We start from the raw sequence: 57,671 nt of genomic DNA, 5'->3' as shown, positions 1-57,671 counted from the left end.
CGTGGCCACGTGCGTTTTCGCGATGTACGGATCGCGCGCCACCACATGATGCAGATCGACGAAGTAGCGTTTCGGAATCGTCAGCAGATGGGTCCAACCATACGCGCCCGCCGCCGTGGCGCGGCCTTCGCGCCAGTAAGCGGCGCGTTTGACGAGCGCGAACGCCAGACCCGCCACCGACAACCACAGCAGGACGGTGATGACAAACACGGGGCTCATCGTCAGAAATCCTTGCAAAGGCGCAGCGCGTCGTAAATCGCGCCGTGAATGTTGTGCATGGAAATGCAGTCGCCGACACGGAACAGCAGGAAGCGGCCATTACCCAGTTCTTCGCTAAGCGACGGCTGCGGCTCCGACGCGAACAGCGTATGCACGTCGACCTGACCGAGATTCACCGATTCCGGCTTGAGCTTCCAGTACAGCTCGTCGTTCGGCGTGCTGCCGTTTTCGATCACCACCTGATCGACCGCGCGCTCTTCCTGCTCCTCGGTGTACTCGTTGCGGATCACGGCGATCTTCTTGCCGTCTTCCTCGTAGACCTTGTCGAGCCAGTAATTCGGCGTGTGGATCACGCCTTGCGCGTAGAGCCGGCGATAGAAAATCGGGAACGTGGTGCCGCCCACGTCGTCGGCAACCTTCACGTCCGGCGTCACGATCTCGACGTTCGAGCCGCGGCTCGACATGAAATCCGCGACGCCCGCGCCGGCGTGCGTGCTGACGCCGTCGTACACGAGCACGTTCTTGCCGGGTTCAACCTTGCCGGACAGCACGTCCCACGAACTCACGGCGAGCCCTTCGTCGACGCCCCACGCCGCGACCTGCGACGTGAACGACGAACCGCCCGTGGCCAGCACCACGATGTCCGGTTTCTCGGCCATGATGGTTTTTTCGTCGGCGGCGACACCGAGACGGCGGTCCACGCCGAGCCGTTTCGTTTCCATATCGAACCAGCGCACGATGCCCGCCATCTGTTCACGCTGCGGCGCTTTCGCGGCCAGCATGATCTGACCGCCTACGTAGTCGTTCTTCTCGAACAGCACGACATCATGCCCGCGCGACTTCGCGACGCGCGCCGCTTCCAGTCCTGCCGGCCCGGCGCCGACCACTACCACCTTGCGCTTCGGTCCGCGTGTCTTCGCGATCACGTGCGGCATGGTTTCTTCGCGCGACGTCGCGGCGTTCTGCACGCATAGCACGTCGAGCCCGTTGTACTGGCGGTCGATGCAATAATTCGCGCCGACGCACTGCTTGATTTCGTCCTCGCGGCCGTCGCGGATCTTGATGACCATGTGCGGATCGGCGATCTGCGCGCGCGTCATCCCGACCAGATCGACCATGCCGCTCGCGAGCAGCCGTTCCGCCTGGCCCGCGTCGCGAATACTCTGTGCGTGCATGACCGGCAGCTTCACGACCGACTTGATACCGGCGGCGAGGTGAACAAACGGTTCGGGCGGCAGCGCCATCGGCGGCATGCAGTTGGCGAGCGTGTTGTGCGTATCCGCACCCGAACCGATCACACCGAGGTAATCGATCAGGCCGGTTTCGCTCATTGCCTGAGCGATCTCTTTCAGTTGTTCATGATCGAGCCCGTCTTCATGGAACTCGTCGCCGCACATGCGCAGGCCGACGCAAAAATCCGCGCCCACGGCTTCGCGCACCGCATTCAATACTTCGGTGCCGAAGCGCAGACGGTTTTCGAGCGAGCCGCCCCATTCGTCGGTGCGAAAATTGGTGCGCGGGCTCCAGAACTGATCGATCAGATGCTGGTGCGCCGCCGAGATTTCGACGCCGTCCATGCCCGCATCTTTCACGCGCTTCGCCGCCGCGGCAAAGTCGCGGATGATGCGGCGAATCTCTTCCACTTCAATGATCTTCGCGTTGCCGCGGTGCACGGGTTCCCGCACGCCGGACGGCGACATCAGATGCGGCCAGTGCTCGCCATGAAACGCCGAACGGCGGCCCATATGCGTGGCCTGAATCATGATTTTCGCGCCGTGCCGGTGCATCGCTTCGGCGAGCCGCGCGAGCGGATCGATAATCTTGTCGGTCGACAGATTGACCGACTTCCACCAGCCTTGCGGACTGTCGATCGATACCGGACTCGAGCCGCCGCACACGGCGAGGCCAACGCCGCCCTTCGCCTTCTCTTCGTAGTAGCGGATATAACGGTCGCCGGGCAAGCCGCCGGGTTCCGCATACACCTCCGCGTGCGCCGTACTGACGATGCGATTGCGCAAGGTCAGTTGATTCAGCGTGAGAGGCTTGAAAAGGTTCGGGTAACGCATCGCGATCGACCTCGGAATAAATAGCTTGTTGCGCTCTGCCGTGCGCTTGTCGGCGTCGTGATAAACGCGTCAGTCAGGTACTACGCCGCGAGCGGCGACACTTCGAATACGCAATGGTCGTAGTGTTCGGCCGCGCACTGCGCTTCGCGCGAATGGGACGGCGGACCCTTGCGCGCGCTGTCCGGCGCGGTGTCGTTGACCCAGTCCATCGCGCCCGCGAACCAGCCCGCGAACATGTAGCAAAGCTTGCCGACCTTGTCCGGCTGCGCGAGCACGAACGACGAGTGATGCAATTCAATGCGCGCGTGCGAGCTGGACGGATCGGCCTCGGTGATCTTGAACAGACCCCAGCCTCGTTGCGACAGGCGGTTCAGGTAGTGCTCGAACACCGCCATGCCGGCAATGCCGTGCTGTTTGGCTTCCTTGTCGCACCAGAAATACGCGGACTTGTAGCCGGCCTTATAAAGAATCTCGGCGTACGCATCGAGCCCGAGCGCTTCTTCGACGGCGGTGTGATTGTTCGTGAAGAAATGGCGCGGCACGTACAGCATCGGCAGCGCGTCGGTGGTCCAGACGCCGGTGTCCGGATCGACGTTGATAGGCAGTTGCGGTTGCATGTGAGGGTTCCGTTTTTTTACGTGTGGGGGTTGCAGGCCAGCGCGAAAATCAGACTGTCCAGACCTCGCCGAACACGCGCACCCAGTTCTCGCCCATGATTTTCTTGATGCGCGTTTCGCTCCAGCCGGCGCGTTCCATCGCGGCCGTCAGGTTCGGAAACTCGCCGATCGTGCGAATGCCTTCGGGATTCACGACCTTGCCGAAGTTCGTCAGTTGACGATAGCGGCCCTTGTCGTGCGTGATCCAGTCGAAGAACTCCGTGCTATAGCCTTGCGTGAAGTCGGTGCCGATCCCTACCTGGTCTTCGCCGATCAGATTCACCACGTATTCGATCGCTTCGATATAGTCGTCGACGGTCGCGTCCGGACCGCGCTTGAGGAACGGCGCGAACATCGTCACGCCGACAAAACCGCCCGCGTCGGCGATCTCTTTCAACTGTTCGTCGCTCTTGTTGCGCGGGTGTTCTTTCAGTCCCGACGGGCAGCAATGCGAGTAACACACCGGCTTGTTCGACGCAGCGATCGCTTCAGAAGACGTCTTGCCGCCCACGTGCGAGAGATCGACCATGATGCCGACGCGGTTCATCTCCTGAATCACCTCGCGACCGTAACCGGACAGGCCGCCGTCGCGCTCGTAGCAACCGGTGCCCACCAGGTTCTGGGTGTTGTAGCAGAGCTGCACCACGTTCACGCCGAGGTCCTTGAAGGCCTCGATATAGCCGAGGTTATCCTCGAACGCATGGGCGTTCTGGAAACCGAAAATGATGCCGGTCTTGTTCTCTTTCTTCGCGCGGTGAATGTCGTCGGTGGTGCGCACCAGCGTCAACATCTCGCCGTACTCGCGGATCTGCTGCTTCATTTCGGCAATGTTGTCGACGGTCTTCTGAAAGCTCTCCCAGACCGACACCGTGCAGTTGACCGCGGTCACGCCGCCCTTGCGCATGTCTTCGAACACCGAGCGCTCGAACTTCGAAATGTTCAGACCGTCGATGATGATGCTGTTGTCGTGCAGAGTACTCATGGTTCGCTCCAGGCGTGCTCAGTAGATGGGAAAGCGTTCGCACAGCGCGAAAATCTCGCGGCGCACGCGTTGTTCGGTAGCGGCATGGCCTTCCGGGTGATCGCGCAGCGCGTCGAACACCTCGACGATCAGGCGCCCTATTTCGCGGAACTCGCTCACGCCGAAGCCGCGTGTGGTGCCCGCCGGTGTACCGAGGCGAACGCCGGAGGTGACAGTCGGCTTTTCCGCGTCGAACGGAATGCCGTTCTTGTTGCAGGTAATGCCCGCGCGTTCCAGCGCCTGCTCCACCTGATTACCCTTCAGGCCCTTCGGCCGCAGATCGACCAGCAGCAGATGGTTGTCCGTGCCACCGGTCACCAGATCGACGCCGCCTTCTTTCAGCACTTCGCCGAGCACCTTCGCATTGGCGAGTACGTTGTCGATATAGGTCTTGAAACCCGGCTGCAGCGCTTCGCCGAACGCGACCGCCTTGCCGGCGATCACATGCATCAGCGGACCGCCTTGCAAGCCGGGGAACACGGCGGAGTTGATTTTCTTCGCGATGTCCTCGTCATTCGTCAGAACAAAACCGCCGCGCGGGCCGCGCAAGGTCTTGTGCGTGGTGGACGTGACCACATGCGCGTGTTCCACCGGATTCTGGTGACGGCCCGCCGCGATCACGCCGGCAATGTGCGCCATGTCCACCATCAGCTTCGCGCCGACGCCGTCGGCGATCTTGCGCAAGCGGGCGAAGTCGAGCTCACGCGGATAAGCGGAAAACCCGCCGATCAGCAAAGCCGGCTTGTGCTGCTGCGCGAGTTCTTCGATCTGCTCGTAGTCGATCAACATCGTGTCGCGCTTCACGCCGTACTGCACCGCGTTGAACCATTTGCCCGACATGGCCGGTTTGGCGCCGTGCGTCAGATGGCCGCCCGCGTCCAGCGACATGCCGAGGATCGTGTCGCCCGGCTTGACCAGCGCGAGCATCACCGCACCGTTGGCCTGCGCGCCGGAATGCGGCTGCACGTTGGCGAATTTCGCATTGAACAGTTGCTTGATACGATCGAGCGCCAGCGTTTCGATCACGTCCGCGTATTCGCAACCGCCGTAGTAACGCTTGCCCGGATACCCTTCCGCATACTTGTTGGTCAGCACCGAGCCCTGCGCTTCGAGCACCGCGCGCGACACGATGTTTTCCGACGCGATCAGTTCGACCTGCGACTGCTGGCGCTCGAGTTCTTTCAGAATGGCGCCGCGCACGGCCGCGTCGCGGGTGGCCAGCGGTTCTTCGAAGAAGGGATTCGGGTTCGACATGGAAAGTCCGTTAAGTCGTTGACGGAAGGGCCGTGAGCGCCGCCCGGTGCGGTGTTTGCGCCGCGCTGTCGCCGCTCTGCATTGGGTCTATTCTTGACGTTCGCCCCGCGCGTCAATTTACGAATTCAGACGCGTTCTTTGCCTTTTCCGCCATCCGCGTCCTTTTTCGACAAGTCGGCGAGGATCGCCGAGCGTGCCGCTCACGGCAAGCACCCTGCCGAACGACGTCCGCGGCTCGCTCATGCTGCACTGCACCTGAACGTCGTGCGCGCTTCGGGTGCGCCAACCGTCTTGTCGGGCTCCGTTCTGGTGCCGTTCGTTGAGTGTTCCTGGCCATTCGGCAGCCAACCGAGGGTTTAGCCTGATGGCACGGTAGTTGCGCTAGTCCTCAGAATTGCAGCAGTCGCCGCTCCCCACGGCGACGCGACATTACAGATTCGAAGGAATCATTCCTCCCATGTCCACCGATCGCACGGCGTCGTTGTCGCATTTCGCATTCATGCCGCTCCCCAACTTCACGATGATCGCGTTCACCAACGCCATCGAAGTGCTGCGCATGGCGAACTATCTGACGGGGCAAACGCTTTACCGCTGGTCGATCGTGAGTCCCGACGGCGGTCCGGTCGCGGCGAGCAACGGTCTCTCGGTCGACACCGGTCCGGTCGAATGCGTCGGCCAACCGGATATCGTGTTCGTGGTCGGCGGCATCGACGTACAACGCGCGACGACCCCGGATCACCTGTCCGCGTTGCGCCGTTTCGCGCGCATGGGCAGCGTGCTCGGCAGCCTGTGCACGGGCACCTATGCGCTGGCGCGCGCCGGTCTGCTGGCCGGCTACGCGTGCGCGATTCATTGGGAGAACATGTCGGCGCTCAAGGAGGAGTTTCCCGATACGCGCTTTCTGAAAGAGCTATTCGTGATCGACCGCGATCGCGTGACCTGTACCGGTGGCGTCGCGCCGCTCGACATGATGCTGAACCTGATCGCACCGCGCGTCGGCACGGCGCGCGTCACGCAGATCGCCGAGCAGTTCATCGTCGAACATGTGCGCGACACCAGCGCGCAACAGAAAATGCCGCTGGTGGCGCGGCTCGGTTCGGCCAACAAGTCGCTGTTCGAAGTGATCTCGCTGATGGAGAACAACATCGAAGAGCCGCTCTCGCGCGAAGAGCTCGCGCGGCTCGCCGGGATGTCGCAACGGCAATTGCAACGGCTATTCCGCGAACACCTGGGGATGACGCCGACGCATTACTATCTGACGCTGCGCTTGCGGCGCGCCCGTGAATTGCTGCTGCAGACCGATATGTCGATCATGCACATCACGATGGCGTGCGGATTCCAGTCGGCTTGCCATTTCTCGAAGAGTTATCGCGATGCGTTCGGTACGGCGCCCACGCGTGAGCGGCGCAAGCAGGCGCCTTCGCTGGCGGCGATGCCGGTGATGGCGGCTTGAGTTTGGCTTAGACCTGAGCGGCTTTGGTCGCAAAAGCCAAGGCCACAAACAAACGCGTTGAACGGGACACCGTTCAACGCGTTTGTTTTTGTGGGTTCGGTTGAAGCAACGGTCTTATTTTTGCGTTAAGGAATCGATCTGGTCTACCAACAAAGTGTAGCCCTACGCTTCACCAAAAAAAACGGCCCGCTATTTGAGCGGGCCGTTATATAGGTGGGGCGGAGAAAGCTGCGGAACACGTCCAGGCCAACAAGCCCTAACCCCTTTTTTCCGTTGTCGGCTCATTGTCAGCCGACTGAGCCGTTAGAATAACTTTTTTCTTTTCAGGCGGCAAGTCGATGCGAATTGATCAACGGATCGAGCAGCAGCATGGCCTGACTGCACGCCAGCATTTCTTTTGCGAATGCTGGTTCAACCTCGTGCATGAGGCGTCGCTCGATGCGTATCGTGTGCGTGCGATGAACCCACTGAACATCGTGCGCGAACTGCTCCGCATGGTCGACGGTGGACATGCAAGCGACAGCGATGTCGGTCGCGTCACGGCCGAGGCCGTAGAAATCCTAACCGATCCTATGGTCATGTCAGAAGATGTGTTTCGCGTATCCGCCGGCCACCTTGTTGCCCTTCTGACGGAAGCAAAACCCAAGCAAAACGGGCAGGATGCGGACGACTCGAAGACGCTGAAAGCCTGGGGCGCCGCACTCGCGAAACATCATTCGCTGATCGACGCGTTCGGAAGAGAACTGGAAAAGGCGCTCGAGGACCATTTCATCTCCCGCTGCGTGTCGTGGCTGGAGCTTGAGTTATCTGTCTTAGGCGACTCATCTGATCTTGAGAACATTGAGACAAAACTCAGCGAAATCGAAAACGTCACGTCGATGTTGTTGAGCACCCTGATTAACCAGGGCTGGAGTTTCGAGTCGCTCTTCATGCTGTATCGCCTCATGTTGCTGCCCCAGGTTGAGACAGCAACAGACGCGTCACCATACATCTTCAAGGAAGCGCTCGCGGCGGTGTTCCAGCGGCTTGGCGCACAGCCCGAACCCTACCGGGTCACGTTTTCGATCAGCAACGTCAGCAAGCCTGATCAATTTCCTCCCCGCGTGGGCGACATCGAGTTCAACAGACAGCCTCCGGACATCGGGCCGAAATCGAGCAACTACGTGCGCCGCTATGCATCGGCCAGCGGCGGACGACTCTTCGCCACAACGACGGCGCACGCCCAGGACGGCCGCATGGCGGGTTCGGTCGCGGGTGACCGGATCGGTCAGGTCCTCGATGTTGTCCGCTACGACTATGAGCGGAAGAACGTCCAGCTCGCCAACAGTTTCCTGCTGGCGAAGAAGGACAAGCACATGCTGCTAGCCCTGCCAGGAACGGTCCCCAATCCTGATTCGTCACTAACGGCGGAGCAACTGGAGGCGTTTATGCAACGCCTCCAGGAGTTGGTTGGCAGCGGCACACTTTCAATGGATGCGAAGGACCGTATCTATTCGACGTTCAGGCTGTATCGGGTTGGCGCCGAGACGTCGAATTTCGAGAACAAGTTAGTCAACTGGTGGACTGCCGTCGAGTTCCTGGTCAAGGGTATCGGCGGTGGCGGCGGAGGCATCGGCGACGGTGTCGAGAACTCCCTCGTGCCGACAGTGGCCATGTCCTATCTGCCCAAGCATCTCGCGGCGCTGCGCTCGGCGCTGGTCGATCTAAAGATCAATTTGCGCGACGCCGCGGACGAGCCGCTGGAACTGGGCAGCATGGGGCTATCAACTTTTTACGCCCTTCTACAGGACGCCGCCATGAAGCGGGCGGTGGAAGACGCGTGCCGACCGCGCCCTTTCATCTGGATTCGGACCCGGCGCTTCCTCGGCATGATTGCAACCCATCAGAAAGTTGCGGACGCGCTACGCAATCACGAACGGCGACTACGCTGGCATGTGCAGCGAATCTACCGGGCACGCTGCGATATTGTGCATAGCGCGCAGCGTGTGGTCGATGCGACGCTACTCTGCGCAAACCTGGAGTTTTACCTGAAGACGGTCTTGTCGGCGTTCCTCGACGCATTTCACCGCTACCCGACCTTGCGCAATCCCCGCGAGTTTTTCGATCGACAGCAACACGCGCTCGGTCAGATAACGAAAGAGCTCAAGGCAAACCAGAACGCGAGCCTTTCCGCCTTGCTGGCCACCAGAGATGCGGCGGCTGCGCTTCCGCAAACGCCGGGATAGGCACGCGAGCGTCCGATTGTGCGACGCCCGCCACTGCGCTCCGCTCCGCGCATCAAGCCGCCTTCAACAACCCATGCGGATCGATCACAAACTTCCGCGGCGCGCCACCGTCGAACTGGCGATACCCTTCCGGCGCATCATCCAGCGACACCACCGTCACGTTGACAATATCCGCAATCGGCAAGCGGTCCCACAAAATCGCCTGCATCAGATTGTGGTTGTACTTCATCACCGGCGTTTGCCCCGTATGGAACGAGTGCGACTTCGCCCAACCTAGTCCGAAGCGGATGCTCAGCGCGCCTTTGCGTGCGGCGGCGTCGGCCGCGCCCGGATCGTCCGTCACGTACAGGCCGGGAATGCCGATCGCGCCCGCCGCCCGCGTGATTTCCATCAGCGAATTAAGTACGGTAGCCGGCGCTTCCTCATGCGAACCGCTGCTGCCGTGACCATGCGCTTCGAAGCCCACGCAGTCCACCGCGCAATCCACTTCCGGCTTGCCGAGAATCTGCTCGATCTGCTCCGCTAACGTGGCGTCTTTCGACAGATCGATCGTCTGGAAACCCATCTTGCGCGCATGCGCGAGCCGCGCCTCGTTCATATCGCCGACAATCGTGCAGGCCGCGCCCAACAGTCGCGCGGAAGCCGCCGCCGCCATGCCCACCGGCCCCGCGCCCGCGATATAAACGGTCGCGCCCGGCTTCACGCCCGCCATCACCGCACCGTGATAACCGGTCGGCAGAATGTCGGACAAACACGTCAGGTCGCGGATTTTCGACATGGCCTGCGCGTAGTCGGGGAATTTCAGCAGGTTGAAGTCCGCGTACGGCACCAGCACGTATTCGGCCTGGCCGCCAATCCAGCCGCCCATGTCCACATAGCCATACGCGCCGCCCGCACGCGACGGGTTCACGTTCAGACACACGCCGGTGTGCTGCGCCTTGCAGGTCGGACAGCGCCCGCAGGCCACGTTGAACGGTACCGAGACCAGATCGCCGATCTTCAGTGTCTCGACATCGCGGCCCACTTCGACCACCTCGCCGGTGATTTCATGACCGAGCACGAGGCCGACTTCGGCGGTCGTGCGGCCGCGCACCATATGCTGATCGGAGCCGCAAATATTCGTGCTCACCACCTTCAGGATCACGCCGTGGCCGATCGACCGGCCGCGTGGATCGACCATCTTCGGAAAATCGATCGACTGCACTTCCACCTTGCCCTGCCCGAGATACACGACGCCGCGATTGCTGCTCATTGTCTGTCTCCATGTCTTGTGAGCGGCGTGACCGACTCTCGCGCGGCACGCCGTTCAACGAGCGTAGCGCCCGCTGAACAAAGCACTGGGGTCCAACGCGACATGAGTTTGACCGGAACCGACACGGCCGCCGAAAGCCACGTCCACGTTGATGCAAGGCGATTTTTATTGATTGACCGTTCAATATAAAAAAACTAACATGCCCCATCGACCCGGTGGGCGAAACGACACGTGCCCGCCTTTTGCCCTGTTTTTGCCCGGTTACTGCCAGCGCCATGCCCAAACTTGGAATGCGCGAAATCCGTCGCGCGCAACTGATCGACGCCACCCTGCTCACGATCGACCAGACTGGTCTCGCGGGCGCCACGCTCGCTTCCGTGGCGCAGCGCGCGAGCATTTCCACCGGCATCGTCAGCCACTATTTCGGCGACAAGGACGGGTTGCTCGAAGCCACCATGCGGCACGTGTTGCGCGATTTGTGGCAAGCCACGTCGCGCCGCCGTCGCGCAGCGAAGGCCGACCCGCGCTCGAAACTGCGCGCGGTGGTCGCCGCGAATTTCGACTCGGAGCAAACCAGCGGTCCGGTGATGAAAACCTGGCTCGCGTTCTGGTCCGAGAGCATGCACAAGCCCCAATTGCGGCGCTTGCAGTACGTGAACACGCGGCGGCTGAACTCGAATCTGTGCGCGGATTTTTCGAAAGCGCTTTCGCGTCCGGCGGCACGCCGCGCGGCCAGTGGCCTCGCGGCACTGATCGACGGCTTGTGGCTGCGCGGCGCGCTGTCGGGCGAACCGTTCGACACCAAAGCGGCGTTGCGCGTGGCCAATGAATATATCGATCTGGTGCTGGCGGCACGCGGCTAGACCAGTCCACTCTTCAGCAAGGAGCAAGTCATGGCGGTATTCGCAACTCAACGTCTCTATATCGGCGGCGGCTACGTCGACGCGACCGGCGGAGAAACCTTCGACACGCTCGACCCCGCCACCGGCGAAACGCTCGCCACGGTGCAACAGGCGTCGGCGGCGGACGTCGACCGTGCGGTGCAATCCGCGCGCGAAGGTCAGCGCGAATGGGCCGCGCTCACGGCCATGCAGCGCTCGCGCATTCTGCGCCGCGCGGTCGACTTACTCCGCGAGCGCAACGACGCACTCGCCGCGCTCGAAACACGCGACACCGGCAAGCCGATCGCGGAGACGCAGGCCGTGGACATCGTCACCGGCGCAGACGTGATCGAGTACTACGCGGGCCTCGCCACTGCCATCGAGGGGCAGCAGATTCCGTTGCGGCCCACCTCGTTCGTTTATACGCGGCGCGAACCGTTGGGCGTCTGCGCGGGAATCGGCGCGTGGAATTACCCGATCCAGATTGCCTGCTGGAAGTCCGCGCCCGCCCTCGCGGCCGGCAATGCGATGATCTTCAAGCCGAGCGAAATCACGCCCCTATCGGCGTTAAAACTCGCCGAGATCTACACCGAAGCCGGCGTGCCGGCCGGCGTCTTCAACGTCGTGCAAGGCGATGGCCGCGTGGGCGCGATGCTCGCCGCACATCCGGACATCGAGAAGATTTCGTTTACCGGCGGCGTGGAAACCGGCAAGAAGGTGATGTCTCTCGCCGGCGCTTCGTCGCTGAAAGAAGTGACGATGGAACTCGGCGGCAAATCGCCCTTGCTCGTGTTCGACGACGCCAACCTCGAACGCGCCGCCGACATCGCGATGAGCGCCAACTTCTTCAGCTCCGGCCAGGTCTGCACCAACGGCACACGCGTGTTCGTGCAACGCAGCGTGATGGCACGCTTCGAAGCGCTCGTGCTGGAACGGGTGAAACGCATTCGCGTGGGTGCGCCGGGCGAGGCACGCACCAACTTCGGCCCGCTGGTCAGCGCCGCGCAATTGCAGAAGGTGCTGGGCTACATTGAAAGCGGCGTGCAGGAGGGCGCGCGGTTGATCGCGGGCGGCCAGCGCCTCACCGACGGTCATTTCGCCAAAGGCCAATACGTCGAGCCCACGGTGTTCGCCGACTGCCGTGACGAGATGCGTATCGTGCGCGAGGAAATCTTCGGGCCCGTGATGAGCCTGCTCGTTTTCGACGACGAAGACGAAGCCATCGACCGTGCGAACCGCACCGCGTACGGTCTCGCCGCAGGCGTCGTGACCGAGAACCTGGCGCGCGCGCATCGCGTGATTCATCGGCTGGAAGCGGGCATCTGCTGGATCAACACGTGGGGCGAGTCGCCCGCCGAAATGCCGGTGGGCGGCTATAAACAGTCGGGCGTCGGCCGCGAAAACGGCATTACCACGCTCGAACACTACACGCGCATCAAGTCCGTGCAGGTCGAACTCGGCCCGTATCAACCGGTATTCTGACGAGGAGAAACGCGATGGCTTCGAACGAATACGACTACATCGTCGTCGGTGCGGGTTCGGCGGGCAACGTGCTCGCGTCGCGCCTCACTGAAGACGCGGACGTGAGCGTGCTGCTGCTCGAAGCGGGCGGCCCCGACTACCGCTTCGACTTCCGCACGCAAATGCCGGCCGCGCTCGCTTATCCCCTGCAAGGCCGCCGTTATAACTGGGCCTACGAAACGGATCCCGAGCCGCATATGAATAACCGCCGCATGGAATGCGGCCGCGGCAAAGGGCTCGGCGGCTCGTCGCTGATCAACGGCATGTGCTATATCCGCGGCAATGCGCTCGACTACGACGGCTGGGCCACGCACGCGGGTCTGGAAAACTGGGCCTATCTGGACTGCCTGCCGTATTTCCGCAAGGCCGAAACGCGCGACGTGGGCGCGAATCCGTACCACGGCGGCGACGGCCCGGTGCACGTCACGACCAGCAAGCCGGGAAACAATCCGCTATTCGCCGCGATGGTCGAAGCCGGTGTACAGGCCGGCTTTCCGCGCACCGACGACCTGAACGGTTACCAGCAGGAAGGCTTCGGCCCGATGGACCGCACGGTCACCGCCAATGGCCGGCGTTCGAGCACGGCGCGCGGCTATCTGGATCGCGCGAAAACGCGGCCGAATCTGACCATCGTCACGCATGCGGTGACCGACCGCGTGCTGTTTTCGGCCAGGCGGGCGGTCGGTGTTACGTATCTGCATCACGGCAAGGCAGTGAACGCACGAGCGCGCCGCGAGGTGCTGGTATGCAGCGGCGCGATTGCATCCCCGCAACTGTTGCAGCGCTCAGGCGTGGGCCGCTCGACGTGGCTGCGCGAACTCGACGTGCCGCTCGTGCACGATCTGCCCGGCGTCGGCGAAAACCTGCAGGACCATCTGGAGATGTATATCCAGTACGAGTGCAAGGAACCCGTGTCGCTCTATCCCGCGCTGCAATGGTGGAACCAGCCCGGCATCGGCCTCGAATGGATGCTGAACGGCACCGGTATCGGCGCGAGCAACCAGTTCGAAGCAGGCGGCTTTATCCGCACACGCGACGACGATTTGTGGCCGAACATCCAGTATCACTTCCTGCCGGTCGCGATCAATTACAACGGCTCGAACGCGATCAAGATGCACGGCTTTCAGGCCCATGTCGGCTCGATGCGTTCGCCGAGCCGGGGCCGCGTGAAGCTCACGTCGCGCGATCCGAATGCGCATCCGAGCATCCTGTTCAACTACATGGCCGATCCGCTCGACTGGCGCGAGTTCCGTGACGGCATCCGCATTACGCGCGAAATCATGCGGCAACCGGCACTCGACCGTTATCGCGGCCGTGAGCTGAACCCCGGCGCCGAGCTAAGCACCGACGAACAGCTCGACGCCTTCGTGCGCATGCGGGCGGAGACGGCGTTCCATCCGTCGTGCTCGTGCAAGATGGGCTATGACGACATGGCCGTCGTGGACAACGAAGGGCGCGTACACGGCGTGGAAGCGCTGCGCGTGGTCGACGCGTCGATCATGCCGCTCATCACCACCGGCAATCTGAACGCGCCGACCATCATGCTCGCGGAAAAAATCGCAGACCGGATTCGCGGACGGCCAGCGTTGGCGCGCGTCGAGACGCCCTACTTCGTCGCGAACGGCGCACCGTCGAGAAAACGCGACGCCACGGCGGCGGTGTGAACGTCGCCGCTGTGACCGCGCTCACGTCGATCAAAGGCCCAACTGGGCGATGAACTGATTGGTAAAGCCCAGCGTGCCCGCCTGGCCATAACTATTGCAGGTGGGCGACGCGTAGCCCGGCGCGCAGTCGTTGTCACGATCGAACGACCAGAAATGCACGCCGGCCAGACCGTTCTGCGTGGCGAATGTGGCGACGGTCGCGACGTCGGCGGTGGTGAAGACCTCGTCCTGGGTATCGTTGCCGCCTATCATCGGCGTGAGTTCGATCTGGCTATACGGCACGCCGTAGTAGCCATGCAGATTGATCGCCGCCTGCACCGCCGATTGGCCCATATCGCACGAACCGCTACTGCCGACCACGCAATTGCCGGGAATGGAACTGCCATAGTCCATCGTCATCAGGTTGATCGTGTAATTCGTCAAGCCGGCCGCCTGAATGGCGTTCATAACCATCACGCCCGCACCGCCCAGGCTTTGCGGCGAATTACCGCCCAATGTCGCGATCGTGAAGCTGAAGCGCAAGTTGGGATAAGTTCTCTGCGCAACGATCACGCGCTGGATCAGGTTGTTAACGTCATCCTGACTTTGGCCCGCTTCAATATCGAAATCGACACCGAGCATATTGGCCGAGTAATAGGTCTGGATAAATTGACTGAATCCGGCATCCGAGCCACAGGTGAACGAGCCCGCCGCGCCGCCGGTGGACACGATATAGCTCTTGCCCGCATTGACGGCCGCCTGAACGTTCGCCCCCGCCACTTGCGAAGGCGTCAGCCCCGCCCAGTTTTCACTCCCGCATTCGCCGGTGGCGAACGCCCAGGTCAGCGTATTGAGCTTGCCTGGCATCACGGTCAGGATGGGTTGCAACGACCCCGTCACGTTGGTGGAAATCACATTCGTGTTCCAGTTCATATTGACCGTGAGATCCTTGTACGGACTGAAAATGAATCCCTTCGCCACCACCGCGGCATTGGACATTTTCTTTTGACTGACACCGACCGGATCTGAAGCACCTCCACCACACGCTGCGATCACGGCGCACAAAAGACCGGCCGCAATGCCTTTTATCATGTTGGCTTTCAAAGCTTTCTCCTGAGTGAGAATCAATTTTTGGCCATTTTCACTAACGGGTCGTAGTACCCACCCGGCATGCTGAAATATCCAAAAATGGCACACAGGCAGCTTAGTAATTCCCTCGGGGAAAGCACCTGCTCAGATAGAGAGGTAAAGACGTGTTATTCGAAACCGGAGCGGGCCAATCCGTAGTCCGCGCGCCCTCGCCGTCCACAAGATTTTCTTTACCCTCGCGCAACATATCGTCGATTGTCAGCTAACCGTAAATATCGGATAGTGCGGCCTGGCCAATATTCAAGGAAACGACGCAGATGAAGCTCCGCCCCCTCACCCCCATCGCGGCGATCGCATTCGCCGCCCTGTGCGCAACCTCCGCCGCAACGCACGCCGCCGACAACAATCAAAACAACGCCTCGCAAGCCACGATTCAACGCACGGTCGACGCCGCCATTCAACCGCTCATGGCCAAAGACGGCGTGCACGGCATGGCGGTTGGCGTGATCGTCGCGGGCCAGCCTTACGTGTTCAACTACGGCGTGGCGTCGACGGAAACCGGCAAGCCGGTCACGCAAGACACGCTGTTCGAAATCGGCTCCGTCAGCAAGACCTTCACGGCAACGCTGGCGTCGTACGCGCAGGTCAGCGGCAAGCTATCGCTATCCGACAAGACAAGCCAATACCTGCCGTCGCTGCAAGGCAGTCCGTTCGGCAACGTGCGTCTCGTCAATCTGGGCACGCATACGCCCGGCGTGCTGCCGCTGCAGGTGCCCGACGAGATCCAGAACGACGAGCAGTTTCTGCACTACCTCAAGGCATGGAAACCGGGCTGCGTGCCGGGCACTTGCCGGACGTATTCGAATCCCGGCATCGGCACGCTCGGCCTGATCACGGCCAAAAGCATGGGCGAGGCGTTCACGCCGTTGATGCAACAGCGCCTGTTCCCCGCACTCGGCCTGAAGAGCAGCTACATCGACGTGCCGGCCGCCCGCATGCCGGACTACGCGCAAGGCTACAAGAAAGACGGCGCGCCGATCCGCGTTGCGCCCGGCGTGTTATCCGCCGAGGCGTACGGCGTCAAGACGACGGCGACCGACCTGACGCGCTTCCTGCAAGCGAACATGAATCTGGTGCAGGTCGATGGCAACTGGCAACGCGCGATCACAGCGACGCACACCGGTTACTTCACGGCGGGCGTGATGACGCAGGACCTGATCTGGGAGCAGTACGCGTATCCGGTGACGTTGAAGACGCTGCTCGAAGGCAACTCGACGGCGATGGCGATGAAAGCGACCCCCGTCACCGCAATCAAGCCGCCGTTAGCGCCGCAGCAAGATGTCTGGATCAACAAGACCGGCTCGACGAATGGCTTCGGCACGTATGTCGCGTTTATTCCCGGCAAGCAACTCGGGATCGTGATGCTCGCGAACAAGAACGTGTCGATCGAAGATCGTGTCACTGTCGCGCATCGGATTCTGACGGCGCTTGCCGCGGGCGGCGCACGTTGACAAAAAGGGGAATCGCCATGAACCGCGAGTTTCGCTTCGTGGATTCCGGGCAAGCCCTTTAACGTGGCCGCACCGAACTGAAGCGGTCGCCGCGCGGCGAAGGCTCGCTTAAAAGCCGCCTTCCCGCTGCATGACCGCGACGAGCGCGCGCAGCCACTTGCCCGCATAACTCTCCCGGCCGCCATCGAGCGACGCGCTTCCCGTCAACTCGCGCGTCAACATCCTGCCGCTATCGCAGTCGCCGATCCGCACTCGCCAGGTCGCCTGCAACGGCACCAGTTGATGCGTCTTCGCGTCCTGCTCGGCGGGAATCGGACCGCCATACTGGCTCGCGACCGAAGGCTCGTCGAGCACGCCGATATTCACTTTATCGACGGCCTGCACGAGGCAATGCACCGGCCGCATTTCCGCGAGCGTCGCGACGAACACGGCCGGCTCACCGGCTCGCACACGGCCCACGTCGTTTTCGCCGACGAACGCATCGCCCTTGATGCCTCCGGGCCCAATCACGTCGTAGAGCCGCTCGCCGCGCGGCAGCCACGTGCCGGCCGCGAGCGCGTAGCCGGGCACATCCAGCGTGCCGGCAAACGGCGCGCGGATCGTCAACTGCTCGATTTCCGCCTGCAAGCCCGCGATCGTCTGACGCGCCGCATCCCAGCGCCGCGTCAGCGCGACGCCCTGCTCGCGCAGACGGTCGTCGAACGCCTGCTGTTCGACCTGCCAGCGCAGCAACGCTTCGTCGGCCTGCGCGGCTTTGAGCTTGTATTCGAGATCCGGCGACACGATGGTCGCGAGCACCTCGCCCGCTTGCACCGTCTGACCGTCCTGGGCGGGCGGCGGCGTCGCTGCCACATAACCCGCCGCGACCGTGTACAAGCCTTGCGCATGCTGCGGCCCGAACACCGCCGGCGCATTCACGCCCGCGTGCCACGGCAACACCACGAAGCCGATCAGCAACGCGCCCACCAACGCGGCGCGCCGGGTCTGCCGCCGCCAGCCCAATTGCGCGCGACGCTCCCAGCACGCGAGCGTTTCGCGCCACATCGGCCGCACGATAAACCAGCCGAATTCGATGAAGAACAGCATCAGCCCGAGCACTTTGAAGAACGCGTGATACACGACCAACGCGATCGAGAAGAACACCACGAGCCGGTACAGCCACGTCGCGAACGCAAAGCCGACGAGGAACCGCCGCCGCGACGGCGAGCACGGCTCCGGCTGCGGCTCGCCGAAACCGAACAGCCACTCGCGCAGCCACCAGCGCCCGAGCGCGAACGCGCGGTCGTGCAGATTCGGCATGTTGAGCCAGTCCGACAGCAGAAAATAGCCGTCGAAGCGCATGAACGGACTCGCGTTGATCGCCAGCGTGCCGATCCACGTCGTGGTGGCGAGCAGAAACGCGCCGGCGCGCAGCGGGCCGTCGGGCAGCAGGCTCCACGCGAGCGTTGCCACGGCGGCGAGCGCGAGTTCGCTCAGCATGCCGGCCGCGCCGATCCGCAGACGGCTCGCGCGGCTCGGCACTTTCCACGCTTCGGTGGTATCCGTGTACAGCACCGGCAGCATCACGAGAAAGGCCACGCCCATGGTCGGCACGCGGCAGCCGTAACGCTGCGCGGTGAACGCATGCGCGAATTCATGCAATATCTTGGCGCAGCCGATCGCGATGCCAACCGCGACGAGCCCTTGCAGATCCGCGTACGAGTGGAACGTATGCAGGAATTCGTCCCAGCGGCGCGACACGAGGAACAGCCCGAGCACCGCGCAGGCGGCGATCATCATCCAGAACACCGGGCGAAACGCGAACGACGCATAGCGCGCAGTGCGCCGCAGAAACGCCATGGGATGCCACAGCGGAATGCGGATCATCAAGTAGTGTTTGAGCAGCCACATCGCCTGGCCGAGCCGCCCCGCTTCGGCGCGGGCGGCGAGCCGGTCGGCGTCGGCAGCGGTACGCGCGACCAGCAGGTTCTGCTGATGCAGCATGCGCACCAGCGCTTCCATGTCGTCGATCGTGACGGTCAGCGTCGTGTCGCGATTCACACTGGCGACGATCGCCTGCGCGTCGTCGAGCGGCCAGCGCGACAGCAGCTCGAAGGCCGGCCAGCCGAGCTGAAAAAAACGGTTCGCGGCGGGGTCGTGCAGCATCCACGTCGGCGCGCCTTCCGACGAAGGCGCACCGACGCTGAGCGTCAGTTCCTGGCGAAGTTGCGGCAGCCGGCTCATGTTGCGGTCCCACTCAAACGGGCGGAGCACATAGCGTTACCAGCCGAGCCATTGGCGCGCCAGCGTCAACGGACGACGCAGCACGTAGTAGAACAACGGCACCCAGTTGCCATGAATTCGCGCGGTGCCCATCGCGCCGAGCGGCGGCCGCGCCGTGGCGTCGCTAAAGGTCGCGCGGATGCGGTACGCGAGTACGCCGTCGGGTGTCGGCTCGGCGCGATACGCGACCGAGTCGATCCGCGCTTCGTAGGTGGCGAGCGGCGAGCTCTTCGGATACAGCGTGATGGTCGCGCCGGCTTTCACGTCAACGTTGTCGGCGACCGGCACATACGCGCTCAGTTCGACATGCGCCGGGTCCGCCAGCAACAGGATCTTTTCGCCGACGGCGACGGCCTTGCCGGTCCATTCGTTCGGATCGGCGAACACCGCGACGCCCGCACGCGCCGCGCTGACCCGCACGCGCGCGAGTTGCTGCGCGGTGTAGTCGAGCTGCACCGCGCTCTGGTCGAGCTTGCCTTTGCGCTCGGCCATGTCGAGGCGGTTACGGTCGTCGGTTACGGCGAGCTGCGCGGTCTGCCGATACTCTTCCTGCGCGGTATCGAAGTCCTTGCGCGCCAGCGCATAGCGCGACTGCAGCGTCGTGGCGTCGAGACCGAGCAGCGGCGTGCCGGCCGCGACCGGCTGGTTCGGCTGCACGTACAAACGGTCGATTACGCCGTCGAGCGGCGCACGCACCACGAACGGATCTTTCGGTGTGACTTCGGCCGGCGCGAGCACCGTCAGCCGCACGGGAATCACGCACGCAATCGCCAGCGCAATCAACACGCGACGCTGCTGCCGACCCGGCTTCAGAATCACGCGCGCCCGTTCGAACCACGAAGGCCGCGGGCCGAACGCCGCGAAGGCATGCGCCCAGACCTGCGCGAGTTCGCCGAGCAACGCGCAATCCACCGCGGTCCACGCCGCGTCGCGTGCGAACACCACGCCGCCCAGCGAACGGCCGCTGCGATCGGCCAGCGGTAGCCAGAGACCATGCTCGGGCCACCACGCCTGCCAGTCCTGCACGACGTGCGCGGCCGAAGGGTCGACGGCGAGATCCGCCGCGGTGAAGGCACGCGCGCGCTCCGTGGGCGCGGCCACGGTCGCATCGGCGGCGCTCGGTGCAGCGGTTTCAGGCGCGCGCGCCAGCACCCGGCACAGCGCGCCGAGCCACTGCACGTAAGGCGCATTCGGATCGCTCTCCGGCAAACCGGACACCGCCGCCACCGTGCCGGGCGCGGTGCCGCGCCACCAGGCGGCTTGCCGGTACGGCAGCAGCGACAGCGTTTCGTTGACCACGGTGAAGCCGAGCGTCGCTTCGGTCTGCGCGTCGCGCGCGCGGGCCGCGAGTTGCCACAGCATGGCCAGTTGCTGCGGGTCGATCCGCACGTTGTTCGCGTGGTTCCCGGGCGACGGGCCGCCGGGCGCCGGATGCATGGCGGTCATCGGCTGGCGAAGGTAGCCCAGCCGCTCATGCCGGGCAGCAGCTCGGGCACGTTGCCGGCCAGCGCGGCTGTCACGTCGACGGTCTGCGTGACCGGATCGACGCGTGCGCCGATGCGTGCGACCTGGGCCGGATAGGTCTTGCCGACCTCGTCGACCTGCACGCTGAGCGCATGGCCGGGCTTCAGCCAGACGAGCCACTTCGACGGCACGATCATTTTCAGTTCGAGGCGGCTGGTGTCGACGATCGTCAGCAGCGGCTTGCCCGGTTCCGCGAACTGCTGCGGCGCGGCCGAGCGCTTCGAGACGCGGCCGCCGAACGGTGCGGTAATCACGCATTTGCGCACCGTCGCTTGCATGTACGCGACCTCGGCGTTGCTCGCCTTCAGTTTGGCGGCCGCCTGCTGCACTTCGAGCTCACCGACCGAATGCAGTTGCGCGAGCCGCTGATCCACGTTCAGCAGATCGCTGGCGGCGCCGGCTTCGGCCTGCGCCTTGCGCAATTGCGCCGTGTACAGCGAGCAATCGAGCGACACCAGCGTCTGACCGGTGCGGAACGCGTCGCCGTCACGCAACGGCAGGGTCGCGATCTTGGCGGCGATTTCGCTCGACAGATCCACCTGATCGCGCGACACCAACTGGATGCGGATCTTGCCCGCATCACCGGACGCGTCGGTTTGCGCCGACGCCGGCTGCGGCGAGAGCGCCGGGGATGACACGGAAACCGGCTTGACGGCGGGCTTCGCGACAGGTTTTACGTCCGGCTGGGCGCCAGGCTGCGCGCTCCAGACCGGTTGTGCGGACAACATGACTGCGACTGCACACCACGCCGCACACTGCGAAAACTTCATTGCGTCTTAGCTCCACCTGTTGCAGGACCGGCTGCCTGGATCGTGGCCGGCGCGCTGGTGGCGATGCCATGGCCGAGCGCAACCCAGCGCTGCTGTTCCTGATTGATCGACTGCTGCAACGACGCCAGATCGTGACCCTTCACCGTGTCCGGCACCGGATCGAGGCCGAGCGTGGCGAGCAGTTGCCCGTACGCATTTTCGAGTTCGCCGTAGCTCTGATAGAGACGCAGCTCGGACATCATCGCGCCGGTCGCGGCGCGAATTTCTTCGAGCTTGCCCTGCGCGTTCGCCTGGGTCGCGTTATGCGTGTGTTCGAGAATCTGCTGATCGACGTCGTTCATCTGCTTGAGCAGATCGAACTGGCGACGTTTCGCGCTCAGCTCGCTGGTAGCCACGTGCACTTGCGTGAGCACCGCCATGCTCAGCGCGAGACGCTGGGTTTTCGCGACTTCAAGCTGCGCGTCGGCCATGCCCTTGATGTTCTTCACGTTGATCAGGTTCAGCAGGTTCCAGCTCACGCTAATGCCGGCCGCGCGCCACGCGTTATAGACGAGGAAGCTGTTGCTGTCGTAATGCGTGCCCAGGCTGAACTCGATGCCGGGCAGCATCTTCGCCATCGCCTTGTGGGTTTCGTTGACGCTGATCCGTTCGTTGTAGCTCGCCTCGACCAGTTCCGGACGACGCTCCAGCGCGGTCTCTTCCATGCGGTCCATCGGCATGTCAAAAGTCGGCACCGCGAAGCCTTCCGGCGGCGCGAGCGTGTAGTCCTTGCCGGGTTCGAGATTCATCAACGCGGCCAGACGCGGCTTGGCTTCTTCGAGCTGATCGCGAATCTCTTCCAACTGACGCATCAGATCGAGCAACGCGTGCTGATAGTTGAGCGTATCGAGTGGCGAGCGCAGATTTTCATGCTGTGCCTGACGCGAATCGTTCAACGCGCCGCGTGCCTGATCGAGCAGCGGTCCGATACGATCGCGCAGACGTTGCGCGCCGGTCGCCTGCCAGTACGCTTCGCGCACCTGTTGCATCATCAACTGCACGACTTTACGGCGACGTTGTTCGAGCACCAGAACGTGGTCCGCCTGCTCTTTCGCTTCGTAGTAGCTGACGCCGAAGTCCAGCAGATTCCACGAGAACGACAGGTCCGCCGTGCGGTCGTTCTTGTCGGTCGAATACGACGGCGCGAGCGACTGCTCGTTAGTGAAGACGTTGGTCGACGACGACGCGAGTTCATGATTGCGCGTCGTATAACCGGCCTGCGCGGTGAGCTTGGGCAGCAGATCGAAATTCGACAGATCGAGCTGCTTCTGCGCGAGCGCCTCTTCCATCATCTTCAGCCGATGATCGAGGTTATAGCGGATCGCGCGCGCCATGGCTTCGTCGAGCGTGATCGGGCCGCTGACTGCCTGCTGCTGCGCGAACATCGACGTACGGTCGGTTTGCGCGGTCTGCGTGCGTTCGGCTTCGGTGAACGGCGTGGGTTTGATCGCGCAGCCCGACAGCCAGATCACGGCGAGCGACAGTGCCAGCAAGGCGGGACGCGGTGTACGCACCGCTACGGACGAGGAGTTCAATTCAGCGGCTCTCTTTCTAAAGATGACGGGATTCGGAAAACGGCGGACGCTCATGCGTGACCTCGCGAGACAGTCTCGGGCGCGACGGCGGTGGTCGCCGCGTTGACCGGACGGGCCACGTGCAGCGTCGCATGCGCGCGCACGAACTGTTCGGCGAGCGAGGGTTTGGCAAGCGGCGGACTATTGAACGGCAGCGCCGCGTGTGGGGGCGTGGCCGCGGTGGCATTTGGCGCGACGGCGGGCGGATGGGCCGCGCCGTGTGTTGTGTCGTGCCCGGCATGCCCCGAATGCGTGGAGCGGCTCGCGCCGCCGAATTCGATCGCCACGTCGCGGCGTGTCTGACGACCTTGAGCGTCGTGCGCGATGATCGCGATCTGCAAGGCGCGCTGATTCGCCGGTACCTTGCCGCTCAGCGTGCCGCGCACCGGGTCGTAATGCAGCCATGCCGGCAACGGACGGCCGTCGGCGAGACGCAATTCGACGTGTGCGTCGGCGCCGACCGGCAAGCCTTCGCTCGAACCGAGCATGACCGGCAGCGATACGACGAACGCTTGATCCGGCCCGACGTTCAGGTGCATCGCGAGGGCGGGCAGATCGAGCGATAGCGGCGCGCTGGTCGGCGCAGGCGTCGATTCGATCGGGCCGACCGAGGTGTCGCTAAGCGAGCCGTGATGGTTCGAACCGCCGACACTGCCGCTGTTCGCGTAGCTGCTTGTGCCGATTTCGTCGGCGGTGAAGGTGGCTGTGTGAATGGCTGGGATTGAGCCGACTTCCGGCGCATCGGCGAATGCGTCGAGCACGATCAGCGGGTTGGAAATGCTGTCGGTCAGGTCGAACGGGAACGTGACGATGATGTCGGGCGCGGACGTGGACGCCGCATTCGGTGTGTTCGACTGTGTCGCCGACGACGACGCGCTCGCACCGTTGCCACTAGGCGGCAGCGTGACCTGGTTCGCCGGCATCGGCTGCGTCGATTGCGTCGGTTGGGTCACCGTCACCGGCGCCGCCGCGATGTTCACGGTACGCGTGGACGGCACGCTGCTCTTCTGGCCGTCGTTGACGGAGAAGCTGATCGTCCGGCTGCTCGCGCCGGTTTCACTCACGCTGTCCGCGTAGGTGACGGCGGCAAGCGCCGCCTGCCATTGCGCGAAGGTTGCGCTGTGCCCCGCCGAACTCAACGTCAGCACACCCGTTGTTGCGTCATAAGTGCCGACGATGTTGCCGGTCGCCGCGCTGCCGGTGAATGCAAGCACGTCGCGGTCGGCGTGGAAGCCACCGCTGATCGACACCGTGGCCGATGCCAGCGTCGCGCCGCTGTCCACATCGGTCACGCTGATTTGCGGCGCGACCGTGACCGGTTGCGCTTTCGGTCCGCTGCTGAAGGTCAGTGAGCTCGTGTCGCTGTTGGTGACCCGCGGCGTCTGATCCGTCGCGGTCACGGTGATCGCCTTCGTGCCGACCGCGCTGTCCTTCATGCCATCGTTGACGGCGAAGCTGACGGTGCGTTGCGTGCTGTCGGGTATCAACGCCGTGTCGGTGTAGGTCACCGCGCGCAGCGCCGCCTGCCATTGCGCGACCGTGGCCGACTGGCCCGCCGACGTCAGCGTCAGCACGCCGGTCGTCGCGTCGAACGAAGCGATGATATTGCCGAACGTCGTGGCGTTGCCGTTCGTGAACGCAAGCACGTCCTCGCCGGCATGGAAGCCCGTCGTGATCGAGACCGTGGCCGACGCGAGCGTCGGGTTGTCGCGGTCCGACACGCTCAGGCCGCTGTCCACCGCAACCGGCGTCGACGTGGCGTTGTCGCCCGACACGAACGCCGTGTTACCGCTCGACGTCGTGGTCAGCGGCGTCTGGTCGACGTCCGCGACGGTCACGCCCTTCGTGCCCGCGGCGCTGTCCTTGGTGCCGTCGTTGACCGTGAAGCTGATCGTGCGCGTGGTGTTGTCCGGCGTGACCGCCGTGTCGGTGTACGTCACCGAGCGCAGCGCGGACTGCCATTGCGCGAGCGTCGCGCTGGCGCCGGCCGAACTCAGCGTCAGCGTGCCGTGGACCGCGTCGTAGCTGGCGGCGATGTTGCCCATCGTCGCGCCGTCGTTGCTGAAGCCGAGCACGTCCTCGCCGGCGTGGAAGCCCGCGCCGACCTGCACCGTCGCCGACGCCAGCGTCGTGTTGTCGAGGTCCGATACGGTCACGCCGTTATCGATGACAACCGGCGTCGACGCGACGTTGTCGCCCGCGACGAAGGCGCTGCTACCGCCGGAGGTCGTCAGGATCGGCGTTTGATCGGCCGCGGTCACGTCGACGTTACGCGAGTACACGGCGCTGTTATCCGTGCCGTCGTTGACGACGAAGCCGATCGTCCTCGCAGTGGTGTCCGGCGTGATCGCCGTGTCCGTGTAGGTCACCGAGCGCAACGCAGCCTGCCACTGCGCGAGCGTGGCAGTGGCGCCGGCCGAGCTCAGCGTCAGCGTGCCGTGCACGGCGTCGTAGCTGGCGGTGATATTGCCCATCGTCGCGCCGTCGTTGGTGAAGCCGAGCACGTCCTCGCCGGCGTGGAAGCCCGCCCCGACCTGCACCGTTGCCGAGCCCAGCGTCGTGTTGTCGAGATCGGACAGCGTGATGCCGTTGTCGATCGTGACCGGCGTCGACGGCCCGTTGTCGCCCGACACGAACGTGGCCGAACCCGTACTCGTCGACCCGACAATCGGCGTCTGATCCGTATCCGAGACGGTGACGCTGCGCGACAGCGCGGCGCTCGTCTTCGTGCCGTCGTTGACGGTAAAACTGATGGTCCGCGTGGTGTTGTCCGGCGTGATCGCCGTGTCGGTGTACGTCACCGAACGCAACGCCGCCTGCCATTGCGCGAGCGTCGCGCTGGCGCCGGCCGAGCTCAGCGACAACGTACCGTGGACCGCGTCGTAGCTGGCGGTGATGTTGCCCATCGTCGCGCCGTCGTTGCTGAACCCCAGCACGTCTTCGCCGGCGTGAAAGCCCGCGCCGATCTGGAACGTCGCCGAGGCCAGCGTGCCGTTGTCGCGATCGGATACCGTGATGCCGGTGTCGATCGCGACCGGCGTCGACACGACGTTGTCGCCGGCCACGAACGAGGCCGAACCGCTGCTGCCGGTGGCGAGTATCGGCGTCTGGTCGGTGTCCGTCACGGTGAGGGTGCGTATCAGCGTAGTGCTGTTTTGCGTGCCGTCGGAAATCTGGAAGCTGATCGAACGCGACGCCGTATTGGGCGTCACCGCCGTGTCGGTAAACGTCACGGCGCGCATGGCGGCAGCCCATTGCCCGTCGGTCGCGGTGCCGCTGGACGAGGTCAGCGTCAGCACGCCGGTCGCCGCGTTGAAGTTGGCGAAGATATCGCCCATCGTCGCGCCATCGTTGATGAACAGCAGCACGTCCTGGTTGGACTGGTAGTTGCCGGTGATCGACACCATCGCCGACACGATCGGATTGCCGAGCGGGTCGAGCACGCTGAGCCCGCCGTCCACCACGATCGGCACGCCGGCCGCGTTGTCGCCTGCGGTGAAGGTGACACTGCCGGTGCTGGTCGTCGTCAGTTGCGGCGCGGAGCTGATCACGTCGACGTTGTACGTCAGCGTGTTGCTATCTTTGATGCCGTCCGACGTGACGACCGACAGCGCGCGCGTGCCGAGCGGTGCGCCCGGCGCCGCCGAAAACTGCACGTTGTCAATGATCGCCTGCCAGTTCGAGAGGGTCATCGCGCCGCTGCGGGTGATCGTCAAGGTCCCTGCCACGCCGTCGAACGTGATCGTGAAGTTGAAGCCCATCGTCGCCGCGTTGTAATTCAGGCTCAACTGGTCGCCGCTCTGGAAACCGGACGTGAACTGGATCGTCGCCGACGCCATGGTCGTGCTGTCGCTGTCGGTCAGCGTGATGCCGCTGTCGATGTTGTGCGCGGCCGCGCCCGGCAGATAGTTGAAGTCGCCGCTCGACGCGCTCAACACCGGGCTTTGGTCGACGCCCGCGACCGACACGGTCTTGGTGCCCGCCAGGCTGTCCTTGCTGCCGTCGTTGACGACGAAACTGATCGTGCGGTTCGCGGTGTTCGGGGTGATCGCCGTATCGGTGTACGTCACCGCGCGCAAGGCCGCCTGCCACTGCGCGAGTGTCGCGGTGCCGCTCGACGAACTCAGCAGCATCGTGCCGGTGGCCGCGTTGAACGACCCGGCGATGTCGCCGAACAGCGTCGCGTTGGTGTTGCTGAATGCCAGCACGTCCTCGCCGCTGTGGAGGTTGCCGGTGATCGATACGGTCGCGTGCGCCAGCGTCGAATTGTCGAGATCCGAGACGGTCACACCGCTATCGATCGCGACCGGCGTCGAGGTGACATTGTCGGCTTCGACAAACGCGGTGGTGCCGCCCGTCGTGGTGAGGATCGGGGTCTGGTCGGTATCCGCCACGGTCACCGTGCGGATCGATGCCACGCTGTTCACCGTACCGTCGTTGACGGTGAAGCTCACCGAGCGGGTCGTGTTATCCGGCGTGACCGCCGCGTCCGTGTAGGTTACCGAGCGCAGCGCCGCCTGCCATTGCGCGAGCGTCGCGGTGGCGCCGGCCGAGCTCAGCGTCAGCGTACCGTGGACGGCGTCGTAGCTGGCGACGATGTTGCCCATCGTCACGCCATTGTTCGTGAAGCTGAGCACGTCTTCGCCAGCGTGGAAACCCGCACCGATCTGCACCGTCGCCGACGCCAGCGTGCCGTTGTCGAGGTCGCTGACCGTCAGACCGCTGTCCACCGCGACCGGCGTCGACGGCGCGTTGTCGCCGGCGACGAACGAGGCGCTGCCGCCCGAGGTCACCACAACCGGCGTCTGGTCGACGTCCGTCACGCTGACCGCTTTGGTCGCCGCCAGACTGCTGACCGACCCATCGCTGACGGCAAAGCTGATCGTACGGGTCGCGGTGTTCGGCGTGACGGCCGTATCGGTATAGGTGACGGACTCCAGCGCGTTGCGCCATTGCGCGACGGTGGCGATCGCGCCGCTCGACGTGAGCGTCAGCACGCCGTGCACCGCGTCGTACGACGCGGCGATATTGCCGAACAGCGTCGCGCTGGTGTTAGTGAAACCCAGCACGTCTTCACCTGCGTGGAAGTTGCCGGTGATCGACACGGAGCCGGACGCGAGCGTCGTGTTGTCGAGGTCGGACACGCTAATGCCGCTGTCCACGGCGACCGGCGTCGACGTCGTGTTATTGCCCGCCGTGAACGCGGTCGTGCCGCCCGTCGTGCCGACGATCGGCGTCTGATCCGTAGCGGCAACCGTGATCGTGCGGGTGGCCACTGGGCTGGTCTGCGTGCCGTCGTTGATCGCAAAGCCGATCGTGCGGGTCGCATTGTTCGGCGTAACCGCCGTATCGGTATACGTGATCGAACTCAGCGCCGCCTGCCACTGCGCGATGGTCGCATGGCTCGCCGAATTGAGCGTCAAAACGCCGGTCGCCGTGTTATACGAACCGGCGATATCGCCCATCGTAGCGGGATTGCTCACGAACGACAGCAGATCTTCGCCGCTCTGGAAGTTGCCGGTGATCGATACCGTGGCGCTTTGCAGCGTCGCACTGTTGGCGTCGGTGACGGCGAGTCCGGAGTCGATCGCGACCGGCGTCGACGCCGTATTGTCGCCGGCCACAAATGCGGCCGAACCGACGTCGGTCGTCACGATCGGGCCGGCTGTGACGGTCACCGTATTGGTGAGTAGCGTGCTGCTTTTGGTGCCGTCACTGACGGAAAACGACACGGTGCGCGCGCCCGGCGTCGCATTCGAGGCGTCGGCGAAGCGCACGGCGTTGAGCGCGTTGTCCCATTGCGCGAGCGTCGCACTGTTGCTGGCCGACGTGAGCGTCAGCACGCCGTTGCTATTCGAGGCAATGCCGATGTTGCCGTAGAGCGTCGCACTGGTATTCGTGAACGATAGCGTGTCGCCCGACTGATAGCCGCCGCCGACCGTCACGGTCGCGGACGCCAGCGTGGTGTTGTCGCGATCGCTGATCGACACACCGCTGAACACCGGCGTGGAGGCCGCGCCCGCCGCATACGCGACGCCGCTGCTGGTACTACTGAGCGTCGGCGTCTGGTCGGTATCCGCGACGGTCACGGTGCGGCTACCGGTAACGCCGGCCGAGATGCCGTCGTTCACGGCGAAGCTGATGGTACGGGTGGCTGTGTTCGGCGTGATCGCGGTGTCGGTATAGGTGACCGCGCGCAGCGCGGCCTGCCATTGTGTGATGGTCGCCGTACCGCCCGACGAAGTCAGCGACAGCACGCCGGTCGCCGCCGTATAGGTCGCGGAGATATTGCCGTAGAGCGTCGCACTGGTGTTGTTGAACGCCAGCAGGTCTTCGCCGCTGTGAAGGTTGCCGGTGATCGACACGGTTGCGGTCTGCGCGGTGGTGGCGCCCGCGTCGGACAGCGTAATGCCGTTGTCCACCGCGACCGGTGTCGACGCGACGTTGTCGCCCGCCACGAACGACGCGCTGCTGCCGCTGGTCGTGGCGACCGCACCGAGCTGGGTGTAGGTGAAGTTGTTCAGCGTCGGCGTCAGGAAACCGTCGTCGCCGACGTCGACGATCGTGATCGACGTGAGGTTCTGAAAATTCGCGTTGCCCGCGAGGTTGATCGTGCTCGAGTACAGGCCGCCTGTAACCAGCAGCACCTGTTTGGACGCATCGCCGTTCGGCCGGATGTAGATCGAGCCATCGGAGAATGCGTCGATGTCGAAACTCGACAACGCGAAATGCGAGCCATTCGCCAGCTGGATCGTCAGCGACGACATCTGCGTGCCATTGAAATTGACCATCAGCACGCCGTCGGCCGGCCCGGTCGACAACGGCGGCGCGCCGAACGGATCGGTCGTCGTCGTGTAGACGGTGGTCTCGACCGGCTGATCGGTCGTATAGGTAAGGCCGTCGAGCGTGAAACTATTGGTGGTCGTGTCGAAGGCGGGCGACACGTGCGTGTCGTAGGTTTCCACCGTCACGCCCAGCAGCGCGTTGTACTGCGCCTGCACGGCCGCCGATTCGATCACCGGCGTGTGCACGTCGCCCACTTTGTACTCGAGCGTCCAGTTGCCGCCGAGCGCGGCCATCCCGGTCGCGTCCGTCGACGCCGCGACGTTCAGATGGGTGAGCGCCGCGACGCTCTGCACCAGCGCCTGGCCGTCCGCATTTTGCGCGACGTCGCAACCGTAGATCAGGAAGTCGCCGCCCGGTTTCATCGCCGCGCCGATCTGCGTGAGTTCGGCGCTGTAGGCGGACAGATCGCCCGCGTTCAACCACGTCGAACCGGCCTGAATTTCGCCGTCCGCGCCGTGCGAGATCAGGTGGATCGATTCGATGCCCTTGTGAGTCTGCAGATACTGCGCGATCTGGGCGAAGCCGTCGGTGTTCGCGTTCAGCACCACGTATTGCGTGCCGGCCGGCAAGCCCGCAATCAACGATTGATAGTTGGCGACGCTCGGATCGATGAACACGACCTGATGCGCCGCGCTGTCACCCTGGCCCGCCGCGCCAGACTCCGCCGCTTTTGGCGTGGCGCTGTCTTTGGACGGACCGGATCTGGACGGATCGGATCTGGCCGCGTGGTCGGGTTTGACGTCGTGCTCGGCGACCGGCTTCGGCGTCGCGGACAGCGAGCTCGCCGCACCCGCGTGCGAATCGCCTTCGGCGCCGTGCGGATGCGGCGCGACCGCCGCGACCGACGCGTCGTACACCACGCGCGGCTCGAGTGCCATCATCAAGGGCGCCGGTACGACGGGGGCACGCACGCTGGCTGCGTCGCCGTGGTCGATCAGACGCTTCAGAAGTTGCTTGACGATTTTCATGACACTCGCTCCGCCGGAGCGCTGGCTGCCGCGCCCCGTGACTATTGATTAACGCGGCACGGGCAGCCGCACCGCGCGCGATGAGAACGCGTTAGCCGCGCGACGGATAAACGCCTTGCAGCGCGATGATGAACGTCGTGCCGAGGTACGGATTGCGCAACGGCACCGGCGCATTGCTGCCCGTCTGCGCCACGGTGACGGTCGGCGCGGGCGTCTGCACCGAAACGTTGAACGGCGCAAGAGTGGTATTCGCCGTGGCCGTGCTGTAGATGGTGGCCGCGTGACCGCTCGCCGAGGCCGGGCCGAGGACGGCATTGGCTGCCGGCATCGACTCCGGGTTGGTGGTCGCGGTGGTCGCCGGCACGCTCACCTGAGCGGTCCCGGAGCCACCGGTGGCCGTGGCCACGTGCGTGTGCTGCGGCAGCTGCAGCTGGTTCAGCGTGATGTTCTCGTTGCCGGAAATCTCGCCCCAGTCGATTGTCGACAGGCCGGGACCGCTGCCCGTGCCAACCGGCGAGCGGCTGCTGAAATTCGGCAGGCCGAAGCTGGTCTGGCCATTGCCGCCGAAGGTCGTGCCGAGCAGCGCGAACAACGCCGAATTCTGCGAGACGCTCACGATCTGCCCTTGGCAGAGCGCCCATCCGACTGGTGCAAAGTTGAAGCCGACCATACGAATTTCACCGAGAAACGGATCGCTCATGACAATCTCCTGGAAGTACGACGGATGGGACGCCGGGTCGTGAGCACGATGACCGGCGTCATTGCGGGGTCTCGACCGGCTGTTGCGGCGCCGGCTTCAGGGTGTGAATGACGACGCAGAGCGTCGCGCCGCCGCTCGCCTGCGGGCGCGTCGGCGTGGCGAGCAGTTCCCAGACGCGGCCGTCCGGCGCGTCGATGCGATAGGTATCCTGGGGAAGCTGAACGTGTTGCGGCAGTTCGAATAGCGCGCTGTAGCAGACGTAGCCGTCGTCCATCGGCACGCCGGCCGGCGCGCTGCTCAAGCGCGCTTCGACCGCGTAGCCCTGCGGCGACGTCAACACGAAGATGCTGCCGAGCGACTCAGTCAACTCGGCATGAGTAGGAATTGCAGACACCCGCCCCCCGGCAGTGAATTTGTCGCACACCGTTGCTCAAGATAATCGCCGGTCGCTTTTTACCGATTGAGCCAATGCGCATTACACGCGCAGGTTTTCAAACGCCGTTGCGATACGTCGAAACGACCCGATGCGTGATTAACGGCATATTTCAAACCGGACTTGAATATTCTTGTTATACGGGCCGCTATATGCGCCCCGCATTTAAAACTTCATTCGGCGATACTGGACTGCAAGCCGGGCAACGGTTCGGCGATCGAACCGAATGGCACGGCTTCTCGCCTGAGCGATTCGTAAATGCCATTTTCTCCGCATTTTACGAAGTCCATCCGGCGGTAAAGCGATTGCACCGGGTTGTTCACCTCGACGTACAGATTGACGGCCAAACCGGCCTGCGCCGCCCGCTCGACCAACGCCTGCATCAGCCGCGTACCGATGCCGGCGCCGCGAAAGGTCGGCAGCAACGCAATGTCGATCACGCTCAATCCGCGCCCGCGCTTCCAGTCGTGATACAGACGGCCCACCGGTATGTCACCGGACATCACGACGTCGAAACGGCCGGCCGGATAGTGGCGCCGATAATAGCTCTCCTGCATATCGAACTGTTGCGCGAGCAACGCGTCGATCTCCGTGACGCTTAACCCTGAGGCGGCGAATTCGTCGAACCGCGTGCTGAAGAAAACAGTCTTCAGAAAATCACGGTCGGCGCTCGTCGACGCTCGCAACGACACGACGGCGGGTTGCTCCGCTGCCGCTGCCGCGCCTGAAACCGGCGTCCCTGTCATGCTGATCGAAGCTCTTACAAGAAATTATGAGATGCGTATGGGACCGGATCGTAGCCGGTTGTTAATGCACCTGCAATCGATTATTAAGGAAAAACTGACGAGGGATTTCCCTGATTGCGGTTGAGGGATGTTAATCGGCGCGAATCGAATTCGCTCCGAATGGAGCGGCGAGTGAAAATTTGATGAATCGATTTTTTGATTAAACGTTTGCGTGAATTGTAATAATTAGAAATTTTGCACGGTCGTGTTTTTTGATGTTGATCAGTTTATTTTTTTTGATTTTATGATAACGGTTTGCAATTGGCGTTCTGGATTTTAGAAACGGCAAGCCCCACATCCATCTCGCGCGGGAACTCGCTCGATGCCGTGGGGCTTAAGTGAAGAGACATCCCGTGCCGGGCAACGCCAACCCAGCCGGTCAGAAATCTACTCCCGAACCGGCCGCAACCCCAGCTCGCCGTCGGCCTGCACGGCATCCTGAACCAGCGTCTCCAGCACCAGCCCTCGCGTCTCAATCCCCAGGACCCACACCGCGACAGCCGCCACGACAAAACACAACGCGCCCAGCGAAAACACCCCGCCCTGCCCAAAGACCGGCAACACGACGCCCACCACGTAAGGCCCGATCAACGACCCGACCCGCCCAATCGCGGAAGCGAAGCCCGACCCGGTCGCCCTTGCCCCGGTACCGTAAAGCTCCGGCGTATAGGTATAAAGCACGGCCCACATCGCAAACAGAAAGAACTGCATCGCCAGGCCGGCACAGATCAGCAGCGTCGGCGTCTGCGCATGCAACGCGGTCTGCCCGTACACATACGCCATCACCGCACTCCCCGCGAGCGACGCGATACAGGTGGGCTTGCGTCCCCACCGCTCGACCAGCCACGCCGCGCAGATAAATCCGGGGATCCCGCCGAGCGAGATCAACACCGTGTACAGCACCGACTTGGTCACGGCAAAACCCGCCTGCTGCATCAACGCACCCAGCCACGACGTGAGTCCATAAAACCCGAGCAACGCAAAGAACCACAACGTCCACACCATGATCGTGCGACGCCGGTAGGCCAGACTCCAGATCTCGCGAAACGCGCCCGTTCCCTTCACAGCGGCCGGCTCGGCCAGCATCGCCGGCGTACTCAGTTGAGTCAGGCCCGCCGCCTTCATCACCTTCGCTTCGACTTCAGCCAGCACCTTATCGGCTTCGGCCAGACGCCCTCGATGCTCGAGCCAACGCGGCGACTCCGGCACCACGCGCCGCACGATCAGCACGAACACCGCGGGAATCGCGAGCAACGCAAACTCCGTGCGCCAACCGAATGCGGGCAACACGAAATACGACACCACGCCCGACGTGATAAACCCGAGCGGCCAGAACCCATCCATCAACGCGATCAGCCTGCCGCGCGACGCAGCCGGCACGAACTCCGACAGCAAAGTCTGCGCAATCGGAAACTCCATGCCCATGCCAATACCCAGCAGCACGCGATAGAAAATCAACGCCTCGACGCTCTGCGCCGTCGAACACAAATACGACGCCAGGCCCCACAACACCATGCTCCACTGAAACACCGGCCGGCGTCCGAAACGATCCGCCAGCAACCCCGCCACCGCCGCGCCGATCACCATGCCGAAGAAACTCGCGCTCGCCACCAACCCGGCCGTCGCGGTCGACAGATGGAACTCCGCCTTGATCGAGCCGAGCACGAACGTCATCGTGCCGAGATCGACCGAATCGAAAAAGAACGCGACGGCGATGATAAGGAAAATCGTCCGGTGATAACCGGAGAACGGCAATCGTTCGAGTCGAGCGGCGGCGCTCGCGCGCGGCTGGAAAGCGGTGGACATGTCATCCCCTCGTTGATGCGGCGGCTGCCGCGTGAGTACTCCGATCAGGTTTTCAGTAGACGTGGACATAAATCGGCCACATAGAAGAAAACCGTCATCGGAATGGAACGGGGGCGTCGTTCGGGGCTGCGCTCGCGCGTTAAGGACGCAGACGCGCACGCGCGGCGCCGGCAATGCGCGAGAGTGTGTCCGCGCTCAGGCGCGCGGCGATTCTTTCGACGTATTGATGATGACGCGCCTCCAGCGGCGCGCCGAGTTGCTGCGCGAGCAGATAGCGGATCAGCGCGATGCGCCGATGCCGCAGCACGATGCTCTGGTCGAGCAGCGCGAGCGCGGCATGGGCATCGCCCTCAAGGCAGGCGCGCTCGGTGAGGCGCGCGGTGGCTAGACGCGTCGACGCCATCTCGCGCGTTACGACATCAGCGGCTCGGCCGCGTCGAGCATCATCTTGACGAAGTAATCGGCAAAACTGCGGCGCACCACGATATCGAAGCTGTTCGCGCCGGTGGGCACGAGCGTCATCGATGCCTTGAAATAGTGGCTCTGCGCACACTGCCCTTCGCCGAACAGCTTGGGATGCAGATCGAGCGGACAGCCGCGCGTCAGCACCTCACGCGTGCGCGTGCCGCTAATTTCAAGCACCGTATAGCCGCTGCCGATATCCACCACCGCGGCAAACACGCCCGCGAACGCGGCGCCGAGTTTCGCCAGCAACGGCGCGCTGCGGGTCGCATCGTGCGCGGTGGCCGAGCGCACCAGCCATTCGTCCGGGCCGAGCCACAGCAGCTCATAACCATTGCCGCGCGCAATCGTATTGGCCTTTTCCGGCGGACGGCAGCCGAGCACGCTTTCCATCGCCTGCATGAAGGCCGCGTCGCGCGTATCGCCCCGCACGTTCACCAGTTCAAGGAACGGCCGCTCGCTCAATCTGAACGCCGCGCCGGCCGTCGACAGATGCTTCTTCAGCAAGGCATCCGTGCCGACCAGCGGCGACTCCTGCCATACGCCGGTTTGCTTACCGACCGTGCGATCCACGACCGAGCCCGTGCCTCGAGTTTCATTCCACATGTTGACGTGCCCCTTCGCTGTCGTAGAACACCGAACTGGTGATCTTCGCTGCCATCTGTTTGCCGCTCGCAAGCGGAATCGTGACCGTTTCGCCGATCTTGTCGAGACCGCCCTTGACGACCGCCATCGCAATCGAACGCTTCAGGATCGGGCTGTAATAGCTCGACGTGACGTGACCGAGCATCGCGGCCGTCGTGCCCTGGAATGGCCCGGCGACGATCTGCGAACCTTCGGGTATCACGAACGACGAATCCTCCAGCAGCAGCCCGACCAGTTGCTTGCGCCCCGCCTTCGCGGTGTCCGAGCGCGTCAGCGAGCGCTTGCCGAGAAAGTCTTTCGACTTCGCGACCAGCCCACCCATGCCGACGTCATACGGCGTCATCGAACCGTCCGTATCCTGACCGACGATGATGTAGCCCTTCTCCGCGCGCAATACGTGCATGGTTTCGGTACCGTACGGCGTGATGTCGTACTCGGCGCCCGCCGCCATCAACGCTTCCCACACCGCGCGTCCGACGTTCGCCGGCACATTCACTTCATAGGCGAGTTCGCCCGAGAAGCTGATGCGCATGACCCGCGACGCCGCGCCGGCCACCGTGCCTTCGCGATAGCTCATGAACGGGAACGCCGCGTTCGCGAAATCGATGTCCTCGCACACTTTCTGCAGCACCTTGCGGCTATTCGGACCGACCACGGCGAACGTGGCCCAGTGATCCGTGACCGACGCGAGCCGCACGCGCATGTCCGGCCATTCGGTCTGCAGCCAGCGTTCGAGCCACGTCAACACGCGCGCCGCGCCACCGGTCGTGGTCGTCATCATGTAGTGCTGGTCGGCGAGGCGCACCGTCACGCCGTCGTCGAAAATCATGCCGTTTTCGTCGAGCATCAGGCCGTAGCGGCACTTGCCGACTTCCAGCTTGCTCCACGGATTGGTGTAGACCCAGTTCAGCAGCTTCGCCGAATCGGGGCCCTGAATGTCGATCTTGCCGAGCGTCGACGCGTCCAGCATGCCGACGCTCGTGCGCACTGCGAGCGATTCGCGTGCCACCGCGGCGTGCATGTCCTCGCCCGCCTTCGGGAAATACCACGGACGCTTCCAGTTGCCGACGTCCTCGAAGGCCGCGCCGTTTTCCACATGCCATTCGTGCACCGCGGTCTTGCGCACCGGATCGAGAAACTCGCCCAGTTCACGGCCGGCAAACGTGCCGAACGTGACCGGCGTGTAGTTCGGACGGAACGTGGTCGTGCCGGTCTCGGGAATCGTCTTGCCGAGCGCCTGCGCGAGAATCGCCATGCCGTTGATGTTGCCGAGCTTGCCCTGGTCGGTGCCGAAACCCATCGCCGTATAGCGCTTCACGTGTTCGACCGATTCGAAGCCTTCGCGCGCGGCCAGGAAAATATCCGCGGCCGACACGTCGTTCTGGAAATCGATGAACTGCTTCGGCCCGCGCGTTGCCAGTTCACGACCGCCGACCAGCCACAGCGGTTGCATCTTCGCTTCGGTGATTTCGGCCACTTGCACCGGATTCGGCCGCGTCACGATGAAGCCGGCCGCGCGCGCCGCCTCGATGCCCGCATCCATCGCAAAGCGGATGCCCTGACCCAGCGTGAAATCGCCCGCGCAGGCGCCGACGCTGGTCTCCGGCTGCATCGCCTTGCCGGGCACGAAGCACGCCTTGTCGTCGTGCCAATGCGCCTTGCCGCCCGATTGCGCGAACAGGTGCAGCACGGGGCTCCAGCCGCCCGACATGGCCAGCAGATCGCACGGCAAGTCACTCTGTTTAGCGCCGGGCTGGCCTTTCGCGTATGACACCAGTTCGACCGACGCCACCCGCAGTTTGCCGTGCGCCGCCGTGATCGCGACGCCGTTCAATACCTTCACGCCGTAGCGCCGGGCTAGCGCCGGCAACGTGCCCTTCGATTCGCTCGCACGCGGATCGACCACCGTCACCTGCGCGCCGGCCGCTTTCAGGTCGAGCGCGCATTGATAGCCGTCGTCGTTGTTCGTGAACACCACCGCGTTGCGGCCCGGCAGCACCGCGTAACGATGCAGATAGGTCGACACCGCCGACGCCAGCATCACACCCGGCAGATCGTTATTGCCGAACACGATCGGCCGTTCGTGCGCGCCGGTCGCGAGAATCACGCGCTTTGCGCGGATCTTCCACATCAGTTCGCGCGTACCCTTGCGTTGCGTCACCGGCAAATGCTCGGTGAGCCGCTGCGTCACCGTGATGAGGTTGTGGTCCTGATAGCCGAAGGCGGTGCTACGGCACAGGATCTTCACGTCGGGCATCTGGCGCAGTTCGTCTTCAATCTTATGCACCCACTGCAGCGCGGGCTTGCCGTCGATCTCCGCACGGCACGACAGCAGCGAGCCGCCGAGTTCCGGCTGGTCGTCGATCAGCGTCACGCGCGCACCGGACAACGCCGCCGCATGCGCCGCCGCGAGCCCGGTCGGGCCGCCGCCCACTACCACCACGTCGCAATGCGCAAAACACTTGTCGTAGCGGTCCGCGTCGTTGTGTTCGGGCGCCTTGCCGAGACCGGCGGCGTCGCGAATCACTTCTTCGTACTTCGGCCAGAACTTGCGCGGCCACATAAACGTCTTGTAGTAGAAGCCCGCCGGAATGAAACGCGCGAACTTCTGATTGACCGCCATGCGATCTTTCTCGATGCTCGGCTTCGCGTTGACGCTGCTGGCGACGAGTCCCTGATACAACTCGACTTCGGTGGCGCGTGCGTTCGGCACCGTGTAGGCGCCGGTTTCCAGTTGCACGACCGCGTTCGGCTCTTCCACACCCGCCGTCACGATGCCGCGCGGCCGATGGTATTTCCAGCTACGCGCAACGAAATGCACGCCGTTCGCGAGCAGCGCCGAGGCCAGCGTGTCGCCCTGATAGCCCTGATACTGGCGGCCGTTGAACGTGAACGTCAGCGGCATGGCGCGATTGATGCGCCCGCCGTTGGGGAGTCGGTCTGTCTGGCTCATTGCGTCTTACCCCCTTGTACCTGACCTTGCACCTGGCCTTCGTTGCCGTCCAGTGCGAGCAGCGGACGCTCGAACGTGTCGTAGCCCTGGATCTCGTAGCTCACCGTGTCGCGTTGCGCCATGAACCAGCGGCGACATCCTTGCGCGTGCATCCATTGCTCGCGATGCACGCCGCGCGGGTTCTTACGCATGAACAGGTAGTCGCCCCATTCCTTGTCGGTGAGTTTTTCGGTGTCGAGCGGACGCGCAATATCCGCCTCGCCGCCGCAGGAAAATTCGGTTTCGGCGCGCGGCCCGCACCATGGGCATTCGATCAGTAGCATCTGATTCTCTCCAATGTCGGTTAGTGGGCGACGGCGGCGGCGCCGTGTTCGTCGATCAGATGGCCGGTGTAGAAACGGTCCAGCGAAAACGGCGCATTCAACGGATGCGGCTCGTCGCGCGCGATGGTGTGCGCATACGCCCAGCCCGAACCCGGCGTCGCCTTGAAGCCACCGGTGCCCCAGCCGCAATTGAAGTACAGGCCCTTCACGTCGGTCTTGCTGATGATCGGGCACGCGTCCGGCGACACATCCACGATGCCGCCCCACTGGCGATTCATCCGCACCCGCGAGAACACCGGGAACATTTCGACGATCGCTTCAAGCGTGCCTTCGATAATCTGGAAGCTGCCGCGCTGGCCGAACCCGGTGTATTGATCGACGCCGGCGCCGATCACGAGATCGCCCTTGTCGGACTGACTGATATACGCATGCACCGCGTTCGACATCACCACGGTGTTGACCACCGGCTTGATCGGTTCGGACACCAACGCCTGCAACGGATGGCTTTCCAGCGGCAGGCGTATGCCGGCCATATCCGCGAGCGTCGACGTATTGCCCGCCGCCACCACGGCGACCTTCTTCGCCTTGATGAACCCCTTGGTCGTATCCACGCCGATCACCTGGCTGCCGTCGCGGCGAATGCCCGTCACCTGACAGTTCTGCACGATATCGACACCGGCCTGATCCGCACCGCGCGCGAAACCCCATGCGACCGCATCGTGACGCGCCACGCCGCCGCGACGCTGGATCGACGCGCCGAGCACCGGATAGCGGCTATTCAGATTGATGGTCGGCTCGATTTCCTTGATCTGCGCCGGCGTGAGGAATTCGGCGTCCACGCCGTTCAACCGGTTGGCATTCACACGACGTTCCGTATCGCGCACGTCCTGCAACGTGTGTGCGAGATTCATCACGCCGCGCTGGCTGAACATCACGTTGTAGTTCAGGTCTTGCGAGAGCCCTTCCCACAGTTTCATCGCTTTTTCGTAGAGCGCGGCGGATTCGTCCCACAGGTAGTTGGAACGCACGATCGTCGTATTGCGCGCCGTGTTGCCGCCGCCGATCCAGCCTTTTTCCAGCACGGCGATATTGCGCACGCCGTGTTCTTTCGCAAGGTAATAGGCGGTGGCGAGACCATGGCCGCCGCCGCCGACGATCACCACGTCGTACTCGCGTTTGGGCTCGGGGCTCTTCCACTGGCGCTCCCAGTTCTCGTGATACGACATCCCGTTGCGCAAGAGGCTGAATATCGAATAGCGGCTCATCGTTGATCCTTGTGGGTACTGTCTTTCAATGCATGCTTCAACATTCGATGACGTTCACGGCCAGGCCGCCGCGCGACGTCTCCTTGTATTTGGTCTTCATATCCGCGCCGGTTTCGCGCATGGTCTTGATCACATTGTCGAGCGACACGTAATGCTGGCCGTCGCCTTTCATCGCCATGCGCGCTGCGTTGAGCGCCTTGACCGCCCCCATCGCGTTACGTTCGATGCACGGAATCTGCACGAGGCCGCCGACCGGATCGCAGGTCATGCCCAGGTTGTGTTCCATGCCGATTTCGGCGGCGTTTTCGACTTGCGTGGGCGTGCCGCCCATCACGGCGGCGAGCGCGGCGGCGGCCATCGAACAGGCCACGCCCACCTCGCCCTGGCAGCCCACTTCGGCGCCGGAGATCGAGGCGGTTTCCTTGTAGATGATGCCGATCGCGGCCGCCGTCAGCAGGAAGTCGACGATGCCGGCGTCGTTCGACGCGTGCATGAACTTCACGTAGTAGTGCAGCACTGCGGGGATCACACCGGCCGCGCCGTTGGTCGGCGCCGTGACGACGCGCCCGCCGGCTGCGTTTTCCTCGTTGACAGCCATCGCGTACAGGTTGATCCAGTCGAGCATGGAAAGGGGATCGCGCAACGATTCTTCCGAACGCGAACGCAATTGCGCGCACAGATCGGCGGCGCGGCGCTTCACGTGCATCGGACCGGGCAACTCGCCGCGCACCTTGCAGCCGCGTTCGACGCAGGCCGACATGGTGCGCCAGATCGCCAGCAGGCCTTCGCGTACTTCGTGTTCGGGGCGCGACGCGCATTCGTTGCGCAGCGTGATCTGGGCGATCGACAGGCCGGTTTCGCGGCACACGCGCATCAGGTCGTCGCCGGTGCGGAACGGATGCGGGACGTCCGCGCCGGCACGCAGGCCGTTGACGCGATCGCCTTCGCGATTCACCACGAAGCCGCCGCCGATCGAGTAATACTCTTTCTCGACCAGCAGTTGCGCGTTTTCGTCGAAGGCCTGGAAGCGCATGCCGTTCGGATGCACGATGCCTGAGCCTGGTGCGCCCGGCATCAGCTTGCGGAAGAAGCCGAGGTGGTCGCGCTCGTCGAATTTGATCGGATGTTTGCCGAGTAGCGTCAGCTGTTTCGTTTCGCGGATTGTCTTCAGGCGCGGTTCGATCAGGTCGGGGTCGATCAGGTCCGGGAGGTTGCCTTCCAGGCCTAGCAGGACGGCTTTGTCCGTGCCGTGGCCTTTGCCGGTTGCGCCGAGGGAGCCGAATAGTTCGATTTTGACGCTGCGCACAAAAGCCAGCAGGTTGGCGTCTTCGATGTGCGAGGCGAAGCGGCACGCGGCGATCATCGGGCCCACGGTGTGGGAGCTCGATGGGCCTATGCCGATCTTGAACAGATCGAAGACGCTGACGTTCATTTTCGGAGGCCTTTTTTTTGCGCTTGCAGCGGTCGGGGTTTGGGGTTGGTGTATTGCAACTCACGTTGGTTTTGGTCGATAGAATAAAAACGCCATTGGCGTGGGATGGGGTCGTCAGGGGGCACAGCCTGATGCGGCGCTCGGCGGGTTTTTTATGGTTTTTGGCGGGTTTGGGATGGTTGCTCGTGGTGTTTTTTTGGGTGTTGGCCTCGAACCTGTCCGCATTTTTGTGTGCGAGGCGGGTTAAAGATTTCTAGCCACGTGCGAGCGTGAAGCGCTCGCCAAACAGGATAGCAAACTGGTTCATCGCCGCTTTCCAGTCGAATGCCGCTCTCACGGACTTTGCCAGCACGTTACGTAGCGCCAGCCACAGCAGCTTGATGGCGGCCTCGTCGTTGGGGAAGTGGCCTCGGGTCTTGATGATCTTGCGCAGTTGCATGTTCAGACTCTCTATGGCGTTTGTTGTGTACACGACCCGGCGTATCTCCGGAGGAAACACGAAGAACGGTGTGACGTGTTCCCAGGCGCGCTGCCAGGATTGCACGATGGTCGGATACTTCGTTCCCCAGGGTCCTTCAGTGAAGTCCTGCAAGGCCTGCTGTGCAGCCTGTTCGCTCGCGGCTGCATAGATCGGACGCAGCGCCGTGGCGACCGCCTTGCGGTCCTTGTGGCTGGCGTACTCCAGACTGTTTCGGATCAGATGCACGATGCAGGTCTGCACCGCCGTGCGGGGGTACGCCGTCCCGATCGCCTCGGCCAGTCCTTTCAGACCGTCCACCACGGCGATCAGGATGTCCTGGCAACCGCGGGTCTTGAGGTCATTGAACACCTTGAGCCAGAACTTCGCGCCCTCGGTCTGTTCAATCCACAGGCCGAGTACGTCGCGCTGGCCGTCGGCCTGGATACCCAGCGCCAGATAGACGGCCTTGTTGCTCACCACGCCGTCGCCACGGATCTTCACGCGTAGCGCGTCGAAGAACACCACCGGGTACATCGGCTCGAGCGGGCGGTTTTGCCAGGCCAGCGTTTCAGCCATCACTTCGTCAGTGACTGAGCTGATGAAGTCGGGTGAGACCTCGGTGCCATAGCTTTCAGCCAGAAACGCCTGAATCTCGCGCACGCTCATGCCGCGGGCGTACATGGCGATGATGCGCTCATCGAAGCCCGTGAAACGGCGCTCGTGTTTGGGAATCAGGATCGGCGCGAAACTGCCCTCACGATCGCGCGGCAGATCGAGCCTGACGGGGCCGCGCTCGGTGATGATTGTCTTGTCGCTGGCGCCGTTGCGTTCGTTGGCCTGGCCGTCAGGCTTGGGCTGGCCCGGCGGGTAGCCCAGATGCATGTTCATCTCGGCGCCCATTGCGCGCTCGATGATGGCCTTGTTGAACGCCAGCATCAGGTCCTGAACCTGGACAGGCGTCATCGGACCCTTCACCAGTTCATCAAGCAGACCTTCCGGCAGCTCAGGCAGCGGCCCTCGGGCCGCTGCCTGGGAGGCTACGGTACGTTTCTTTTTCATGATCGGCATATCCATGATTTTCATCCTTCATGATATGCCTCGCCCACAAAATCACGGATAGGTCCTTGGCCTCTCCTTGATGTGTTTGTGGTCTATTAGCGTCGCCCCCGGCGGCTGTTGGAACCAGTAGACTTGCCAGCTTCTATTCCCTACTCGAGATACCCTCTATGTTGATGAAAGCCCTGCGTGTCGGTCTCGGCCAGCTAATCGTGCTCGGCGACGCCCTTAGCCGCCCGCGTCCGCAACGCCGTTCGGTACAAGGTCAGGCCGCAGTGAACAAGGAAGCGGCGCGACTGTCGCTGTATCAGTTTCATGCGTGCCCTTTCTGCGTCAAGACGCGACGTGCCCTGCATCGTCTGAATGTACCGATGACTCTGCACGACGTGAGAAACGATTCCGCACAACGGGAGAATTTGCTGGCCGGTGGCGGCAAGATCAAGGTGCCGTGCCTGCATATTCAGGAAGAAGACCAGTCGCGCTGGTTGTACGATTCCAACGCGATCATCGCGTATCTGGAGCAACGCTTCGCCGGGATCGTCTGACCCGGGTGTCAGTGATGCGTGTGCTCGTTGCACGCCATTTCGGTAAGCGCTGACCTACAATAAAAGCATGGTTGCGACCTTATAAGGAGGCTGCCATGACTCAGTCCATGATCTACTTCGTTGTTGGCTTGGCGGTCTTGCTGGTCGCCGCGTTCATGGTCGCGCAACAGTACAGGCGCGATCACCCGGAAGAGCGGATGACTCAATGGCTTGATTCGCACCATATGGGTTGGCTGCACCGTCACAAACATTGATACCGCATCGCACAACGTGATGCAGCCGAAGGCTTCGCATTGATTCACTCCGCTATTGGCGGTACCCTCAAATGGTTGAAGGTCGTCGAATGCTAGTCAACCCGGAGACAACCGTTTCGTGATGCGAGCGAGGGCTTTCTCCTGCATCCTCGCCTTGAGCGCGATCCTCGGCGGATGCGGCAAGGACGGATCGCGAAACGCTACTCTGGATGCGGGTGCATCGGCGAGTCAGGCGCCAGCCCAGCCTGGGCACTCCGCGAGCGACACAGCCGCCGAGGCGCGTAGCGCGCCAGCCGCCGTCACCAAGGCGCAGTTGCCGGGGGAAGCCGCAGAAACATTGCGTCTGATCAGAGCGGGCGGGCCTTTCCCGTTTGGCGAGGATGGTGTCTTGTTCCGTAACACCGCGGCATTACTGCCGCTGCATCCGCGCGGCTATTACCACGCATACACAGTTCGCACGCCTGGCTCGGCGGACCGCGGGCAGCGCCGCATCGTATGTGGTGGACCGCGTAGGCAGATCGGCGACTGCTATTACACCGACGATTACTACGCCAGTTTCAAACGCATTGCGGAATGACTTGAACCAGGTGAGCCGAATGACTGTCGTAATCACCCGGAATTTCGACGCCCAGGCGACCCGTGCCGCGTCGTACCGCAGAGGCTGGCCGACCGTTAACCCGACTAGCACGATACCCGCAGCCCCCCTACATTCTCGAAGTCACGTCGTACGCCGACCAGACTGGAATGGTCTGGCCTCCTCTTAGCTCACCTGGAGTTCGTATGCTTCGTCTCGCAACAATCGCGGTCGCTGTCGTGACCACTGGATTTACGCTGTCCGCTAACGCGCAGGTCGTCGTCACCATCGGTCACTCGGCTCCGCTTACCGGGCCGCAGTCACCGAACGGCAAGGACAACGAGAACGGCGCACGTCTAGCGATCGAAGAGCTGAACAAAACGGGCGTTACGGTTGCGGGTCAGAAAGTCACGTTCAAACTCGATTCGGAAGACGACCAGGCTGATCCAAAAATCGGCGTGCAGGTCGCCCAGAAGCTGGTCGACAGTGGGGTTGTCGCGGTTGTCGGACCCTACAACTCGGGTGTCGCTATTCCTGCGTCGCGCGTCTTCAATGCCGGTGGTGTGCCGATGCTGCCGGTCGCGTCCAACCCTGCCCTGACGAAGCAAGGCTTCAAGAACATTTTCCGTATCGGTGCTAGCGATGAACAGCTCGGCGGCACAATGGGGCAGTTCGCGGCGAAGACGCTGAAAGCCAAAACTGCGGCGGTAATCGATGACCGCACGGCGTATGGTCAAGGCGTCGCCGAACAGTTCATCAAGGTGGCCAAGGCAAACGGCATCCAGATTGTCGATCAGGAGTTCACCAACTCCGCGGCGACCGATTTTCTCGGCATTCTCACCACCATCAAAGCCAGGAATCCAGACGTGATTTTCTTCGGTGGTTACGCGGCACAGGGCGCGCCGATGGCGAAGCAGATGCGCCAGCGAGGCCTCCGGGCGAAGCTGCTTGGCGGCGACGGTATCTGCTCGGCGGACATGGGCAAGGTTGCGGGCGATGCAGCGTCCATCGTGTATTGCGCGCAGGGCGGCATTGCGCTCGACAAGACGTCGGCCGGCCGCGAGTTCTTGCAGAAATACAAGGCCGCCTACAATACCGATACGCAGGTCTACGCCGTCAGTTACTACGACGGCGTGAAGTTGCTGGCCGATGCCATGGTGAAGGCGGGCACGACGACCGACAAGGCGAAACTCATCGCTGAACTGGCAAAGGAAAACTACAAGGGCGTTGCCGGCACCTACTCGTTCGACGAATATGGCGACCTCAAGGGCGCACCGACTACCGTGTATGTGATCAAGAACGGTCTGCCGGTTCCGTACGGCCAGTAAGCGCAGTCGCCCCACTGACCTCACGAAGCAAACATGAAAATTTCCCGCACCATCTCGACCGTCGAAGTCCACACCGGCGGCGAAGCCTTTCGCATCGTCACCAGCGGTCTGCCGCGGCTGCCTGGCGACACGATCGTCAAGCGCCGCGCATGGTTGAAAGAGAACGCTGACGAGATTCGCCGCGCGCTGATGTTCGAACCGCGCGGCCATGCCGACATGTACGGCGGGTATCTGACGGAACCGGTTAGCCCGACTGCCGACTTCGGGATCATCTTCCTTCACAACGAAGGCTACAGCGACCACTGCGGCCACGGTGTCATTGCTCTTTCAACGGCTGCGGTCGAGTTGGGCTGGGTACAGCGTCAGGTACCCGAAACGCGCGTGGGAATCGACGCGCCGTGCGGGTTCATCGAAGCGTTCGTACAGTGGGACGGCGAGCATGCGGGCAACGTACGCTTCGTCAACGTTCCGTCGTTCATCTGGAAAAAAGACGTCACGGTCGACACGCCGTCGTTCGGGAAGGTAACGGGCGATATTGCGTTCGGTGGCGCGTTCTACTTCTACACCGATGGCCAACCGCACGGGCTCGAAGTTCGCGAGTCGTCGGTGGAAGAACTCATCCGCTTTGGTGCCGAGGTCAAGGCGGCCGCCAACGCTGCGTTTCCGGTCGAGCATCCACATATCCCGGAGATCAATCATATCTACGGGACCATCATCGCCAACGCGCCCCGACATGCCGGTTCGACCCAGGCGAATTGCTGCGTTTTCGCGGACCGTGAAGTGGACCGGTCGCCAACCGGTTCCGGTACCGGTGGTCGTGTTGCTCAGCTCTATTTGCGTGGCCAGTTGGGAAAGGATGAGACGCTTGTCAATGAATCCATCATCGGTACTGTGTTCAAAGGCCGCGTGCTGGGCGAGACGACTGTTGGTGATTTCAAGGCTGTCATTCCCGAAGTCGAAGGCAACGCTTTCGTGTGCGGCTTCGCGAACTGGATAGTGGATGAGCGAGACCCGCTCACATACGGGTTCCTTGTTCGGTAGACGACGGTGTGACGTGTTCCCAGGCGCGCTGCCAGGATTGCACGATGGTCGGACACTTCGTCCCCCAAGTTTGGGAATCAGGATCGGCGCGAAGCTGCCCTCACGATCGCGCGGCAGATCGAGTCGTACCGGGCCACGCTCGGTGATGATTGTCTTGCCGCGGGCGCCGTTGCGTTCGTTGGCCCGGTCGTCAGGCTTGGGCTGCCCCGGCGGGTAGCCCAGACGCATGTTCATCTCGGCGCCCGTCGCGCGCTCGATGATGGCCTTGTTGAACGCCAGCATCAGGTCCTGAACCTCCGTAGGCGTCATCGGCCCCTTCACCAGTTCATCAAGCACACCTTCGGGCAGCTCAGGCAGCGGCCCGCGGGCCGCTGCCTGAGCTGCGACCGTACGTTTCTTTTTCATGATCGGCATATCCATGATTTTCATCCTCCAGGATATACCTCGCCCACAAAATCACGGATAGGTCCGCCCAAGGGCAACGCTAATAGTCCAAAAGCAAATCAAGAAAAGGCAGGAATCAAAGCAACTTTAGGAATTATCCGATCTTCACCAACCGACAACTCACGTTAGGTTGTCTCGCGATCCAAACCTTTTTAACTCGGCAATCCACCCAAAAAGGCACCAAAATAAAATGATCAACAGACGACTCTTTCTCCGCGCAATCGCAATCGAGCGCATCGACTGCACCAACGGTGAGCGTAGTCGTGGGCACTATTGCGCCGTGGGACAACGAATGTCGTCATCCATATCTTTCCAATGCTGCAACCCATTCGAATTGTGTCGAACGGGTTGGTGGCGACCACCGCGATGGCAAAGCCAGTTCATCGCTCTATTGGGCAAGCATGCCCACATATGCCGCCTACTCTCTTGCCACCTACAACGAGATTCTCACGCAGAAGGGCTTGTTCGTCTGCCTGAGCGATAAAGGCACAACGGGCTTTCTAGCCATCGACTACACACCAATCCCCGGAAGTCTGACTCCGATTAACGAAGACGCCTACAAGGAAAGCTACTGTCGCTATCTGAGCGTCAAGCAGGGATGGAGCGACATAGTCAGCGGGATGGACTACTGCAAGAACGTCAAATACAAGTAACCCTATGCCGCCCTTACCGACCCACATCAAACTCGCCCTTTCAGCATGGCTGCTAGCCGCGACCCTGGAAACGGGGATAGTCATCGCGCTAACTCAACATCAGCTAATTCCTTTACTCGGCACAGCGCCACTACTCCTACTAGTGTGCATGCACATGCTGCTCGTCCTACAGTGTTCGAGACGTCGAAAGTGGGCATACGGGGCCATGTTTTTGCTCGCACCACTGAGCCTGCTATGGATCCCTTACGGTAGACCTTTCCTCGCCCGCCTCAACACCTCCGCGATCCTGATCGTCATGACCTTCATCGCACTCCGTTTCGGCGCACTAGCGCTCACCCGCATGCAAACATCAACAACATGGATCGAATCCCACACAATCGGCGCAACGTTCTGGCTAACTCGTGAACCCAACATCACATTGGGCCGACGAGAAAAGCTGATGCAATTGCTCGCCGTGATACTGCTCGGCCCCGCGTTGATCGCCTACATGACTGGCTGGAATAGAACACTATCCATCGTCGGCATGGCTGCGGGAATCCTGCTCGTCGTCCTCTCGCTAATTCTGGCGGCTAAGCGAACACCCTAAACCGGACAGACAAAAAACCGGGTGCTATGCTAGCTTCAACCAGGTAACTCGTCACACCCGCACGCATGCACCCACTCCCCCCAGCCGACACCCCGTCCAAACAACGCATCCGTTTCGGCATCATCCTGCTCCCGAATTTCACGCTGACGGCATTCTCCGGCTTCGTCGACTTACTACGCCTGTCGGCCGACGAAGGCGACTTCAGCAAGCCGGTCCGTTGCTCATGGAGCGTGATAGGCGAAACCCTCGCCCCTGTGCGAGCGAGTTGCGGTATCCAGATTACCCCATGGGAAACCTTCGACAACGCCGAGCCCTTCGACTACGTCGTCGTAGTAGGCGGCCTGCTGCATTCCGGCCCCGCAGCCAATGATGCAACCCTGGCCTTCATCCGCCGCGCAGCCGCGACCGACGCAACCTTAGTCGGCATGTGCACCGGTGTGTTCTCACTGATGCGCGCAGGCGTACTGGAAGGTCACCGCATCTGCGTAAGCTGGTTTCACTATTGGGATTTCATCGAACGCTTTCCGTCGGTCAATGAAGAAGCGCTAGTAGCCGATAGGCTCTTTGTGATCGACCGCAGACGCATTACCTGCTCCGGTGGCCGCGCGTCGATCGACGTCGCCGCTGCGATCCTGCTGCGTCACTTCGAAACCGCCACGGTGCAAAAAGCGTTGCGCATCCTGCTGGTCGACGACATGCAGAAAGGCAACGCGCCGCAGCCACATCCCCCCGGTCTCGCGCCCGCGTCACATCCCAAAGTAAAGCGCGCGATCCTGCTGATGGAACAGCACATAGGCCGCTCGTTGTCGCTCGATGAACTGGCCGGCAAGCTCGATCTCTCGCCGCGTCAACTCGAGCGGCTCTTCAAGGCGCAAACCGGCAAGGCGCCGCAGGCCTACGCGAAGCAGGTACGATTGCGCACCGCTGCCTGGCTATTGACAAGCTCGGATAAAACCGTCGCCGATATCGCGTCGAGTTGCGGCTTCTCCGATGCATCGCATCTGGGCCGCGAATTCCGCAAGCAATTCGGTTTACCGCCGATGATGTACCGCGACCAACGCGGCACGGCCGCTGAAGTAGACGACGGCGCCGGTTACGACGAAACTTTCCCGGGCCGCGCTCAGGCGATTTGAAGCACAACGACTTTCGCGCCGCCCACGCAGCGCGAAAGCCACTCAAATCAAACTCACTGCCCCGCTACATAAGCCTTCACCGCCGGCAGCCCGTCCTTCCCATCAAACGTCTTCACCCCCGCGAGCCACTTATCCAGCACCGCCGGGTTCGCCTTCAGCCAATCCTTCGCGGCCTTGTTCGGGTCGGTCTTGTTCATGATCGGCAGCATCACGTGGTTCTCGATATCGGTCGTGAAGTGCAGATTCGACACCAGCTTCGCGACGTTCGGGCAACGCGCCGAGTAGTCGTTCGGCACCACCGTCAGCACGCGCGCTTCGCCATAGTTCGGCCCGAACACGTCGTCGCCGCCGGACAGATAATCGATCTTCATCTGCACGTTCATCGGATGCGGTTCCCAGCCGAGGAACACAATCGGCTTCTTCTCGCGAACCGCACGGTTCACCTCGACCAGCATGCCCGCCTCGCTCGACTCCACCAGTTTGAATTTACCCAGCCCGTACTGGTTGCTGTCGATCATCTTCTTGATCAGTGCATTGCCGTCGTTGCCCGGCTCGATCCCGTAGATCTTGCCGTCGAGCTTGTCGTAGTTCTTCGCGATGTCGCTGAAGTTCTTGATGCCCGCCTGGTACGCGTAATCCGGCACCGCCAGCGTGTATTTCGCGCCGGTCAGGTTCGGCGTGGGCAGCACGGTGAGCTGGCCCGCCTTCCTGAACGGGTCGATCATCGGGTCCATGGTCGGCGACCAGTAGCCGAGGAACACGTCGATCTGCTTGCTCTTCACGCCAGCGAACGTGATCGGCACCGAGGCGATCGTCTTGGTCGGCTTGTAGCCGAGCCCTTCGAGCACCGTCGACGCCAACCCGGTGGTGGCCGCGATATCGGTCCAGCCGACGTCGGCGAATCGCACGTCGCGACAGGTGGCGGGATCCGCAGCGAACACAGACGACACAGACAGCGCGCACAACGACGCAGCCCACAAACGTTTCATGGCATTCCCTCAGAGTAGTTGATGCTCGACTGGTTTTATTAAACGGATTCTGTCAGTGAGACTTTGTTGAAGCCGACGATTTACGCCGACGCCTTACGCCGATAAGCGCCGCTCGACACTCGGCGCATGCCCGAACTGCGCGCGATACGCCTTGCTGAAATGGCACGGCGAATGAAACCCGCACACCGCGGTGACACGTCCAATCGACGCATCCGTATTGCGCAGCAACTCACGCGCGCGACGCAGGCGCAGCGTCAGGTAGTAATGCGTGGGCGACACGCTCAGGAACATCTTGAACATCCGCTGCAAATGACGTTGCGACAGATGCACGAGCCGCGCGAGTTCATCGAGCGAGAGCGGCTCTTCGATGTTCGCTTCCATCAGCCGCACCACTTCGATCAATTCCGCGCGCGAAAAGCCAACCCGCGCGTCGACGGGAATGTGCTGATAGTCGGTCGAGCCACGAATCCGCTCGACGATAAACTGCTCGGACACTTGCGCCGCCACCGCGTGGCCCAGCCGCCTGCTGACGAGGTTCAGCATCAGATCGAGCGGCGCGGTGCCACCGGTGCAAGTCATCCGGTCGCGGTCGATCACGAAAAGTTCGTCCGCGAAACGCACGTGTGGGTAACTCTTGTTCAGCGGCGACATGTCTTCCCAATGCACGGTGGCGCGATAACCGTCGAGCAGTCCTGCCGCCAGCAGCGCATACGGTCCGGTGCAAATGCCGCCGAGCGGAATGCCTTTGGCGGCCACGTCGCGCAGCAACGCGATCACTGTCTCGTCGACGTAATCGCGCACGTGCCAGCCGGCGCACACGAACAGCACATCCGGCAGCCCGGCTTCGGCCAGCGTCGTGGTGGGCTTCACCGTAATGCCGTTGCTGGCGCGCGCCGGCTCACCATCCGGCGTGATCACCGACCAGCGGTAGTGCTCCGCGCGGCCGACGTAATTGGCCATGCGCAGCACCTCGACCGCGCTGGTGAACGCGATCATCGAAAAGTTCGGCAGCGTCAGAAAGCCGACGTGCGCGAGCCCGGACAACGGCGAATCGGCGGGGGCGTCAACCGGTGTGATCGCGTCGCGCTTCATAGGCGGCTCAGCCGTGTTGCGCCGCCGGCTCGCGGCGCACTTTCATGAGACCGCGCAAGCCCGACAGCAGCGGTGCGCGCGCCATGCCCGGCGCACGGCCGAAGCTCTCGGTAATACGATCCAGAATGATCGCGAGCATCACCACGGAGAGCCCACTTTCGAAACCGAGCCCAATGTCGAGCCGTTGAATACTCGCCAGCACGTCGTTGCCGAGCCCGCCCGCGCCCACCATCGACGCGATGATCACCATGGAGAGCGCCATCATGATGGTCTGGTTCACGCCGGTCATGATGGACGGCAGCGCGTTCGGAAACTGCACCTTGTAGAGCAGTTGCCACGGCGTGCAGCCGAATGCCTGCCCTGCTTCGACGATTTCACGGTTCACATGCTTGATGCCGAGCGACGTGAGACGCACCGCCGGCGGCATCGCGAAGATCACCGTGGAGATGATGCCCGGCACGCGACCCAAGCCGAACAGCATCGCGGCCGGAATCAGGTAGACGAACGCCGGCATGGTCTGCATCAGGTCGAGCACCGGGCGCACGATCGTCTCGACCGTGCGGCTCTTCGCCGTCCAGATGCCGAGCGGTATGCCGAGCAGCAGACTAATCAGGGTCGACGACAAGGTGAGGCCGAGCGTGATCACCATCTGATCCCAGAAGCCGGTGCTGTAGATCAGCAACAGCGCCAGCAGCGTGAACGTCGCGAAACGCCAGCCCACCCGCCACAACCCGATGCCAACGAAAAACGCCATCATCGCCCACATCGGTACCGCTTGCAGGCCGTGTTCGATCAGCGCGGCAAAGCTCTCGATGACCTTGCCGATGGAATCGAAGGTTGCCGCGTCGTGGTCGAGCAGGTAGTGAACGCCGTGGTCGACCCAGGCGCCAAGTGGAATGACTTCAGACATGGGAACCTCGATGACGCGTGAGAACGTTCAGCACGTTCGTCTTGTTGACCGAACCGCAGTAGGAGCCGTCCGCCTCGACGACCGGCAGCGGCGCGCGGCTCGCCACCACGCGTTCGACCACGTCGTCGAGCGGCGTGGTGCGGCGGATGCATTCGATGTGATTGAGTTGCGGCGACGCGCTGCCCATCGCATCGCGGCACACGAAGCCGCGAAACTTGCGCTCGCCGTCGAGCACGAATGCGTAGTCGGCGCTGCCGTTCAGCGTGGCCGCCACGCTCGACGCGTCGATCGGCTGCGAATGCTGCATCAGCGGCACGGCGTCGGTCTGCATCAGGTCGCCGGCGGTCAGATAGCGGCTGGTGTCGATGCCTTCGAAGAACGCCCGCACGTAGTCGTCGGCGGGGTTGGTGATGATTTCCTGCGGCGTGCCGACCTGCACGACCTTGCCGCCTTCCATGATCGCGATGCGTGTACCGATGCGCATCGCCTCTTCCAGATCGTGCGACACGAACAGGATGGTGCGCTGCTGCTCGCGCTGCAGATCGAGCAGCACGTTCTGCATTTCCTTGCGTTTCAGCGGATCGAGCGCGGAGAACGCTTCGTCCATGATCATCAGCGACGGGTTGACCGCCAGCGCGCGCGCCAGACCCACGCGCTGCTGCATGCCGCCGGACAGTTGCGCGGGCAACTTCTCCGCGAACGGCGCGAGGCCGACCTGTTCCAGCACGGTCATGGCGCGCTTCTCGCGCTCCTTGCGGCCCAAGCCCGCGACTTCGAGGCCGAACGCCGCGTTGGACAGCACGGTGCGTTGCGGCATCAGCGCGAAGGACTGGAACACCATGCTCATATCCTTGCGGCGCAGCGCCGTCAGTTCGGCGCGCGGCACGGCGGCGACGTCGCGACCATCGATCAGCACCTTGCCGGCGCTCGGCTCGACGAGCCGGTTGATCAGGCGGATCAGCGTCGACTTGCCGGAGCCGGACAGGCCCATCAGCACGAAGATCTCGCCTTCCTTGACCTCGAACGACACGTTATGAACACCGACGATCTGACCGGTTTGCGCGAACACGTCCTCTTTCGTCGCGCCGCCGGCCAGCATGTTGAGTGCCTGTTTCGGGTTGGTGCCGAACACCTTGCACAAGCCTTCGACCACGACCTTGGGGGAATTCATTGAACGCTCTCCTCTCCTGTTGCTGCAGTGGCGGACGTGCGTCCGCGCTGTGCATACATAGTTGCCAGAAAAAAGTACGCGTTGCCGACTATTTGCGACAGGCACATGTGGAAATACGACACCTGTGTCGCGCGGGAGTCGGCGGTGGATGGCCGGAGGCCTGCTGGATAAGGGTTTGGCGGGAGTCGGGAGGGATGAGGCGGCGTGTCGCGCCAGAGCAAGTGGCGGCGATTTGTGCGGAAAAAACGCAGTTCGGAGTGGGCGTCGCGTGAGTTGCGGCGGTGCAGCACGTACAAAGAAGCCCGGTGTCGCGGCTAAGGCGGACTTAAGGAGCGGCTGCTTATTCTGTTCCTGCGCGCCGATCAAGCCGGTCAGCGCAACCTCACCACTCCTGGAGAACCACCATGCAATCGCTCAAGCAACTCATGATCGTCGCGTCGATCGCCATCCTCCCGACGTTGTCGTTTGCACAAACCAACGCCGACGCCACCACGCCAGCCGTATCGGTGACCGCTACGCACGGCAACCAACCCGCGACGGCATCGGCATCGCAACAGGCGGCGCGCAACGGCTCGGGCTATCGCGACAACTCCGGCTACGGCTCGTCGACGGCAGGATCGACGCAGTCGTCGGTGCCGTCGGCCACGCCTTTCATCGGCAAGCACTCGCCGGTGTTCAATCATTGACGGCCTGTGCCCCAATGCCGACAACTCGCGCGCGGCCGGCAAAGCGCGAGTCGCGAGTTGTTGGGCCGCGCGCGGACGCGCGCAGCCTGGTACTGCAGGTGGCGCACGCGGAACGCGTCCGGCGAGCCACCTCGTAACTAGATCACTGCGGCGCGTGCGCCGCCCGATACCCGCGCCTTCCTACCATCAACGCGAGCAACGCAGACACCGCGAGACTCGCCGCCACCACATACAACCCGGCCGCATAACCACCCGTCACGCTTTTCAACCAGCCGATCGCGAACGGCCCGACAAAACCGCCCAGGTTGCCGATCGAGTTAATCATCGCAATACCGGCGGCCGCGCCTGCACCGGACAGAAACGTGCTCGGCATCGCCCACAGCGGCGCCTTCGCCGCGCTGATCCCGACATTCACGAGGACCAGCGCCAGCACGACCGCCACCGCCGTATCCGCGACGCCGGCCCACGCCAGCCCAAAGGCCGCGACCACGCACGGAATCACCACGTGCCACGTGCGCTCACCACGCCGGTCGGAATGCCGCGCCCACCAGACCATGCCGAGCACCGCCAGCACACTTGGAATCGCGTTCAATGCCCCCGTCCCCAACGCGCTGAATCCGAACTGACGGATGATCAACGGCGCCCACAACCCGAGCGTGTACAGCCCCGCCGACGTGCCGAAATAAATCATCGCCATGATCCACACGCGTCCGTCGCGCAGTGCCGCGAGCGCGCCGGCCGCGTGCCCGGCCTGCGATTCGCGGCCCATGCGCTCGTCGCGCAGCGTGGCGATGAGCCAGGCTTTTTCATCGTCGGCGAGCCAGGTGGCTTTGTCGGGCGAATCGGTGAGCGCTTTCAGCACCACGAAGCCAAGCACGACGGCGGGAATCGCTTCGATGATGAACAACCACTGCCAGTCCCTCAGGCCCAGCAACGCGGGCATCTGCATGATCGCGCCGGAAATCGGCGAACCGATCGCCGTCGACAACGGCGCAGCCGCCATGAACGCGGCCGCGGCCACCGCACGCTGACGGGCCGGAAACCACTGGCTCAAATAGAGAATGATGCCGGGAAAGAAACCGGCTTCGGCGACACCGAGCAGAAAGCGCAGCGTATAGAACGAAGCCGGGCCGCTCACGAACGCCGACGCCGCCGACACCAGTCCCCACGTCACCATCACACGAGCAATCCACAGACGTGCGCCCACCTTGTTCAGAATCAGGTTCGACGGCACCTCGCACAGAAAGTAGCCGAGAAAGAAGATGCCGCCGCCGAGACCGAACATGGTCGGCGTGAGGCCGAGGTCGTGATTCATCGTGATCGCCGCAAAGCCGACGTTCACGCGATCGAGAAAGCTCACAAAGTACAGCAGCATCACGAAAGGCAAAATGCGCCAGGTGAGCTTGCGAACCACTCGGGCTTGCAATTCGGTGTTCATGTCTCTGTCTCCGCTCTATCTCTGCAGGGTGCAGCGAGATCGCCCGTGACGGGGTGCGCCCGGGCGTTATGTTCTCGTATTGCGCGCCCGGGGCGCGCGGCGCTTCGGGTGCTTACTTCGGGTGCGTCAGGTGCTGCCGATGTTTCAGGCGGCTTTGACGTCGGTGGCCGCCGTTCCGCCTGCCGCCTCCGACGCCAGCAATGCACACACGGCGTCCGTCACCTGCGCCGTGGTCGCGCTGCCGCCCAGGTCGCCGGTATGCAGCGACGGGTCCGCCGTGACACGCTCGATCACGGCCATCAGTTGCCGTGCGGCGGCGTCTTCGCCGAGATGCTCGAGCATCATCACCGCCGACCAGAACGTGCCGACCGGATTGGCGAGCCCTTTGCCCATGATGTCGAACGCGGAGCCGTGGATCGGCTCGAACATCGACGGATAACGCCGCTCGGGGTCGAGATTGGCGGTCGGCGCAATGCCGAGGCTGCCGGCCAGCGCGGCGGCGAGATCGCTCAGAATGTCCGCGTGCAGATTGGTCGCGACGATCGTGTCGAGCGTGGCGGGACGGTTGACCATGCGCGCGGTGGCCGCGTCGACCAGCTCCTTGTCCCAGCGCACGTCGGGAAACTCCTGCGAGATCTGCAACGCGATCTCGTCCCACATGACCATGGCATGCCGCTGCGCATTGCTCTTGGTGATCACCGTCAGCAGCTTGCGCGGCCGCGTTTGCGCGAGCCGGAACGCGAACCGCAGAATGCGCTCGACGCCGGCACGCGTCATCATCGACACATCGGTCGCGACTTCGATCGGATGCCCCTGATGCGCGCGGCCGCCGACGCCCGCGTACTCGCCTTCCGAATTCTCGCGGACGATCACCCAGTCGAGATCTTGCGGCGCGCAGCGTTTCAACGGCCCGTCGATGCCGGGCAGGATCCGCGTCGGACGCACGTTCGCGTATTGATCGAAGCCCTGGCAGATCTTCAGGCGCAACCCCCACAGCGTGATGTGATCGGGAATGTGCGGATCGCCCGCCGAACCGAACAGGATCGCGTCCTTGTCGCGCAACGCGTCGAGTCCGTCGGCCGGCATCATCGCGCCATGCTGGCGGTAGTAGTCGCCGCCCCAGTCGAAATTCTCGAACGCGAAGCCGAACGTGTTGCTGCGCGCGGCGATCGCTTCGAGCACGCGTTGCCCCGCGGGTACGACTTCCTTGCCGATGCCGTCGCCGGGAATGGTTGCGATGCGATAGGTTTTCATGGGCGTCTCCGTGTCCGTCTGTTGTGAAGGTATGAGTCGCATCGTAGATCGCCGACGGTCCATACAAACGCTGTTAGACTCAAACCATCCTTAACTTCAGGTTAACAATGGGCCGCTGCGTATGACCGCCTCGATACAACCGGACGACCTCGCCTTCTTCTCCACCTTAGCCGCCAGCGGCAGCCTGACCGCGGCGGCGCGCGAACTCGGCCTGAGCACGGCGGCCGTCAGCAAGCATCTGGCGCAAATGGAAACGCGCGCGGGCGTCTCGCTGGTGAACCGCACCACGCGGCGCATGAGCCTCACGCCCGAAGGCGAGCTGTACCTGACCCGCGCGCGGCGCATTCTCAGCGAAATGGACGATCTCGCGCAGTTGCTCGGCGGCTCGCAGGCGGCGCCCAAAGGCCTGCTGCGCGTGAATGCGACGCTCGGTTTCGGCCGCAGCCATGTCGCGCCGCTGATCTCCCGTTTCGTGCGGC

The 57,671-nt window shown here is 63.1% G+C and carries 45 protein-coding genes and 1 pseudogene (2 of these 46 running past the window's edge); 16 read left to right on the top strand and 30 right to left on the bottom strand.

Annotated features, from left to right (window positions below):
* The 5 genes from GGD40_RS35725 to GGD40_RS35705 all read right to left on the bottom strand — a co-directional run.
* On the bottom strand, positions 1–219 hold the beginning of the coding sequence (locus tag GGD40_RS35725) for a (Fe-S)-binding protein (RefSeq protein WP_179746890.1). It extends 1,695 nt beyond the left edge of the window; only the first 219 of its 1,914 coding nucleotides appear in the window; its start codon is at positions 217–219; its stop codon lies off the left edge, out of view.
* Positions 220–221: 2 nt separating this feature from the next.
* Positions 222–2,285 (bottom strand): NADH:flavin oxidoreductase, encoded by a 2,064-nt coding sequence (locus tag GGD40_RS35720; RefSeq protein WP_179746889.1) that lies wholly within the window; start codon positions 2,283–2,285, stop codon positions 222–224.
* An 80-nt stretch (positions 2,286–2,365) separates the two neighbouring features.
* A complete protein-coding gene (locus tag GGD40_RS35715) occupies positions 2,366–2,902 on the bottom strand; it encodes a DUF5943 domain-containing protein (RefSeq protein WP_179746888.1) in 537 nt (178 codons plus the stop codon).
* Between the two features lie 49 nt (positions 2,903–2,951).
* Positions 2,952–3,923: a dipeptidase gene (locus GGD40_RS35710; RefSeq protein ID WP_179746887.1), complete on the bottom strand. Its 972-nt coding sequence runs from the start codon at positions 3,921–3,923 to the stop codon at positions 2,952–2,954.
* Positions 3,924–3,941: 18 nt separating this feature from the next.
* Positions 3,942–5,216 carry a serine hydroxymethyltransferase gene (locus tag GGD40_RS35705; RefSeq protein ID WP_179746886.1) on the bottom strand — a complete coding sequence of 425 codons (1,275 nt, stop codon included), beginning with the start codon at positions 5,214–5,216 and terminating at the stop codon, positions 3,942–3,944.
* Positions 5,217–5,673: 457 nt separating this feature from the next.
* Here GGD40_RS35705 and GGD40_RS35700 point away from each other — a divergent pair, with 457 nt between their 5' ends.
* Both GGD40_RS35700 and GGD40_RS35695 read left to right on the top strand, forming a co-directional pair.
* Positions 5,674–6,669 carry a GlxA family transcriptional regulator gene (locus GGD40_RS35700; protein WP_035557010.1) on the top strand — a complete coding sequence of 332 codons (996 nt, stop codon included), beginning with the start codon at positions 5,674–5,676 and terminating at the stop codon, positions 6,667–6,669.
* A 338-nt stretch (positions 6,670–7,007) separates the two neighbouring features.
* Positions 7,008–8,894 (top strand): hypothetical protein, encoded by a 1,887-nt coding sequence (locus tag GGD40_RS35695; protein WP_179746885.1) that lies wholly within the window; start codon positions 7,008–7,010, stop codon positions 8,892–8,894.
* Positions 8,895–8,946: 52 nt separating this feature from the next.
* Here GGD40_RS35695 and fdhA read toward each other — a convergent pair whose 3' ends face one another.
* On the bottom strand, positions 8,947–10,146 hold the full coding sequence (gene fdhA / locus GGD40_RS35690; protein ID WP_134965141.1) for a formaldehyde dehydrogenase, glutathione-independent: 1,200 nt from the start codon (positions 10,144–10,146) through the stop codon (positions 8,947–8,949).
* Positions 10,147–10,421: 275 nt separating this feature from the next.
* Between fdhA and betI the strand changes: the two genes are divergently transcribed.
* From betI to betA, 3 genes are read left to right on the top strand one after another with little or no spacing between them, the layout of a single operon-like run.
* Positions 10,422–11,009 carry a transcriptional regulator BetI gene (gene betI, locus GGD40_RS35685; protein WP_179713604.1) on the top strand — a complete coding sequence of 196 codons (588 nt, stop codon included), beginning with the start codon at positions 10,422–10,424 and terminating at the stop codon, positions 11,007–11,009.
* Positions 11,010–11,039: 30 nt separating this feature from the next.
* Positions 11,040–12,509, top strand: a complete 1,470-nt coding sequence (gene betB, locus GGD40_RS35680; RefSeq protein ID WP_179746884.1) for a betaine-aldehyde dehydrogenase — start codon at positions 11,040–11,042, stop codon at positions 12,507–12,509.
* 14 nt (positions 12,510–12,523) lie between these two features.
* Entirely contained in the window at positions 12,524–14,212 is a 1,689-nt protein-coding gene (gene betA, locus GGD40_RS35675) for a choline dehydrogenase (protein ID WP_179746883.1), read from the top strand.
* Positions 14,213–14,242: 30 nt separating this feature from the next.
* On the opposite strand, the gene GGD40_RS35670 is transcribed toward betA, so the two are convergent.
* Positions 14,243–15,388: a glycosyl hydrolase gene (locus GGD40_RS35670; RefSeq protein WP_373565406.1), complete on the bottom strand. Its 1,146-nt coding sequence runs from the start codon at positions 15,386–15,388 to the stop codon at positions 14,243–14,245.
* Between the two features lie 209 nt (positions 15,389–15,597).
* Between GGD40_RS35670 and ampC the strand changes: the two genes are divergently transcribed.
* Positions 15,598–16,791: a class C beta-lactamase gene (gene ampC / locus GGD40_RS35665; RefSeq protein ID WP_179746882.1), complete on the top strand. Its 1,194-nt coding sequence runs from the start codon at positions 15,598–15,600 to the stop codon at positions 16,789–16,791.
* A gap of 108 nt (positions 16,792–16,899) precedes the next feature.
* On the opposite strand, the gene GGD40_RS35660 is transcribed toward ampC, so the two are convergent.
* From GGD40_RS35660 to GGD40_RS35585, 16 genes are all read right to left on the bottom strand, one after another.
* Positions 16,900–19,014 (bottom strand): peptidase M50, encoded by a 2,115-nt coding sequence (locus GGD40_RS35660; RefSeq protein ID WP_179746881.1) that lies wholly within the window; start codon positions 19,012–19,014, stop codon positions 16,900–16,902.
* A 36-nt stretch (positions 19,015–19,050) separates the two neighbouring features.
* A complete protein-coding gene (locus tag GGD40_RS35655) occupies positions 19,051–20,490 on the bottom strand; it encodes an efflux RND transporter periplasmic adaptor subunit (protein ID WP_179746880.1) in 1,440 nt (479 codons plus the stop codon).
* 5 nt (positions 20,491–20,495) lie between these two features.
* Entirely contained in the window at positions 20,496–21,305 is an 810-nt protein-coding gene (locus GGD40_RS35650) for an efflux RND transporter periplasmic adaptor subunit (RefSeq protein ID WP_179746879.1), read from the bottom strand.
* Between the two features lie 38 nt (positions 21,306–21,343).
* On the bottom strand, positions 21,344–22,771 hold the full coding sequence (locus GGD40_RS35645) for a TolC family protein (protein WP_445013587.1): 1,428 nt from the start codon (positions 22,769–22,771) through the stop codon (positions 21,344–21,346).
* Positions 22,772–22,971: 200 nt separating this feature from the next.
* Positions 22,972–30,774: a DUF4347 domain-containing protein gene (locus tag GGD40_RS35640; protein WP_179746877.1), complete on the bottom strand. Its 7,803-nt coding sequence runs from the start codon at positions 30,772–30,774 to the stop codon at positions 22,972–22,974.
* 91 nt (positions 30,775–30,865) lie between these two features.
* Positions 30,866–31,474 carry a phage tail protein gene (locus GGD40_RS35635; protein ID WP_179746876.1) on the bottom strand — a complete coding sequence of 203 codons (609 nt, stop codon included), beginning with the start codon at positions 31,472–31,474 and terminating at the stop codon, positions 30,866–30,868.
* A 58-nt stretch (positions 31,475–31,532) separates the two neighbouring features.
* Positions 31,533–31,868: a DUF6916 family protein gene (locus GGD40_RS35630; protein ID WP_179746875.1), complete on the bottom strand. Its 336-nt coding sequence runs from the start codon at positions 31,866–31,868 to the stop codon at positions 31,533–31,535.
* Between the two features lie 212 nt (positions 31,869–32,080).
* Complete coding sequence (locus GGD40_RS35625; protein WP_179746874.1) at positions 32,081–32,653, bottom strand: GNAT family N-acetyltransferase; 573 nt, start codon at positions 32,651–32,653, stop codon at positions 32,081–32,083.
* Positions 32,654–33,079: 426 nt separating this feature from the next.
* Positions 33,080–34,498: an MFS transporter gene (locus GGD40_RS35620; RefSeq protein ID WP_179713627.1), complete on the bottom strand. Its 1,419-nt coding sequence runs from the start codon at positions 34,496–34,498 to the stop codon at positions 33,080–33,082.
* Positions 34,499–34,637: 139 nt separating this feature from the next.
* Positions 34,638–34,901 (bottom strand): hypothetical protein, encoded by a 264-nt coding sequence (locus GGD40_RS35615; RefSeq protein ID WP_179746873.1) that lies wholly within the window; start codon positions 34,899–34,901, stop codon positions 34,638–34,640.
* 8 nt (positions 34,902–34,909) lie between these two features.
* Positions 34,910–35,566, bottom strand: a complete 657-nt coding sequence (locus GGD40_RS35610) for a sarcosine oxidase subunit gamma (RefSeq protein WP_179746872.1) — start codon at positions 35,564–35,566, stop codon at positions 34,910–34,912.
* Positions 35,556–38,558, bottom strand: a complete 3,003-nt coding sequence (locus tag GGD40_RS35605; RefSeq protein ID WP_179746871.1) for a sarcosine oxidase subunit alpha family protein — start codon at positions 38,556–38,558, stop codon at positions 35,556–35,558. Before GGD40_RS35605 ends, GGD40_RS35610 begins: the two co-directional genes overlap by 11 nt.
* Positions 38,555–38,881: a sarcosine oxidase subunit delta gene (locus GGD40_RS35600; protein ID WP_179746870.1), complete on the bottom strand. Its 327-nt coding sequence runs from the start codon at positions 38,879–38,881 to the stop codon at positions 38,555–38,557. Before GGD40_RS35600 ends, GGD40_RS35605 begins: the two co-directional genes overlap by 4 nt.
* 20 nt (positions 38,882–38,901) lie before the next feature.
* Entirely contained in the window at positions 38,902–40,146 is a 1,245-nt protein-coding gene (locus GGD40_RS35595) for a sarcosine oxidase subunit beta family protein (protein WP_179713636.1), read from the bottom strand.
* Between the two features lie 37 nt (positions 40,147–40,183).
* Positions 40,184–41,578 carry an L-serine ammonia-lyase gene (locus GGD40_RS35590; protein WP_179746869.1) on the bottom strand — a complete coding sequence of 465 codons (1,395 nt, stop codon included), beginning with the start codon at positions 41,576–41,578 and terminating at the stop codon, positions 40,184–40,186.
* Positions 41,579–41,831: 253 nt separating this feature from the next.
* On the bottom strand, positions 41,832–43,106 hold the full coding sequence (locus tag GGD40_RS35585) for an IS256 family transposase (RefSeq protein ID WP_373565320.1): 1,275 nt from the start codon (positions 43,104–43,106) through the stop codon (positions 41,832–41,834).
* A 158-nt stretch (positions 43,107–43,264) separates the two neighbouring features.
* Here GGD40_RS35585 and GGD40_RS35580 point away from each other — a divergent pair, with 158 nt between their 5' ends.
* The 5 genes from GGD40_RS35580 (at position 43,265) to lhpH (ending at position 46,836) form a co-directional block, all read left to right on the top strand.
* Positions 43,265–43,639 (top strand): glutathione S-transferase N-terminal domain-containing protein, encoded by a 375-nt coding sequence (locus tag GGD40_RS35580; RefSeq protein ID WP_179713640.1) that lies wholly within the window; start codon positions 43,265–43,267, stop codon positions 43,637–43,639.
* Positions 43,640–43,734: 95 nt separating this feature from the next.
* Positions 43,735–43,893 (top strand): hypothetical protein, encoded by a 159-nt coding sequence (locus tag GGD40_RS35575; protein ID WP_179713642.1) that lies wholly within the window; start codon positions 43,735–43,737, stop codon positions 43,891–43,893.
* A gap of 118 nt (positions 43,894–44,011) precedes the next feature.
* A complete protein-coding gene (locus tag GGD40_RS35570; RefSeq protein ID WP_179746868.1) occupies positions 44,012–44,470 on the top strand; it encodes a ribonuclease in 459 nt (152 codons plus the stop codon).
* Between the two features lie 203 nt (positions 44,471–44,673).
* Complete coding sequence (locus GGD40_RS35565; RefSeq protein ID WP_179747159.1) at positions 44,674–45,795, top strand: branched-chain amino acid ABC transporter substrate-binding protein; 1,122 nt, start codon at positions 44,674–44,676, stop codon at positions 45,793–45,795.
* A 33-nt stretch (positions 45,796–45,828) separates the two neighbouring features.
* Entirely contained in the window at positions 45,829–46,836 is a 1,008-nt protein-coding gene (gene lhpH, locus GGD40_RS35560) for a trans-3-hydroxy-L-proline dehydratase (RefSeq protein WP_179746867.1), read from the top strand.
* Between the two features lie 69 nt (positions 46,837–46,905).
* Here the strand turns inward: lhpH and GGD40_RS35555 are convergent.
* Positions 46,906–47,241 (bottom strand): annotated as a pseudogene (locus GGD40_RS35555) (transposase); the annotation flags it as partial.
* Between the two features lie 302 nt (positions 47,242–47,543).
* Here GGD40_RS35555 and GGD40_RS35550 point away from each other — a divergent pair.
* From GGD40_RS35550 to GGD40_RS35540, 3 genes are all read left to right on the top strand, one after another.
* Positions 47,544–47,933 carry a hypothetical protein gene (locus GGD40_RS35550; protein WP_179746866.1) on the top strand — a complete coding sequence of 130 codons (390 nt, stop codon included), beginning with the start codon at positions 47,544–47,546 and terminating at the stop codon, positions 47,931–47,933.
* Between the two features lie 205 nt (positions 47,934–48,138).
* Positions 48,139–48,519 carry a hypothetical protein gene (locus tag GGD40_RS35545; RefSeq protein WP_179746865.1) on the top strand — a complete coding sequence of 127 codons (381 nt, stop codon included), beginning with the start codon at positions 48,139–48,141 and terminating at the stop codon, positions 48,517–48,519.
* Between the two features lie 65 nt (positions 48,520–48,584).
* Positions 48,585–49,652, top strand: a complete 1,068-nt coding sequence (locus tag GGD40_RS35540; protein ID WP_179713654.1) for a GlxA family transcriptional regulator — start codon at positions 48,585–48,587, stop codon at positions 49,650–49,652.
* 53 nt (positions 49,653–49,705) lie between these two features.
* Here GGD40_RS35540 and GGD40_RS35535 read toward each other — a convergent pair whose 3' ends face one another.
* The 4 genes from GGD40_RS35535 to GGD40_RS35520 all read right to left on the bottom strand — a co-directional run bounded on the left by GGD40_RS35535 (position 49,706) and on the right by GGD40_RS35520 (position 53,814).
* The gene (locus GGD40_RS35535; RefSeq protein WP_035556988.1) at positions 49,706–50,641 is read right to left on the bottom strand and encodes a choline ABC transporter substrate-binding protein; all 936 of its coding nucleotides are present in this window, start codon (positions 50,639–50,641) and stop codon (positions 49,706–49,708) included.
* Positions 50,642–50,734: 93 nt separating this feature from the next.
* Positions 50,735–51,733, bottom strand: a complete 999-nt coding sequence (locus GGD40_RS35530) for a GlxA family transcriptional regulator (RefSeq protein ID WP_179713658.1) — start codon at positions 51,731–51,733, stop codon at positions 50,735–50,737.
* Between the two features lie 7 nt (positions 51,734–51,740).
* Positions 51,741–52,643 carry a choline ABC transporter permease subunit gene (choW, locus tag GGD40_RS35525; protein ID WP_179713660.1) on the bottom strand — a complete coding sequence of 301 codons (903 nt, stop codon included), beginning with the start codon at positions 52,641–52,643 and terminating at the stop codon, positions 51,741–51,743.
* On the bottom strand, positions 52,636–53,814 hold the full coding sequence (locus tag GGD40_RS35520; RefSeq protein ID WP_179713662.1) for a quaternary amine ABC transporter ATP-binding protein: 1,179 nt from the start codon (positions 53,812–53,814) through the stop codon (positions 52,636–52,638). The genes choW and GGD40_RS35520 overlap by 8 nt, the downstream gene beginning before the upstream one ends.
* A 404-nt stretch (positions 53,815–54,218) precedes the next feature.
* Between GGD40_RS35520 and GGD40_RS35515 the strand changes: the two genes are divergently transcribed.
* Positions 54,219–54,500 (top strand): hypothetical protein, encoded by a 282-nt coding sequence (locus GGD40_RS35515; protein WP_179713664.1) that lies wholly within the window; start codon positions 54,219–54,221, stop codon positions 54,498–54,500.
* A 142-nt stretch (positions 54,501–54,642) separates the two neighbouring features.
* On the opposite strand, the gene GGD40_RS35510 is transcribed toward GGD40_RS35515, so the two are convergent.
* Together GGD40_RS35510 and GGD40_RS35505 are read right to left on the bottom strand one after the other, a co-directional pair.
* Complete coding sequence (locus tag GGD40_RS35510; RefSeq protein ID WP_179713666.1) at positions 54,643–55,938, bottom strand: MFS transporter; 1,296 nt, start codon at positions 55,936–55,938, stop codon at positions 54,643–54,645.
* 144 nt (positions 55,939–56,082) lie between these two features.
* A complete protein-coding gene (locus GGD40_RS35505; protein ID WP_179713669.1) occupies positions 56,083–57,192 on the bottom strand; it encodes a tartrate dehydrogenase in 1,110 nt (369 codons plus the stop codon).
* Between the two features lie 121 nt (positions 57,193–57,313).
* Here GGD40_RS35505 and GGD40_RS35500 point away from each other — a divergent pair, with 121 nt between their 5' ends.
* Positions 57,314–57,671, top strand: the start of a protein-coding gene (locus GGD40_RS35500; protein ID WP_179746864.1) for a LysR family transcriptional regulator. It continues 563 nt past the right edge of the window; 358 of the gene's 921 nt are visible here — the first part of the coding sequence; its start codon is at positions 57,314–57,316; its stop codon lies off the right edge, out of view.

This window comes from Paraburkholderia bryophila, assembly GCF_013409255.1.
In the GTDB taxonomy this organism is placed as follows: domain Bacteria; phylum Pseudomonadota; class Gammaproteobacteria; order Burkholderiales; family Burkholderiaceae; genus Paraburkholderia.
The sequence above is the reverse complement of the archived record's forward strand: the minus strand, read 5'-3'. Positions and strand labels throughout refer to the sequence as shown.

What these genes read in the sequence shown, in the direction of transcription:
- GGD40_RS35655 (WP_179746880.1), bottom strand. Translation starts at nt 20,490, where the DNA reads ATGCATCCGGCGCCCGGCGGCCCGTCGCCCGGGAACCACGCGAACAAC.
- GGD40_RS35715 (WP_179746888.1), bottom strand. Translation starts at nt 2,902, where the DNA reads ATGCAACCGCAACTGCCTATCAACGTCGATCCGGACACCGGCGTCTGG.
- GGD40_RS35705 (WP_179746886.1), bottom strand. Translation starts at nt 5,216, where the DNA reads ATGTCGAACCCGAATCCCTTCTTCGAAGAACCGCTGGCCACCCGCGAC.
- GGD40_RS35640 (WP_179746877.1), bottom strand. Translation starts at nt 30,774, where the DNA reads ATGAAAATCGTCAAGCAACTTCTGAAGCGTCTGATCGACCACGGCGAC.
- GGD40_RS35695 (WP_179746885.1), top strand. Translation starts at nt 7,008, where the DNA reads ATGCGAATTGATCAACGGATCGAGCAGCAGCATGGCCTGACTGCACGC.
- GGD40_RS35515 (WP_179713664.1), top strand. Translation starts at nt 54,219, where the DNA reads ATGCAATCGCTCAAGCAACTCATGATCGTCGCGTCGATCGCCATCCTC.
- GGD40_RS35600 (WP_179746870.1), bottom strand. Translation starts at nt 38,881, where the DNA reads ATGCTACTGATCGAATGCCCATGGTGCGGGCCGCGCGCCGAAACCGAA.
- GGD40_RS35545 (WP_179746865.1), top strand. Translation starts at nt 48,139, where the DNA reads ATGTTTTTGCTCGCACCACTGAGCCTGCTATGGATCCCTTACGGTAGA.
- GGD40_RS35585 (WP_373565320.1), bottom strand. Translation starts at nt 43,106, where the DNA reads ATGCCGATCATGAAAAAGAAACGTACCGTAGCCTCCCAGGCAGCGGCC.
- GGD40_RS35635 (WP_179746876.1), bottom strand. Translation starts at nt 31,474, where the DNA reads ATGAGCGATCCGTTTCTCGGTGAAATTCGTATGGTCGGCTTCAACTTT.
- lhpH (WP_179746867.1), top strand. Translation starts at nt 45,829, where the DNA reads ATGAAAATTTCCCGCACCATCTCGACCGTCGAAGTCCACACCGGCGGC.
- GGD40_RS35520 (WP_179713662.1), bottom strand. Translation starts at nt 53,814, where the DNA reads ATGAATTCCCCCAAGGTCGTGGTCGAAGGCTTGTGCAAGGTGTTCGGC.
- GGD40_RS35605 (WP_179746871.1), bottom strand. Translation starts at nt 38,558, where the DNA reads ATGAGCCAGACAGACCGACTCCCCAACGGCGGGCGCATCAATCGCGCC.
- GGD40_RS35580 (WP_179713640.1), top strand. Translation starts at nt 43,265, where the DNA reads ATGTTGATGAAAGCCCTGCGTGTCGGTCTCGGCCAGCTAATCGTGCTC.
- GGD40_RS35660 (WP_179746881.1), bottom strand. Translation starts at nt 19,014, where the DNA reads ATGAGCCGGCTGCCGCAACTTCGCCAGGAACTGACGCTCAGCGTCGGT.
- GGD40_RS35510 (WP_179713666.1), bottom strand. Translation starts at nt 55,938, where the DNA reads ATGAACACCGAATTGCAAGCCCGAGTGGTTCGCAAGCTCACCTGGCGC.
- GGD40_RS35625 (WP_179746874.1), bottom strand. Translation starts at nt 32,653, where the DNA reads ATGACAGGGACGCCGGTTTCAGGCGCGGCAGCGGCAGCGGAGCAACCC.
- GGD40_RS35720 (WP_179746889.1), bottom strand. Translation starts at nt 2,285, where the DNA reads ATGCGTTACCCGAACCTTTTCAAGCCTCTCACGCTGAATCAACTGACC.
- GGD40_RS35615 (WP_179746873.1), bottom strand. Translation starts at nt 34,901, where the DNA reads ATGGCGTCGACGCGTCTAGCCACCGCGCGCCTCACCGAGCGCGCCTGC.
- GGD40_RS35590 (WP_179746869.1), bottom strand. Translation starts at nt 41,578, where the DNA reads ATGAACGTCAGCGTCTTCGATCTGTTCAAGATCGGCATAGGCCCATCG.
- GGD40_RS35700 (WP_035557010.1), top strand. Translation starts at nt 5,674, where the DNA reads ATGTCCACCGATCGCACGGCGTCGTTGTCGCATTTCGCATTCATGCCG.
- GGD40_RS35710 (WP_179746887.1), bottom strand. Translation starts at nt 3,923, where the DNA reads ATGAGTACTCTGCACGACAACAGCATCATCATCGACGGTCTGAACATT.
- betB (WP_179746884.1), top strand. Translation starts at nt 11,040, where the DNA reads ATGGCGGTATTCGCAACTCAACGTCTCTATATCGGCGGCGGCTACGTC.
- fdhA (WP_134965141.1), bottom strand. Translation starts at nt 10,146, where the DNA reads ATGAGCAGCAATCGCGGCGTCGTGTATCTCGGGCAGGGCAAGGTGGAA.
- GGD40_RS35620 (WP_179713627.1), bottom strand. Translation starts at nt 34,498, where the DNA reads ATGTCCACCGCTTTCCAGCCGCGCGCGAGCGCCGCCGCTCGACTCGAA.
- GGD40_RS35610 (WP_179746872.1), bottom strand. Translation starts at nt 35,566, where the DNA reads ATGTGGAATGAAACTCGAGGCACGGGCTCGGTCGTGGATCGCACGGTC.
- GGD40_RS35530 (WP_179713658.1), bottom strand. Translation starts at nt 51,733, where the DNA reads ATGAAGCGCGACGCGATCACACCGGTTGACGCCCCCGCCGATTCGCCG.
- betI (WP_179713604.1), top strand. Translation starts at nt 10,422, where the DNA reads ATGCCCAAACTTGGAATGCGCGAAATCCGTCGCGCGCAACTGATCGAC.
- GGD40_RS35575 (WP_179713642.1), top strand. Translation starts at nt 43,735, where the DNA reads ATGACTCAGTCCATGATCTACTTCGTTGTTGGCTTGGCGGTCTTGCTG.
- GGD40_RS35650 (WP_179746879.1), bottom strand. Translation starts at nt 21,305, where the DNA reads ATGTTGTCCGCACAACCGGTCTGGAGCGCGCAGCCTGGCGCCCAGCCG.
- GGD40_RS35595 (WP_179713636.1), bottom strand. Translation starts at nt 40,146, where the DNA reads ATGAGCCGCTATTCGATATTCAGCCTCTTGCGCAACGGGATGTCGTAT.
- GGD40_RS35565 (WP_179747159.1), top strand. Translation starts at nt 44,674, where the DNA reads ATGCTTCGTCTCGCAACAATCGCGGTCGCTGTCGTGACCACTGGATTT.
- GGD40_RS35645 (WP_445013587.1), bottom strand. Translation starts at nt 22,771, where the DNA reads ATGTTCGCGCAGCAGCAGGCAGTCAGCGGCCCGATCACGCTCGACGAA.
- ampC (WP_179746882.1), top strand. Translation starts at nt 15,598, where the DNA reads ATGAAGCTCCGCCCCCTCACCCCCATCGCGGCGATCGCATTCGCCGCC.
- GGD40_RS35505 (WP_179713669.1), bottom strand. Translation starts at nt 57,192, where the DNA reads ATGAAAACCTATCGCATCGCAACCATTCCCGGCGACGGCATCGGCAAG.
- choW (WP_179713660.1), bottom strand. Translation starts at nt 52,643, where the DNA reads ATGTCTGAAGTCATTCCACTTGGCGCCTGGGTCGACCACGGCGTTCAC.
- betA (WP_179746883.1), top strand. Translation starts at nt 12,524, where the DNA reads ATGGCTTCGAACGAATACGACTACATCGTCGTCGGTGCGGGTTCGGCG.
- GGD40_RS35535 (WP_035556988.1), bottom strand. Translation starts at nt 50,641, where the DNA reads ATGAAACGTTTGTGGGCTGCGTCGTTGTGCGCGCTGTCTGTGTCGTCT.
- GGD40_RS35540 (WP_179713654.1), top strand. Translation starts at nt 48,585, where the DNA reads ATGCACCCACTCCCCCCAGCCGACACCCCGTCCAAACAACGCATCCGT.